Annotated in this window: 46 protein-coding genes (1 of these 46 cut by a window edge); 29 read left to right on the top strand and 17 right to left on the bottom strand. The window is 67.5% G+C overall.

Features of this window, described 5'->3' with window-relative positions:
• The 3 genes from pcaQ to WS96_RS06835 form a co-directional block, all read left to right on the top strand.
• Positions 1 to 15: the end of a pca operon transcription factor PcaQ gene (pcaQ, locus tag WS96_RS06825; RefSeq protein WP_059831419.1), read on the top strand. 972 nt of this gene lie to the left of the window's left edge; the window shows 15 of its 987 coding nt (coding positions 973-987); the start codon falls outside the window, past its left edge; its stop codon occupies positions 13 to 15.
• A 127-nt stretch (positions 16 to 142) separates the two neighbouring features.
• On the top strand, positions 143 to 502 hold the full coding sequence (locus WS96_RS06830; protein ID WP_034206211.1) for a type II toxin-antitoxin system RelE/ParE family toxin: 360 nt from the start codon (positions 143 to 145) through the stop codon (positions 500 to 502).
• Between the two features lie 74 nt (positions 503 to 576).
• Positions 577 to 873: an XRE family transcriptional regulator gene (locus tag WS96_RS06835; protein WP_012338300.1), complete on the top strand. Its 297-nt coding sequence runs from the start codon at positions 577 to 579 to the stop codon at positions 871 to 873.
• Positions 874 to 969: 96 nt separating this feature from the next.
• On the opposite strand, the gene WS96_RS06840 is transcribed toward WS96_RS06835, so the two are convergent.
• The 3 genes from WS96_RS06840 to WS96_RS06850 form a co-directional block, all read right to left on the bottom strand.
• Positions 970 to 2244: an APC family permease gene (locus WS96_RS06840; RefSeq protein ID WP_059822587.1), complete on the bottom strand. Its 1275-nt coding sequence runs from the start codon at positions 2242 to 2244 to the stop codon at positions 970 to 972.
• Positions 2245 to 2384: 140 nt separating this feature from the next.
• Entirely contained in the window at positions 2385 to 6887 is a 4503-nt protein-coding gene (locus WS96_RS06845; RefSeq protein WP_059831421.1) for a DEAD/DEAH box helicase, read from the bottom strand.
• Positions 6888 to 7088: 201 nt separating this feature from the next.
• A complete protein-coding gene (locus tag WS96_RS06850; protein WP_059831423.1) occupies positions 7089 to 7613 on the bottom strand; it encodes a metal-dependent hydrolase in 525 nt (174 codons plus the stop codon).
• Between the two features lie 398 nt (positions 7614 to 8011).
• Between WS96_RS06850 and ggt the strand changes: the two genes are divergently transcribed.
• The gene (gene ggt / locus WS96_RS06855; RefSeq protein ID WP_011547886.1) at positions 8012 to 9733 is read left to right on the top strand and encodes a gamma-glutamyltransferase; all 1722 of its coding nucleotides are present in this window, start codon (positions 8012 to 8014) and stop codon (positions 9731 to 9733) included.
• Between the two features lie 90 nt (positions 9734 to 9823).
• On the opposite strand, the gene WS96_RS06860 is transcribed toward ggt, so the two are convergent.
• Complete coding sequence (locus WS96_RS06860; protein ID WP_059831425.1) at positions 9824 to 10747, bottom strand: alpha/beta fold hydrolase; 924 nt, start codon at positions 10745 to 10747, stop codon at positions 9824 to 9826.
• A gap of 350 nt (positions 10748 to 11097) precedes the next feature.
• Here WS96_RS06860 and WS96_RS06865 point away from each other — a divergent pair, with 350 nt between their 5' ends.
• Both WS96_RS06865 and ppk2 read left to right on the top strand, forming a co-directional pair.
• The gene (locus tag WS96_RS06865; RefSeq protein ID WP_006479218.1) at positions 11098 to 11547 is read left to right on the top strand and encodes a winged helix-turn-helix transcriptional regulator; all 450 of its coding nucleotides are present in this window, start codon (positions 11098 to 11100) and stop codon (positions 11545 to 11547) included.
• Positions 11548 to 11694: 147 nt separating this feature from the next.
• Entirely contained in the window at positions 11695 to 12645 is a 951-nt protein-coding gene (ppk2, locus tag WS96_RS06870; RefSeq protein ID WP_059831426.1) for a polyphosphate kinase 2, read from the top strand.
• A gap of 252 nt (positions 12646 to 12897) precedes the next feature.
• On the opposite strand, the gene WS96_RS06875 is transcribed toward ppk2, so the two are convergent.
• Positions 12898 to 13485, bottom strand: coding sequence for an IMPACT family protein (locus WS96_RS06875; protein WP_059831428.1), 588 nt, complete (start codon positions 13483 to 13485; stop codon positions 12898 to 12900).
• Between the two features lie 356 nt (positions 13486 to 13841).
• Here WS96_RS06875 and WS96_RS06880 point away from each other — a divergent pair, with 356 nt between their 5' ends.
• Positions 13842 to 14639, top strand: a complete 798-nt coding sequence (locus WS96_RS06880; RefSeq protein WP_156443597.1) for a hypothetical protein — start codon at positions 13842 to 13844, stop codon at positions 14637 to 14639.
• Positions 14615 to 15067: a hypothetical protein gene (locus WS96_RS06885; RefSeq protein WP_059831431.1), complete on the top strand. Its 453-nt coding sequence runs from the start codon at positions 14615 to 14617 to the stop codon at positions 15065 to 15067. Before WS96_RS06880 ends, WS96_RS06885 begins: the two co-directional genes overlap by 25 nt.
• Positions 15068 to 15323: 256 nt before the next feature.
• Here the strand turns inward: WS96_RS06885 and WS96_RS06890 are convergent, their stop codons facing one another.
• Positions 15324 to 16181 carry a LysR family transcriptional regulator gene (locus tag WS96_RS06890; RefSeq protein ID WP_059831432.1) on the bottom strand — a complete coding sequence of 286 codons (858 nt, stop codon included), beginning with the start codon at positions 16179 to 16181 and terminating at the stop codon, positions 15324 to 15326.
• A gap of 130 nt (positions 16182 to 16311) precedes the next feature.
• Between WS96_RS06890 and WS96_RS06895 the strand changes: the two genes are divergently transcribed.
• A complete protein-coding gene (locus WS96_RS06895; RefSeq protein WP_034206209.1) occupies positions 16312 to 16890 on the top strand; it encodes a DUF4865 family protein in 579 nt (192 codons plus the stop codon).
• Positions 16887 to 17012: a hypothetical protein gene (locus tag WS96_RS34420; RefSeq protein ID WP_256980673.1), complete on the top strand. Its 126-nt coding sequence runs from the start codon at positions 16887 to 16889 to the stop codon at positions 17010 to 17012. The genes WS96_RS06895 and WS96_RS34420 overlap by 4 nt, the downstream gene beginning before the upstream one ends.
• 83 nt (positions 17013 to 17095) lie before the next feature.
• On the opposite strand, the gene WS96_RS06900 is transcribed toward WS96_RS34420, so the two are convergent.
• Both WS96_RS06900 and WS96_RS06905 read right to left on the bottom strand, forming a co-directional pair.
• Complete coding sequence (locus WS96_RS06900; protein ID WP_059831649.1) at positions 17096 to 19297, bottom strand: glycoside hydrolase family 3 C-terminal domain-containing protein; 2202 nt, start codon at positions 19295 to 19297, stop codon at positions 17096 to 17098.
• A 483-nt stretch (positions 19298 to 19780) separates the two neighbouring features.
• Positions 19781 to 20956, bottom strand: a complete 1176-nt coding sequence (locus tag WS96_RS06905) for a polysaccharide biosynthesis/export family protein (protein WP_059831436.1) — start codon at positions 20954 to 20956, stop codon at positions 19781 to 19783.
• A 451-nt stretch (positions 20957 to 21407) separates the two neighbouring features.
• Here WS96_RS06905 and WS96_RS06910 point away from each other — a divergent pair, with 451 nt between their 5' ends.
• The 13 genes from WS96_RS06910 to WS96_RS06970 all read left to right on the top strand — a co-directional run bounded on the left by WS96_RS06910 (position 21408) and on the right by WS96_RS06970 (position 38049).
• Complete coding sequence (locus WS96_RS06910; protein ID WP_034206207.1) at positions 21408 to 22454, top strand: GHMP family kinase ATP-binding protein; 1047 nt, start codon at positions 21408 to 21410, stop codon at positions 22452 to 22454.
• Positions 22451 to 23032 carry a D-sedoheptulose 7-phosphate isomerase gene (locus WS96_RS06915; RefSeq protein WP_059783715.1) on the top strand — a complete coding sequence of 194 codons (582 nt, stop codon included), beginning with the start codon at positions 22451 to 22453 and terminating at the stop codon, positions 23030 to 23032. The genes WS96_RS06910 and WS96_RS06915 overlap by 4 nt, the downstream gene beginning before the upstream one ends.
• Positions 23029 to 23760, top strand: a complete 732-nt coding sequence (locus tag WS96_RS06920; RefSeq protein WP_257127952.1) for a nucleotidyltransferase family protein — start codon at positions 23029 to 23031, stop codon at positions 23758 to 23760. The genes WS96_RS06915 and WS96_RS06920 overlap by 4 nt, the downstream gene beginning before the upstream one ends.
• The gene (gene gmhB, locus WS96_RS06925) at positions 23750 to 24322 is read left to right on the top strand and encodes a D-glycero-beta-D-manno-heptose 1,7-bisphosphate 7-phosphatase (protein WP_059831440.1); all 573 of its coding nucleotides are present in this window, start codon (positions 23750 to 23752) and stop codon (positions 24320 to 24322) included. The genes WS96_RS06920 and gmhB overlap by 11 nt, the downstream gene beginning before the upstream one ends.
• Before the next feature lie 227 nt (positions 24323 to 24549).
• A complete protein-coding gene (locus WS96_RS06930; protein ID WP_257127953.1) occupies positions 24550 to 26772 on the top strand; it encodes a GNVR domain-containing protein in 2223 nt (740 codons plus the stop codon).
• A 44-nt stretch (positions 26773 to 26816) separates the two neighbouring features.
• Positions 26817 to 27998, top strand: coding sequence for a glycosyltransferase (locus WS96_RS06935; RefSeq protein WP_179949917.1), 1182 nt, complete (start codon positions 26817 to 26819; stop codon positions 27996 to 27998).
• Between the two features lie 11 nt (positions 27999 to 28009).
• Positions 28010 to 29443 (top strand): DUF6418 domain-containing protein, encoded by a 1434-nt coding sequence (locus WS96_RS06940; RefSeq protein WP_059831445.1) that lies wholly within the window; start codon positions 28010 to 28012, stop codon positions 29441 to 29443.
• The gene (locus tag WS96_RS06945; RefSeq protein ID WP_059831447.1) at positions 29440 to 30678 is read left to right on the top strand and encodes a hypothetical protein; all 1239 of its coding nucleotides are present in this window, start codon (positions 29440 to 29442) and stop codon (positions 30676 to 30678) included. The genes WS96_RS06940 and WS96_RS06945 overlap by 4 nt, the downstream gene beginning before the upstream one ends.
• A gap of 88 nt (positions 30679 to 30766) precedes the next feature.
• Positions 30767 to 31975, top strand: coding sequence for a glycosyltransferase (locus WS96_RS06950; protein ID WP_179949918.1), 1209 nt, complete (start codon positions 30767 to 30769; stop codon positions 31973 to 31975).
• 200 nt (positions 31976 to 32175) lie between these two features.
• Positions 32176 to 33987 (top strand): alpha/beta hydrolase, encoded by a 1812-nt coding sequence (locus WS96_RS06955; protein WP_082720206.1) that lies wholly within the window; start codon positions 32176 to 32178, stop codon positions 33985 to 33987.
• A 105-nt stretch (positions 33988 to 34092) separates the two neighbouring features.
• Positions 34093 to 35286, top strand: coding sequence for an acyltransferase family protein (locus WS96_RS06960; RefSeq protein ID WP_059831451.1), 1194 nt, complete (start codon positions 34093 to 34095; stop codon positions 35284 to 35286).
• Positions 35287 to 35444: 158 nt separating this feature from the next.
• Positions 35445 to 36659: a glycosyltransferase gene (locus tag WS96_RS06965; RefSeq protein WP_082720207.1), complete on the top strand. Its 1215-nt coding sequence runs from the start codon at positions 35445 to 35447 to the stop codon at positions 36657 to 36659.
• Positions 36660 to 36759: 100 nt separating this feature from the next.
• Complete coding sequence (locus WS96_RS06970; protein ID WP_059831453.1) at positions 36760 to 38049, top strand: hypothetical protein; 1290 nt, start codon at positions 36760 to 36762, stop codon at positions 38047 to 38049.
• A gap of 24 nt (positions 38050 to 38073) precedes the next feature.
• Here the strand turns inward: WS96_RS06970 and WS96_RS06975 are convergent, their stop codons facing one another.
• Together WS96_RS06975 and WS96_RS06980 are read right to left on the bottom strand one after the other, a co-directional pair.
• Positions 38074 to 39639, bottom strand: coding sequence for a mannose-1-phosphate guanylyltransferase/mannose-6-phosphate isomerase (locus WS96_RS06975; RefSeq protein ID WP_059831455.1), 1566 nt, complete (start codon positions 39637 to 39639; stop codon positions 38074 to 38076).
• Positions 39636 to 40214, bottom strand: coding sequence for a hypothetical protein (locus WS96_RS06980; protein WP_059831652.1), 579 nt, complete (start codon positions 40212 to 40214; stop codon positions 39636 to 39638). The genes WS96_RS06975 and WS96_RS06980 overlap by 4 nt, the downstream gene beginning before the upstream one ends.
• Before the next feature lie 1299 nt (positions 40215 to 41513).
• Between WS96_RS06980 and WS96_RS06985 the strand changes: the two genes are divergently transcribed.
• On the top strand, positions 41514 to 42905 hold the full coding sequence (locus WS96_RS06985; protein WP_034204976.1) for a sigma-54 dependent transcriptional regulator: 1392 nt from the start codon (positions 41514 to 41516) through the stop codon (positions 42903 to 42905).
• A gap of 42 nt (positions 42906 to 42947) precedes the next feature.
• On the opposite strand, the gene WS96_RS06990 is transcribed toward WS96_RS06985, so the two are convergent.
• The 6 genes from WS96_RS06990 to WS96_RS07015 form a co-directional block, all read right to left on the bottom strand.
• Complete coding sequence (locus tag WS96_RS06990) at positions 42948 to 45401, bottom strand: glycoside hydrolase family 2 protein (protein ID WP_257127954.1); 2454 nt, start codon at positions 45399 to 45401, stop codon at positions 42948 to 42950.
• A 29-nt stretch (positions 45402 to 45430) separates the two neighbouring features.
• Positions 45431 to 46486, bottom strand: a complete 1056-nt coding sequence (locus tag WS96_RS06995; protein WP_059831457.1) for a DUF1839 family protein — start codon at positions 46484 to 46486, stop codon at positions 45431 to 45433.
• Positions 46483 to 47457 (bottom strand): amino acid--[acyl-carrier-protein] ligase, encoded by a 975-nt coding sequence (locus tag WS96_RS07000; protein WP_034204974.1) that lies wholly within the window; start codon positions 47455 to 47457, stop codon positions 46483 to 46485. The genes WS96_RS06995 and WS96_RS07000 overlap by 4 nt, the downstream gene beginning before the upstream one ends.
• A complete protein-coding gene (locus WS96_RS07005) occupies positions 47454 to 48650 on the bottom strand; it encodes an acyl-CoA dehydrogenase family protein (protein ID WP_059783700.1) in 1197 nt (398 codons plus the stop codon). Before WS96_RS07005 ends, WS96_RS07000 begins: the two co-directional genes overlap by 4 nt.
• Positions 48647 to 48898 carry an acyl carrier protein gene (locus WS96_RS07010; protein WP_059831654.1) on the bottom strand — a complete coding sequence of 84 codons (252 nt, stop codon included), beginning with the start codon at positions 48896 to 48898 and terminating at the stop codon, positions 48647 to 48649. The genes WS96_RS07005 and WS96_RS07010 overlap by 4 nt, the downstream gene beginning before the upstream one ends.
• A gap of 180 nt (positions 48899 to 49078) precedes the next feature.
• Positions 49079 to 49861 carry a Crp/Fnr family transcriptional regulator gene (locus WS96_RS07015; RefSeq protein ID WP_034204972.1) on the bottom strand — a complete coding sequence of 261 codons (783 nt, stop codon included), beginning with the start codon at positions 49859 to 49861 and terminating at the stop codon, positions 49079 to 49081.
• A gap of 917 nt (positions 49862 to 50778) precedes the next feature.
• Between WS96_RS07015 and WS96_RS07020 the strand changes: the two genes are divergently transcribed.
• The 4 genes from WS96_RS07020 (at position 50779) to polX (ending at position 55684) form a co-directional block, all read left to right on the top strand.
• Positions 50779 to 51561 (top strand): Crp/Fnr family transcriptional regulator, encoded by a 783-nt coding sequence (locus WS96_RS07020; protein WP_059831459.1) that lies wholly within the window; start codon positions 50779 to 50781, stop codon positions 51559 to 51561.
• Positions 51562 to 51593: 32 nt separating this feature from the next.
• Complete coding sequence (locus WS96_RS07025) at positions 51594 to 52979, top strand: undecaprenyl-phosphate glucose phosphotransferase (RefSeq protein ID WP_257127955.1); 1386 nt, start codon at positions 51594 to 51596, stop codon at positions 52977 to 52979.
• 385 nt (positions 52980 to 53364) lie between these two features.
• Entirely contained in the window at positions 53365 to 53757 is a 393-nt protein-coding gene (locus tag WS96_RS07030) for a TraR/DksA family transcriptional regulator (protein ID WP_059831461.1), read from the top strand.
• A gap of 151 nt (positions 53758 to 53908) precedes the next feature.
• A complete protein-coding gene (gene polX / locus WS96_RS07035; protein WP_059831659.1) occupies positions 53909 to 55684 on the top strand; it encodes a DNA polymerase/3'-5' exonuclease PolX in 1776 nt (591 codons plus the stop codon).
• A gap of 45 nt (positions 55685 to 55729) precedes the next feature.
• Here the strand turns inward: polX and ald are convergent, their stop codons facing one another.
• The gene (gene ald, locus WS96_RS07040) at positions 55730 to 56845 is read right to left on the bottom strand and encodes an alanine dehydrogenase (protein WP_059783695.1); all 1116 of its coding nucleotides are present in this window, start codon (positions 56843 to 56845) and stop codon (positions 55730 to 55732) included.
• Positions 56846 to 57136: 291 nt separating this feature from the next.
• On the opposite strand from ald, the gene WS96_RS07045 reads away from it, so the two are divergent.
• A complete protein-coding gene (locus WS96_RS07045; RefSeq protein ID WP_059831660.1) occupies positions 57137 to 57553 on the top strand; it encodes a DUF3995 domain-containing protein in 417 nt (138 codons plus the stop codon).
• The last annotated feature ends 118 nt before the right edge of the window (positions 57554 to 57671 follow it).

A 57671-nucleotide genomic window follows, 5' to 3' on the forward strand; every position in this document is an offset into this window, starting at 1 on the left:
CGCGGCAAGCGGTGATCCACCGGGCCTGGCGGATGCGCCGGCTCCGGTCTGCGTCTAGCCGAAGCATTGGCCATCCGGTCAGTAGCCGACATCGGCATGCTTGGCATATCGTACCGTTTTTGATACGATGGACGACAAGACGATGGCGAGACAGCAGATTCAGGTCACGCTCGGCGTGCGATTCTTCCGGACGGCCCGCGGCCACGAGCCGGTGCGCGAATGGCTCAATGCGCTCGGGCAAGCGGAGCGAAGGGCGATCGGCGAAGAGATCAAGACCGTTCAACTCGGCTGGCCGCTCGGCATGCCGCTGGTCCGGAAGATGGCGAAGGATCTGTGGGAGATTCGCGTGACGGTGCCGGGGCGAAGCGCGCGCGTGCTGTTCACGGTCGTCGGCGACACGATGGTGCTGCTGCACGGCTTCTTCAAGCAGTCGCGGGCCACGCCGTCGGACGATCTCGACGTCACCGTCGCGCGCCTGAAAGCGCTGACGCACGCCATCTGAATTCCCCGGTTGCGCCGGAACGCACCGTGTCCGACGGTCGGGCAGCCGGCAACGCCATGCACCTGGAGTACGACATGACGACCACGAACAATCCGCATATCGGCAGCGATTTCGACGCCTTCCTCGAAGCGGACGGCAATCTCGAAGCGGCCACCGCCACCGCGATCAAGCGCGTGATCGCGTGGCAGATCGGGCAGGAAATGAAGGCGCAGCACATCACGAAAACCGCGATGGCCGCGCGGATGAAGACGAGCCGCGCCGCACTCAACCGTCTGCTCGACGAAACCGACACGAGCCTCACGCTGGCGACGCTCGCGAGCGCGGCCGCCGCGCTCGGCAAACGGCTCAGCTTCGAGCTGGTGCCGGCCTGACGGGCGCGAACCCACGGCGCACGGCCGGATCGACGCGAGTGTTCGCGCGATCGGTGCGGCGAGTCGGCGGGCGTCGGCCCGCGGGCGCCTGCCGCGTCATTGGCGCGGGCCGGTGAGCTGCAGATAAAGCAGTGCGCCGCCCGCGAGCAGCAGCGGGCACAGGAAATACCATCCGGTCGTCACGAACAGCCCGGCGACCGCAATCAGCGAAATCCACGCGCAACGATATGCGATGCCGCCACGCGGCAGCAGCTTCAGCGCAGCCGCCGCGCCGAGCCCGTACACCATCACGAAACATCCGGACGTCACGAGCACGAGCGGCTTCGGCCCGACGTCCGACAGCGCCGTGGCGGCCAGCGCGATGGCCGCGAGCACCGCGATCACGCCGAGGCTGCGGCGCGGCACGCCGCCGACCTGGCTGCCTTGTGCGAGCCATGCGGGCAGGGCGCCGTCGCGCCCGAGCGCCGCGCCGAGTTTGGCCGCGCCGGCGAAATACGCGTTCATCGTGCCGAGCGTGAGCAGCAGCGCGGCGGCCGCCGCCAGCACCTGCGCATGGCCGCCGATGCCGCCCGCGATCAGTTCGGCGAGCGGCGCGCCCGATGCGCCCGCGGAAGGCCCGAGCACCGTCACGCTCGCGGCGGCCACCGACAGATACAGGAACCCGACGACCACGACCGCGATGCCGGCCGAGCGCGGCATGTCGTGCGCGGGCCGGCGGAACTCGGCCGCGAGATGCGTGATCGCTTCCCAGCCGGCGAAGCTCCACACGAGCAACGCGGCGGCCTGGCCGACCGCGAGCCAGCCGTGCGGGGCGAACGGATGCAGGTTCGCGGCGCGGGCATGCGGCGCGGACGCAAGCACCGCGGCAAGCAGCAGCGCGACGAGCAGCGCCGACAACACCAGTTGCATGCGGCCCGACACGGTGACGCCGAACGCGTTCGCGGCCGACACGGTCGCGATCAGCGCGGCGGCCGTGACGACGACCGTCGTGTGTCCGCCGCCCGTGACGGCCGCGACGTATGCGCCGCCGAACATCGCGGCGGCAGGTGCGCCGGCCGGCACCGCGAAGTAGAAGCACCAGCCGACGATCGCCGCCGCCTTCGGGCCGAATGCGCGCCGCGCGTAGGTCGACACGCCGCCCGCATCGGGATAGCGGGCGCCGAGTGCGGCGAAGGTGGCCGCGAGCGGCCCGGACAGTACGACGAGCGCGGCCCATGCGAGTAGCGAGGCCGGCCCGGCGACTTCGGCGGCGAGCGCGGGCAGCGCGATCACGCCGGTGCCGAGCACCGCGCCGATATAGAGCGCGGCGCCCTGGAAAATGGTCAGCGAACCCGCGTGATGGGCAACGGGCGAATCGGCATGCGAAGGCATGAGCGGCAGTCTCCGGAAGTCTTGTCTTGTGTAGGCGAGGCGCGCAAGCTCGCGCGGTCGATCGTCCGATGCTACCCGAACGATGGCGACCGCGCGGCCCGGCGATCAGTAGTCGTGTGCCGCGTGCGTGTCAGCCGATGTCAGCAGGAACGCGCGAGCCGCAGGCGCGCGTCCTCGCGCGCGGCGGCCGACAGCTCGGGCGCGTAATGGAACGTACCCGATACCAGCGATGCGACGGGCACGCCGTCGCGAAACAGCACGCGGTTGCCGGCCAGCGCCGGCACCTTGTCGCCGGGCAGCAGCGTGCCGGCGAGATTCAGCGGGTCGGCGCCCGTCACGCATACATACTGCCCATCGCCCGGTTGCCGGCGCAGTTCGCGCAGGATCGGGATGGCCTCGGGCAGCGCGAACTGCTCGCCCGCGAGCCCGGCGACGAAGCGACCGCCGCGAATCTCGCCGCGTGCTTCGAGGCGCTGCAGCACGCGCACGAGTTCGCGCCAGCTCGGCAGCCAGTCGGCTTCGCGTTCGAGCAACCGCCAGAACACGACGCCGTAGCGACGCAGCAGCGTCCACACGATGTGTTCGAGTGCGTCGGGATCGGTCGTGGCGGGGTCGCGTTTCGGTGCGGGCGCGTCGTCGTCCGGCTGCGCCCGACGCTGCACGAGCGCCCAGCGGCCGGCGTCGTCCATCCCGCCGATCAGCGCGCCGCCGCGTCGTGTACGCGGTGCATAGGTCGCGCTGCGCTTGACGGCCGGCTTCAGCAGCGCGCGCAGGCCCGCGTAACTGTCCGCGTTCACGAGGCCGGCCGACACGAGTTCGCCGAGCGCCTGTTCGAGTTCGACGGGCAGCATGTGCAGGTCGTCGAGCAATGCGTCGAAGAACATCGCGCCGTGCGCGGCGAGCGCGTCGCGAACCTGTGTGGCGCGTGCGGATAGCGCCGGCTGCGCATCGGGATCGCGCAGCGCCTGCCACGCGGAAAGATGGCGGCGCGGCAGCAGCACGATCGGCGTCGTCTTCACGGGCGTGCCGGCCGCGCGCGCCGGCGCGCCGATGCGGGTCCACACCAGCTTGCCCGAGCGGCACAGCTCGTCGAGGCCGCCCGCCGTGTAGTCGGTGAGCCGCGCGGGCAGCAGCGCGTCTTCCCAGGCGCTCGCCGCGGCCTCGTAGCCTTCGAGCTGTTCGATCACGGCTGCCAGCGCGTCGCGACCGGTGCCGCGCGTGTCGGGCGTCAGGTGCTGCCAGTGGAACAGGAAGCGCATGAAGTCGGCGCGTTCGACCGGCTCGATCTCGCGGCGCAGCCGCTTCACCGTATAGCGATGAATGCGCGCGAGCAGGTGACGTTCGCACCATTCGTCGGTCGTCGCGCCCGGCGTGAAGCGGCCGCGCATTACGTAGCCTTCGCGCTCCAGCGCCGCGAGCCCCGTCGCGATCGACGCGGGCGGCAGGCCGAGCGGCGCGGCGATCGCATCGACCGTGAGCGGCCCGAAGCCGGTGAGTCGCGCGCGGATCACGTCGACGAGCGCCGCATCGGCTTCCCACGGCTGCGCGCACGCGGCCGGCACCTTGAGCGCCGGTGTCGTGCGGGCGTCGGGATGCAGCGCGCGCACGCACACGAGCCGCTCGACCGGCACCCACAGCACGGCGCCGCCCGGTGTCGCGAGTTGCGTCGCACGGCGGCGTTCCGCGAGTTCCGCGAGTCGCTCCGGCCAGCCTGCGTGCGCGTGCGCCTCGCTGTCGGCGACGCAGGCGAGCGTGAGCAGCGCGTCGTGCATCTCGTCGGCGTCGCGCGCGAGCGGCCACGCTTCGTCGCGCACGGCGGCGATCGCGTCGGCGTCGAGCGCGCCGAGATCGTCGGCCGATTCGGGATCGCTCCAGCGGCGCGACTGCACGGCCTGCGTGCGGCGCTCCTCCAACGGCGCATCGTCGAGGAACGCGTAGGGCTTCGCGTTCAGGATCTCGGCGGCGAGCGGCGACGGCGCAGGCAAGTCGCGCGCGACGAGTTCGATCGCGCCGCTCTCGATCCGGCGCAGCAGCGCAAGCCAGCCGTCGGTGTCCATCGCGTCGTGCAGGCAATCGTCGAGCGTCTGGTCGACGAGCGGATGATGCGGAATCTCGCGTTCGCCGACGACGTTCTCGAGGCACGCGACCTGATCGGGGAACACCGTCGCGAGCAGATCGTCGCTCTTCATCCGCTGCAGTTGCGGCGCGGTGCGCCGGCCGCCGGTGAAACGCGGCAGCGCGAGCGCGGTGGTCGCGTTCCAGCGCCAGCGCACGCCGAACATCGGCGCGTCGAGCAGCGCCTGGATCAGCACGTGCTCGGCGCTGGCCGCACGCAGGTAGCGCCACACTTCGTCGAGCGCGAAGCTGTGCGCGAGCGCCAGCGACAGGATGATCGCGTCGTCGGTCGCGGCGGCCTGCAGCTCGAAGTTGAAGGTGCGACAGAAGCGCTTGCGCAGCGCGAGTCCCCATGCGCGGTTGATCCGGCTGCCGAACGGCGAATGGATCACGAGCTGCGTGCCGCCCGATTCGTCGAAGAAACGCTCCATCACGAGCGTGTCCTGCGTCGGCAATGCGCCGAGCGCCGCGCGAGTACGCGCGAGGTAGTCGGCGATCTGGCGCGCGGCATCGGGCGACAGGCGCAGATCGTCGACGAGCCAGCGCAACGCGGGTGCGAGGCGGCTTTCGGTGGGCGCGAGCGCGGTGGCGGCGGCATCGGTTCGCGAGTCGGTGACGACGCCGGTCTGGGCTGCCGGTTGGGCGTTGCCGTGCGTCTCGGTCTTGCCGGCCGCGTTGCCGGCCGCGCGCTTGCGTCCGCCGGCGCTCGCCTGCCGGTCGCCTTCCGCGAGCAGGCCATCGATCCGTGCGCGCAGCCGCCCGACCGCCGCCGACAGCTCGTCGCTGCGTCCGAGCCCCTCGCCGAGCCAGAACGGAATGCTCGGCGATTGACCTTGCGCATCCTCGACGCGCACGCGGCCCGTTTCCACGCGAATGATCCGGTACGACTGGTTGCCGAGCTGGAACACGTCGCCGGCGAGGCTCTCGATCGCGAAATCCTCGTTGACGGTGCCGACCTGGATGCCCTGCGGTTCGAGCAGCACCGCGTAGTCGGCCATGTCGGGGATCGTGCCGCCGGAGGTGGTCGCGGTCATCATCGCGTTGCGGCGGCCGCGCACGGTGCCGCCGACCACGTCGCGGTGCAGGTAGGCGCCGCGCACGCCGCGGCGGCTCGTGAATCCCTCGGCGAGCATCTTCATCACTTCGTCGAAGCGTTCGCGCGTCAGCCGCGCGTACGGCGCGGCGCGCGTGAAGCTCGCATACAGCGCGTCTTCGTGCCATTCCGTGCACGCGACTTCGGCGACGATCTGCTGCGCGAGCACGTCGAGCGGCGCCTCGGGAATCCGCAGCGCATCGAGTTCGCCGCGTTGCACGCAGTCGAGCAGCGCCGCGCATTCGACCAGCTCGTCGCGCGACAGCGGAAACAGCCGCCCCTTCGGCACGCCGCCGACCTGGTGCCCCGAGCGGCCGACGCGCTGCAGGAACGGTGCGATGCCGCGCGGCGAGCCGACCTGGCAGACGAGATCGACGTCGCCGATGTCGATGCCGAGTTCGAGCGACGCGGTCGCGACGAGCAGCTTCAATTCGCCGCGTTTCAGCCGCTGCTCGGCGTCGAAGCGGTGCTCCTTCGCCAGACTGCCGTGATGCGCGGCGATCGCGTCCTTGCCGAGCCGGTCGGCGAGATGGCGCGCCATGCGCTCGGCGGTGCGCCGCGTGTTGACGAACACCAGCGTCGTGCGATGCGCGGCCGCGAGCCCGGCGATGCGGTCGTACACCTGTTCCCACACGTCGGTCGCCATCACCGGTTCGAGCGGCACGTTCGGCAGTTCGAGCGCGAGATCGCGCTCGCGGGTGTGGCCGGTGTCGACGATCGCGCAGTCGCGCGGCGCGTCGGCCGGCCCGCCGACGAGGAAGCGCGCGACCGCGTCGATCGGCTTTTGCGTGGCCGACAGCCCGATGCGCGGCAGCGCGTGCCCAGCCAGCGCGTCGAGGCGTTCGAGCGACAGCGCGAGATGGCTGCCGCGCTTGGACGACGCCAGCGCATGGATTTCGTCGACGATGACCGAGCGCACGGTCGACAGCATCTGCCGCCCCGACGTGGACGACAGCAGCACGTACAGCGATTCGGGCGTCGTGACGAGGATGTGCGGCGCGCGCTTGCGCAGCGCCGCGCGCTCGGCCTGCGTCGTGTCGCCGGTGCGCACCGCGGTGCGGATCGCCGGCACCGGCAGGCCGAGTTGCGCGAGCGATTCGGCGATGCCGGCGAGCGGCGCGTCGAGGTTCACGTGGATGTCGTTCGACAGCGCCTTCAGCGGCGATACGTAGACGACCAGCGTCGCGTCGGGCAGCGTGCCGTCGTGCGCGAGCGCATCGCGCACCAGATCGTCGAGCGCGCACAGGAAAGCGGTGAGCGTCTTGCCGGAGCCGGTCGGCGCGGCGACGAGCGTCGAGCGGCCGGCCTTGATGTGCGGCCACGCGAGCGCCTGCGCGCCGGTCGGCGCGGCAAACGTGCGCCGGAACCACGCGGCGACGGCCGGGTGGAACACGTCGAGCGCACGGGCGGCAGGGCGGGTAGCTGTGACGTCCATCGGAGCGTTGAAATGGGGTGCGAGCGTGCGGATGTATCGCACGCGAATCGAATCGTCAGTGTGCCAGACGTCACCGGTGCGTGCCGGCCATGCATGTCGACGATTCCCCCTCAGATGGGGGCCTGCCGTGCGCTTTCAATGGACGGAAAGTTGCGTGCACGTCGGCATGCCGACCGCGTGCCGATTTGTGTCGAATTGCAACTAGACGCGATGCAGCCAGCCGAGCCAGTGTTCGATCAGCGGCGCACGCGACCACAGCGACTGCGCGAGCCACAGCGTGCCGCCCCAGGCGGCGGCCACCACGATCAGGTCGCAGTGCCCGCTGTTCCACAGGTTGAGCGAGTGGCGCCGCCAGATCCACGGTACGCCGAGCGGGTTGGGCCAGTCGGCGAGCAGATGCATCACGCCGCCGCAGGCGAAGCCGAACAGCGGCGCGGCCCATGGCGGATGCGGATGATGGATGAGCCCGTGCCATCCGAGCGCGAGCAGCGCGACCCAGCCGATGCCCCAGTGCGTGATGGTGCGATGCGTGATCCACAGGCGGCGCTTGCGGCTCCACCATGCGACTTCGAGCCAGTCGGGCGCGGTGCCGCCCGCGATGCCCGCCGCGAACGCGGCGAGCATGCCCGAGTGCCACGGGCCGGTTGCGCCGGTTTGCGCGACGAGGACGGCGGCGGCGACGCCGGCCGCGACGCCGGATGCATGATGCGCATTGTGTGATGCCATAGGGAGCGAGACGAGGAAACGTGAAGCGGCGCGTGCACGAAACGAAGATGCGGCGCGCAAGCGGGGCGCTATCTTCGCAGATCGGCCTGGGCCGCGGGCAGGTCGTTCGCCGATTTTTTTTGTGCCGGCGGCGACGGCTGCCGCGCGGTTCGCAACTTTCCGTTTTGTGCATTGCGCGAAGGCGCGCGCCGCGGACTGTGGCGAACGATCCCCGTGCGCGTCGCGGCGCAGCAACGTGAGCGCGCGTACACAACCGGCACGCTTTCGCCGCCGCCGTGTGTTCGACCCTTTTTGTCCCCCTATACTACGAAGCCGGCATATGGCCGTCGGCGCGCCAGCGGCCATCCACGGATCAGGTGCTCGTCGCGCCTGAAGGAGATCCACATGGGGGACATGCAATGACTACGCTGAATCGCTTCAAATCATCCGCCGCCGTGCTGGCGACGGTCGCCGGCATCGGTTTCCTGCCGAATGCGCCCGCCTATGCGAAAGGCCCGCAGCCCGCGGTCCTGACGAGCTCCGCGGTGGCGGTGGCCGACAAATACAGCGCGGATGCGGCGGAGCGGATCTTCAAGGAAGGCGGCAACGCGATCGACGCGGCCGTCGCGATCGCGTTCACGCTCGCCGTCACGTACCCGGAGGCCGGCAACATCGGCGGCGGCGGCTTCATGACGATCTACAAGGACGGCAAGCCGTACTTCATCGACTACCGCGAGCGTGCGCCGCTCGCCGCGACGAAGGACATGTACCTCGACAAGGACGGCAACGTCGTCAAGGGCATGAGCCTGTACGGCCCGCGCGCGGTCGGCGTGCCGGGCACGGTGGCGGGCATGTGGGAAGCGCAGAAGCGCTTCGGCAAGCTGAAGTGGAAGCAGGTGCTCGCGCCGGCGATCCACTATGCGCGCGACGGCTTCGTCGTCGACGAACAGCTCGCGCAGCGCGGCGTCGACGCCTCGAAGGAGTTCGGCGGCAAGACCAACTTCGACAAGTACTTCTCCGGGCTGAAGGCCGGCGCGAACTTCAAGCAGCCCGATCTCGCCGACGTGCTCACGCGCATCGCGGACGGCGGCGCGGAAGGTTTCTACAAGGGCAAGACGGCCGAGCTGATCGCCGCGTCGATGAAAACCGGCGACGGCAACGGGCTGATCACGACCGAGGATCTCGCGCAGTACCGCGCGGTGTGGCGCCAGCCGGTGCAGGCGAAGTGGAACGGCTACGACGTGATCACCGCGCCGCCGCCGAGCTCCGGCGGCATCGGCCTCGTGCAGTTGCTGAAGATGAAGGCCGACCTGAAGCAGGACTTCGAGGGCGTGAAGCTCAATTCGCCGCAGTACATCCACCTCGTCGCCGAAATCGAGAAACGCGTGTTCGCCGATCGGGCGCAGTATCTCGGCGATCCCGACTTCTACAAGGTGCCGATCGCGCAACTGACCGACGATGCGTACATCGCGAAGCGCGCGGCCGAGGTCAACCCGAAGGAGCCGTCGGACACGAAGAGCGTGCAGCCGGGCCTCGGCACGACGATGCCGGAGAAGGCCGAAACGACGCACTTCTCGGTGGTCGACAAGTGGGGCAACGCGGTGTCGAACACGTACACGATCAACGGCTACTTCGGCTCGGGCGTGATCGCCGACGGCACCGGGATCGTGCTGAACGACGAGATGGACGATTTTTCGGCGAAGCCGGGCGTCGCGAACATGTTCGGCGTGGTCGGCAGCGACGCGAATGCGATCGAACCGAAGAAGCGCCCGCTGTCGTCGATGTCGCCGACGATCATGACGAAGGACGGCAAGGTGTCGCTCGTGATCGGCACGCCGGGCGGCTCGCGCATCTTCACGTCGATCTTCCAGGTGATCAACAACATCTACGACTTCAAGATGCCGTTGAAGGAAGCCGTCGGTGCGATGCGTTTCCATCACCAGCTGCTGCCGCCGAACACGATCTTCTGGGAGCCGTACCACCCGATCGAAGGCGAACTCGCGAAGCAGATCGAGGCGCGCGGCTATACGCTGAAGGGGCAGGATTTCAGCGGCGACATCCAGGTCATCAAGATCGACGGCAAGACGCCGGAGGCGATGGCCGATCCGCGCGGGCGGGGCGTGACGCGGATCATTCGTTGACGTCGACATGAAGCGATGCGTGCGCGACGCCGACGGCGGTCGTGCGCGCCATTCGGCAGCCGGTGTTTCGATCCGGCTGCCGGATTTTTTTCAGCCGGTCGTTCGGATGAAGCCCGCGATCCGCGCGGCAATGGCATCGGGCGCATCCTCGAAGCAGTAGTGCCCGACACCCGCCAGCCGCTCGATCGGCGCGGATGGAAACAGGGCGGTAAAGAGCGGCAGGAAGTGTTCGGCGCCGAGCGTTCGGTCGGCGTCTCCCCAGATCGCGAGCGCGGGCTTGCCGCGTATCGCGCGCAGTGCCGCCGCATCGGGTTCCTCGAAGCGGTGTGCGCCGCTCGCGAATCCCCGCGCCCATCCGATTGCGCCGAGACAGTCGGCCGGTTGCGCGAACGGCGCGCCGTATGCGGCGATCCACGTATCGGTGATGATCGCGTGGTCTTCGAAGCCGTTCAGTTTCAGCGTGCTCAGGATATTGAAACCGAGCTGCCCGAGCACCGTTTCGAGCGTGTCGTCGGCCGCCGCGTGCATGATCCACCGGAACCACGGCGCATCGCGGCCATTCGCCGTCAGGCGCTCGACGAGATCGGATTGCCCGAACGGCGTCGGTCCGTTGGCCGATACGATGCGCCGAATTCGGTCCGGATGCCGCGCGGCGAGCCCCATGCCGACCGGGCCGCCGAAGTCGTGCATCACCAGCGTGATGCGATCGAGGTCGAGCGCGAGCACGAAACGCTCGAGATTGTCGATGTGATCCTGCAGCCAGTAGCTGCGGCTTTGCGGCGTCGCGCTTTTGCCGAAGCCCATGTGATCGGGCACGACGACGCGGCATGTCGGACTCAACGCCGTCACGAGGTGGCGGAACAGATACCCCCAGGTGGGTTCGCCATGCAGACACAGGACGATTTCACCGTCGCGCGGACCTTCGTCCACATAGTGCATCCGGAAGCCGGATGCATCGTCGAAATGCGGGGCGAACGGAAAGGTGCCGTCGAACGTGGCATCGGACCGGATCATCGAATGCTCCTTCGGTAGTCGAGCAGAGTGGTTTCAAATTGAAACCTTATTAAAGCGTAGATCATGGGGTTTCAAGTTGCAACCGAGTAAATCGCGGGAGCGGTTGTCGGATGCGGGTCGATGACGCGGGACGATACGCTGAAGTGCCGAAATTTGCGGTTTTATTGGTCAGAAATCATGAATCCGTGTACCAATCTGGAGCGGCGAGAACGTTCCGTTCACGTATCCCGAACAGTCGGTTCCTCGGCATTGATCTTTTTCTGACAAGGTTTTATATTAAAACCATTCATTTCAACGAGAACGACCGCCGTTCAGCCCGTATCCCGGGCACGGCATCGCCGTACGCACCGATGAACAGACGCACCACGCACGAAGATTCCCTTTGCGGTGTCGCCCGCCCGCTGGACGCGATCGGCGACTGGTGGTCGCTGCTGATCGTCCGCGACGCGTTCGACGGGCTGCGCCGCTTCGGCGAATTCCAGAAGAATCTCGGCCTCGCGAAGAACATCCTGGCTGCCCGACTGCGCAACCTGGTCGCGCACGGGATCATGGACGTCGTGCCGGCCGCCGACGGCGGCGCGCATCACGAATACGTGCTGACCGAGAAAGGACGCGGGCTGTTTCCGCTGCTGGTCGCGCTGCGGCAGTGGGGCGAGGATTTCTTCTTCGAACCGGACGAGGCGCACGTGCTGCTGGTCGACCGCAAGACCGGGCTGCCGGTCAGGAAGCTGGAGTTGCGTTCGCAGGACGGCCGCGTGCTCGGCCCGGAGGACACAGTCGTGCTGCCGCCGCCCGACTGATGCGCGGCGAACCGGCGGGAATCGCGCGCGGGCGGCGGGCTGCCCGCCTGCCGCTTTGACGGGCGTGGCCGCCCAATTTCATGAATTTGACGCGCGACGCTGGGATAATGGTCGAGTTTGGCCGCGTCAATGATGGAAGGAGGCCCCATGGGCGACAACGATACCCGCACCGAGACCGACAACCGCACCGATACGAGCTCGATGGAGGCGCGCCAGCGCCGTTTCGAGGAGGATCTCGTCGATGCCTACGACGAAGAGCTCGAGATGGAACTCGACGACCGCCGCTTCGACAATGGTGAGGACCTGCTGTTCTCGCCCGAGCGTCGCGAGGCGCGCAAGGAGTATTTCCGCGAGCTGTTCCGCCTGCAGGGCGAGCTCGTGAAGCTGCAGGACTGGGTCGTGAATACCGGGCACCGGCTCGTCGTCATTTTCGAAGGGCGCGATGCGGCCGGCAAGGGCGGTGCAATCAAGCGCATCACGCAGCGCCTGAACCCGCGCGTGTGCCGGGTCGCTGCGCTGCCGGCGCCGAACAACCGCGAGCGCACGCAATGGTATTTCCAGCGCTATGTCGCGCATCTGCCGGCCGGCGGCGAGATCGTGCTGTTCGACCGAAGCTGGTACAACCGCGCGGGTGTCGAGCGCGTGATGAATTTCTGTACCGACGACGAGTACGAGGAGTTTTTCCGCTCGGTGCCCGAGTTCGAGAAGATGCTCGTGCGTAGCGGGATCCAGATCGTCAAGTACTGGTTCTCGATTACCGACCACGAGCAGGAACTGCGTTTCCAGAGCCGGATCGAGGATCCGCTGAAGCAATGGAAGCTGAGCCCGATGGACCTCGAAAGCCGTCGCCGCTGGGAGGCTTATACGGCCGCGAAGGAAGAGATGCTGCAGCGCACGCATATTCCGGAGGCGCCGTGGTGGGTCGTGCAGGCCGTCGACAAGAAGCGCGCGCGGCTGAACTGCATTCACCATCTGCTCGGCCAGGTGCCGTATCACGAGGTGCCGCGCCCGACGATCGATCTGCCGCAGCGCGAGCATCACGAGGATTACATTCGTCGGCCGGTGCCCGACAGCATGATCGTGCCGGAGATTTATTGATCGGTTCGCGCCGGTCGATCTCGATGCGTTGAAGCGCGCCGCTCGATGCGGCGCGTTTTTTTCGGGTGGCCGGTTGACGGCGGGCGATTCGGTTCGATCGGTTTTACCGTCTTTCGGAATGTCGGACGGACAGCCTCGACGGCATGCCTGTAGGGGGGGCGTCGATATGCGGCGACGCCTTCGAAACGGGGCGATTCCGACGCACTGGGGAAACGACGCGCGCCGAGCGCGCCGGGCGTGCGCCGCAACGGCTCAAATCTCCGGAAAACCCGAGCGCCCCTGCGTCAGATCGAACAATTCGACTCTTGCCGCGGCTTCGGCGGTTTCGGGCAGCTTGATCACGAGCTTGACCGTCATCCCGTACGCGCTGTCCACCAGCGCGTAGCCGGCCTGTTCGATCCAGCGACGCACGCGCGCCTCTTCCGGGTAGCCGATCTCGATCGCGAGCCGTGTGTGTCGGATGCGCTCGACGCGCTCGGCATCGAGCAGCGCCGATGCGATCGCGTCCGTGTACGCCCGCACCAGCCCGCCCGCGCCGAGCTTCACGCCGCCGTAGTAACGCACGACCGCGCCGAGCACGCCGTCGAGGTCGTGATGGCGCAGCACTTCGAGGATCGGCCGGCCCGCGGTGCCCGACGGCTCGCCGTCGTCCGACATGCCCGACTGGCCGCCCGCCAGCAGCGCCCAGCACACGTGGGTGGCCGCCGGATGCTCGTCGCGCAGGCGTTGCAGTACCTGCATCGCGGCATCGCGATCCTCGACGGGAACGGCATACGCGATGAAGCGGCTCTTGCGGATCTCGAGTTCGCGGGTGTAGGCGGTGGCGAGCGAGTAACTCATGCGTCGCGACGCGGAAAGCGTAGGGAAATCAAGGCGATGATGGCTGGTGGATGCGTTTGGCGTTGGCCCCGGGGGCGGATGGACATCGTCTTCCTGTGCGCGGGGCGAAGACGCAATTTTACCGTGGCGCGCGTCGAGAGGACCGGGTTTGGCTGGCGACTTCGGTCTGGACGGCGGAGGCCGGCGCGCGATATGCGCTGCTTTCGCGCCCGAAACCGGATTGAAAAAGCGCCGGAGATGGTTCGGTATTGCGGATGTCTCGATAGCCGAATCGCCGATACAACCGCGCACCCGGTGGGAAATTCGCACGCTGATATCATGCGTTTTCTTTCGGAAACTGCGTCGAGCGATTGATCGTGACAGCGAAGAAGCCATTCAAAACGATTGCGATACGGGTCGTTCTCGTCGTCGTATTCGCCATGGCCGGCTATGGATGGTTCAAGTCGTCGAATCTGTCTTCGGCCGCCTTCCCGAGTCCACCGTCCCGATCCGAGGCAGAAGCATTTGCGCGTCAGGATGCATTGCGCTACACGGCCCGCGAAGTTTGCGACGATTATCGCCACTGGCCTGTCGTCTACGATTTCGATGCGCCGGTGTATACGGAAACGAAATATACGCTGGCGTTGATGGAGGCATTGGCCGGCGTGGGATTCGTCACCCGGACGGTCGTGAAGAACCCGCATGGCGGGCCGGTTCAGTTTTATCCGCACGAGAAGCGAATTTACGACATTGCTCCGCGAGCGAAGCCGTACGTGCGCGAACAGGCCGGAACGTCCGCGGCCGGCGGATCGCCAAAGGCGCTTTGCTTCGGCCGCTATGTATTCGATGGCTTCACTTCGGTCGAGGCGGATTTTTTCGTCGGCGATTCGTCGGACCGGTCGAAAATCAACGGGAGCGTCTACAAGGATCTTGACGGCGCGTACAGGACGGATGTCAGGTATTCGATACGGGCCGCGTCGAGTTTCGACGATTGGGCAAATGCCATCGACATGAAGTTGCACGGGCACACCATCCGCGACGAACACGAATATCGTCCGTATCGCAAGCTTGGGAATCTGATGTTCTTTAGCGGCTATGACGAATCCAACGGGCTGGACAAATACGTGTCGCTGGAATACGGCGACGGTAAATGGAAGTTCGCGCCGAAATCCTGATCGAGATCGCAATGAACGATACCAGGTGGAAGTGGGTTTTCCGTATGCGGAAATGGATCACGGTATCGTGTTCGGCGCTCGTGTCGATGGGCCCGATTCATGCCGACGCGTCCGGAGATCGATGCGGTTGGCTCGACCTGTCGCAGAGTACGGTCAAGCGCGACGCGATCGAATTTCACGACAGCGAGCGGATCTGGCTCGTCAACCGGGATGCAGGGCAGTGGCCGCTCATTCGTCAGTCGGATATGTATCCGAACAGGGCGGCATCGTATGCGCATTCCGACGTGCGCGAAGAGGACCAATTGACCTGCGCGTGCATGGCGTTCGAGTCCGTAGACGGCGGCGTGGTCAGCAAAATGCGCCGGGCGCGCCTCATTCCGATCGAACGTTGCCTGAACGACCGGAATTTGTGGCAGCCGCCAGCGTAGTTTGCAGCGATTATCCGTGGGTACGAAACGCGTCGAGCAATTGTGCCCAGCGTCGAGCGGGTCGCTCCTCGAAGGGTTGAAAGCGTCGCGCCATGCGGTCCGACGGCGGCAATATCCCGCAACGACGACTCGCCGCCGTCGCCTGCTCGATCAAGGACGCAAGCGCGGAGTCACGTTCGTTTACTGGTTCGTCCGACGCATGCATGTCGCTTTCCTGCGAGGGGTTCAAGCCGGTTCGTCGAACCCGCGCGCGGCATCAACGCACGCCAACCGACGACCGTAGCGCCGCGCCCAGCGTGCGCAGTGCCTGCCTGGCTCGTGCATCGGTCAAATTCGAGTGGAGCACCACCTCGCGCGCGGGCAGCGGCGGCAGCCCGTACCGCGTACCCACGTCGACGGTGCCGGCGGGCGCGACGCGATGCCCGAGCGCCGCGACGGCAAGCCCCGCGGATACCGCCGCGCCGATCGTCGCCACGCCGCCGCCGACGAAGACTTCCGTCCATGCGACACCGGCTTCGTCCAGCGCGTCGACCGCCATGCGGCGCACGCTGCATGGTTCGGCCTGCGTGGCGAGCCGCAGCGGTTGCGGCGGATGGTGCTCGAAATCGGCCGCCGCCATCCAGCCGAACGACTCCGACAGGATGGTTTCGCCGTCGAGCCGCCGGCTGTCGTGCTGCAGCGCGACGGCCGCATCGAGCTGGCCGCGATCGAACGCATCGAGTACGTCGCGCGACGCGGCGACGCGGATCTCCAGCACGAGCGCCGGTTCCGCTTCGCTCATCCGCCGCAGCAGCATCGGGAGATCGGCGCCGACGACATGGTGGCTGACGCCGATCACCAGCCGTCGCTGGCTCGTGCCGAATGCGCTGATCGCGCCGTGGTGAGCGGCCACCAGTTCGCGCGCCGGTTCCAGGAACGCGGTGCCGTCGGCCGACAGGCGAACCTGCCGCGGCGTGCGTTCCAGCAGTCGGCGGCCGAGCCCGTCTTCCAGCCGCTTGATCTTCAGGCTCACCGCGGACTGCGTCGTGTCCAGCGCTTCCGCAGCCCGCGTGAAGCTCTTGAGATCGGCGGTCAGCACGAACGCCTGCACGGCTTCGATGTCGAGCGTTTTCATCGCACCCTCATTCATTGCAGAATCGAATCATTGAAATATTCTGCCATCGTGTTTTCAAATGATTCAAGGTCTTCTACGCTGCCGTCATGTCGTCCGGAATCCCCACCGTTTCTTTCGCCAGGAGTCGATCATGCTGACCGCGTACTACGTGCACCGCCTGCCGGCGGACTACGACCTCGACATCATCCGCAATCGCGTGCGCGAGCGCGGCCGGCTGTGGGACGACACGCCGGACCTGCTGTTCAAGGGCTTCCTGCTGCGCGAAGCCGGTCGTCACGGCGCGACGGAAAACGGCTATGCGTCGTTTTACCTGTGGCGCAACGAACAGGCGTTCGCGCGGTTCGTGACGGACGGCCGCTTTCGGGTCGTGACGGACAGCTTCGGCCGCGCGCCGATCGACACGCAGGTTGCGCTCGACGCGCGCAAGGGCAGTGCGTCGACGGGACGTTTCGCGCGTCTGGAAACGATCGAGATTCCGGCGGACGCCGATCTCGACGCGACGCTGGCGCGGGAGATCGCACGCAATCGCGACGCGGCGGCTCGGCAGGGCGTGGTTGCGGCGACCGTCAGTGTCGATCCGCTGCGCTGGCGGCTGACGCGTGCGCTCGTGACGGAACGCGAACCGGACGACGGCGGCGCGGGCACGGTGTACCAGGTCCTGCATCTGGCGAAGCCGTTGCTCGACACGCTGGAAGCGGGCGGCGCGTGATGGCCGGCATCGCGTCGCGATTGCCGGCCGGCGTGGTGATTGCCGCGCATCTGGCGGGGGTGGTGGTGGGGATCGCCGCGATTGCGGCGCTGGCGACGGTGCTGGCGCTGTTGCTCAGGTGAGCGAACTCCAGCATGGTGACGATTGATACGGGAGCGCCGCGCGTGCGATGCATGGCGCTCCCGGTCGCTTCATCGTTGCCCGGTCAGTGGCCTTGCAAGCGGATATCGCGCGACGACGCACCGACATACACGGTCCCGCCCGGGACGACGCGCCAGCCGTTGCGCGACGTATCCCACACGCTCTGCATCCGCGGCGATACCGTCACACGCACACGCCGCGCTTCGCCCGGATTCAGCCGGATCTTTTCCCAGCCGACCAGCCGCTTCGGCGGCTCGTCCTTGTACGGCACGCCGAGATAGACCTGCGGCGTCTCCGCGCCGGCAACGCGTCCGTCGTTGCGCACGGTAAACGCAACGCTCAGCGAGCCGTCCCATTGCTTCGACACCGACAGACCCGAATACGCGAAGTGCGTATACGACAGGCCGTAGCCGAACTCGAACATCGGCTTGATGTTGCGCGCGTCATACCAGCGGTAGCCCATGTTCAGCTTTTCCGCGTACACCGGGTCGGTCTGGAACGTGCCGTTTTGCCCCCACGTCGGCGAATCCTGATCGCGCGCCGGGAACGTCACGGGCAGCTTGCCGGAAGGGTTGACCGCACCGAACAGCACGTTCGCGATCGCCTTGCCGCCGGCTTCGCCCGGATACCACGCCTCGACGATGGCCGACACGTTGTCCTTCCACGGCATCAGCACCGGGTTGCCGCTCTGGACGACGACGATCGTATGCGGATTCGCGCGCGCGACGGCTTCGACGAGCGCATCCTGGTTCGACGGGTTCGCGAGGCTCAGGCTCTGCAGATCGCCGAAATCCTCGCCGGCCGGCTGCGCGACCACGACGATCGCGACGTCCGAGCGGCCCGCGAGCGCCGCGGCCTGGTCGATCTCCTGCTGCGTGTACGCGCGGAACGGCGACTGCTGGTCGCTGTTGCCCGCATACGTGACTTGCGCGGCCGGCGCCAACGCACGGATTGCGGCGACGATCGGCACGTCGACCTTGAGCCACGGATTGCGCCACCAGCTGCAGCCGGTCGACGACCCGAACGTCAGGCCGCCGCAGCCTGCGAACGAACCCGATACGGGATCGCGCGTGTTGCCGGAACCGCCACCGGACAGCACGGCCGCATCCGCATGGCCGCCGATCACGGCGATGCGCGACAGCGCCGACGCGACGAGCGGCAACTGGTTACCGTCGTTCTTCAGCAGAACGATCGATTGCTCGGAGGCCGCCTGCGCGAACCGGTTGCCGGCCGCGAAATCGATCGTGCCGCCGCCTTTGGCCGGATCGTCCATCACGCCGACGCGGATCATCACGGCGAGCTTGCGGCGCACCATGTCGTCGAGGCGTGCGGTCGACACCGAGCCGTTCGCGATCGCCTGCTTGACGGCCGCAGGCGTCAGGTAGACGCTCGGCCCGACGTCCTCTTCCTCGTCGAGTCCGGCGTTGATCGCGGCGGCGGTGCTGTGCGTCGCGCCCCAGTCGGATTGCACCTGGCCCTGGAAGCCCCATTCGTTCTTCAGCACGTCGTTCAGCAGATGCGGGTTCTCGCACGCATAGGTGCCGTTCAGGCGGTTGTAGCTGCACATCACGCTGCCGGGCCGGCCGCGCTTCGCGGCGATCTCGAACGGCAACAGATACAGCTCGCGCAGCGTGCGTTCGTCGATCTGCGTATTGCCGCCCATCCGGCCGTGCTCCTGCTCGTTGCCCGCGTAGTGCTTGATCGTGGCGATGACCTTCTGTCGTTGCGTGGCGAGCGTGCGTTCGGCGAGCAGGTCGCCGGCCAGCAGCGGGTCCTCGCCGAGATACTCGAACAGGCGGCCGCCGCGCGGCTCGCGCGCGAGGTTGGTGCCGCCGCCGAGGCCCATGCCGAATCCTTGCGCGCGCAACTGGATCGCGACCTGCTTGCCGAAGTCGTACGACAGCCGGCGATCCCAGCTCGCGGCGACCGCGATCGTCGCCGGGAACGTCGTGCTGGCCTGCGACGTGCTGCCGGAGCCGGTCGCCGAATCGACCATGTTCAGATCGGGAATGCCGAGTCGCGGCACGCCCTGGATGTAGCCGGCGCCGCCGCCCGGCACCTTGGACATTTCGTATTGCGAATGAATGAATTGAAGTTTCTCGTCGAGCGTCATCTTGCGCACGAGCAGGTCGGCGCGCCGTTGCGCGGCGGCCGATGCGAACGCGTCGGTGGCGTCGCCCTGCGCATTGAAATCGGCGTCGCCGGCGTAGGCGGTGGTGCAGAGGGTCGCTGCCAGCACGACGGCCGGCCAGAGGGTGTCCCGCATGTTGCTCTCCATGATCGTATTGCCGGTTGTTCGGATGATGTCTGGAGCTGCGCGCGCCCGGTGGATTCGCACCGGACGCATTCGGCTGGCGATGCAGGGGGGTTGCGCGTCGGCATGCCAGGCCAGGCGGGGAATCGTTACGGCCGGTTGGGCTCGACCGGTCAATGCGGGCGGCGACGCGCTGGCCGCCCGACACTGTCGAATCGGATGTAGCGATTCTCTGCAACGACAAATGGTATGAATGTAGTTTGACTACAGCATCGGTGTTTCTACCGATACGTGCGATCTTTATTTCGTAGGGGCGCGCGGCGGGTCGGAAAGGCGGTCACCCTTCCCGATCGTCGGGATGAGACGGGTAAGAAGTACTGAGTAGCAAGCGGTTTTGCGGCGTAGTGCGGCGGGATGGCGGTCGACTCGTTGCGTGCGCATCGAACGCGGGGAGGCGCGTCATGCGAACTCGCTCCCCGCGTGCGGCCGGACCGGCTATTTCGTCACGAGTGCGCCGGTCAACCCCGCGCTGATCGCCGGCAGCAGCAGGTTCAGCACGCGGCTCGCGCGGACGAGCCCGGTGTTGTCGACATACACGATGTCCTTCGACGCGAGCGGGAACTGGTTCGCGAGCAGCATCGACACCGGCGACTGCATGTCGAGGTGATAGATGACGGGTTCGCTGTCGGCGGCCTTGCGCAGCACGAACACCTGCTTGGCATTCGACGTTTGCTGGTTGAGCTGACCGGCTTGCGTGAGCGCTTCGCTCAGCGTGAGCGAACCGTCGCGCAGCGGCGCGACGGCTTGCGGCCTGACCACTTCGCCCATCACGTACACGGGGTTGTCGTCGCGCGCGCTCACATGCAGCATGTCGCCGGGCTTCAGCATGATGTCCGCCGGGTTTTTCCCCGTCTTCATCATCTGCGCGACGTTCAGCGGATAGATCGTGCCGTTGCGGGTGAGCGTGATGCGGCTCTGATCCGCGGTCGGCGCAAAGCCGCCCGCGCGGCTGACGGCTTCGATCAGCGTCATCGGAATGTCGTTGATCGGCTGTGCGCCGGGGTTACGCACCTCGCCGTCGACGTAGACCTGGGTGGCGCGGAACGACGCGACGCGAACCGTGACCTGCGGCTTCACGAACACCTTGGCGAGTTCGGTCCTGACCTCGTGCTGGAGCTGCGCGACGGTTTTCCCGACCGCGTGGATCGGCCGCGGGATATACGGAAACTGCACGTTGCCGTTGCCGTCGACGACGAAGCCGGGCGCGGCGTCCGCGGCCTTCGTGTTCTGCACCGGCTGGCCGGCGGCCGTCGCGAATTCGGGGTGATCCCACACCGTGATCTGCAGCACGTCGCCGGCGCCGATCCGGTACATGTCCGCCTTCGCGAACAGGTTCGGCGCAATGGTCGCGCCGGGCGCACGTTTCTGTGCGGCGCGCATCTGCTCGATCTGCGTCAGATCGATCTGCTTGACCGGCACCTGCATGTCGCTGGTGACGTCGCCGTTCTCGGCGGTCGTGACCGGCAACGCGGTCGAATTCATGTGCTGCCCCGGCACCGTGCAGGCGGACAGCGTCGCGAGGGTCGCGAACGAGAACGCCATGCACATGCGGCGCATGGCTGTGCGAGTGTGGCCCGGCGCCACGGGGTCCAGCGGTTGAGCGATTTTCATTTTTGTGTCCAGCATCGTTGAATCGATTGTTACGTTATCCGGATCGAAGCGACGGTGCCCGTCGCGCCTTCGCTTCGTTCTGCACATCGTGACGACACGCGCGGACGGCATTCGGGCGCACGGCGACACGCGCGTCGTTCACGGCGAGGCGGCTCCCGGCATCGATTGTCAAACATTGCCAATGACGCAAGGTAGTCGTCATGCGCGGCTGGGACGTGACGGCGATTTCGACGCCGGTTCGCACGTCGCCGTGCCGATCGCGAACAGAGCGTAACGCAGGTTGAACGCCCTGGATCGAGCGGTGGCGGCTTAATGTAAGCCATCGCACGCAGCGTGCCGGACATCTATCGCATAGTGGCGCCAACGAACATGGTCGTGCATTTCCGACCGAATGTGCGGAGGCGCGAACGGCATCGTGCCGGCGTCCGACTCACTGTCTGCGAGAGATTTCATGACACGCTTCATTGCCCGTTCGAGGGCGCCTTTGCGGTTGGGTCTGGGCGGCGGCGGAACCGACGTGCCGCCTTATTCGGACCGGTTCGGCGGTCTGGCGCTCAATGTCACGATCGAGAAGTTCGCGTATGCGTCGATCGCGCCGCGCGACGACGCGAAGGTCGAACTGGTGGCGGCGGATACGGATACGCGCTGGATCGGCCCGGTGTCGCCGGTGCTCGACGTGCAGAAGGGGCTCGGGCTGCATGTCGGCGTCTACAACCGGATCGTGCGCGATTTCCACGGCGGCCATCCGTTGGCCGTCACGATCACGACGTGCTCCGAAGCGCCGCCCGGCTCCGGGCTCGGCTCGTCGTCGACGATCGTCGTCGCGCTGGTCAGGGCGTTCTGCGAACTGCTGTCGCTGCCGCTCGGCGAATACGACATCGCGCACCTCGCGCACGACATCGAGCGAGAGGATCTCGGGCTCGCCGGCGGCAAGCAGGATCAATACGCGGCGACGTTCGGCGGACTGAACTTCATGGAGTTCTACGGCGATCGCGTGATCGTCAATCCGCTGCGGATCAAGCAGGAAATCAAGGCAGAGATGGAGGCGTCGCTCGTGCTGTATTACACCGGCGTATCGCGCGAGTCGGCCAACATCATCAAGGAACAGAGCAGCAACGTGACGGAAGGCGTCGTCGATTCGCTGGCCGCGTTGCACGAGGTCAAGGACGAAGCCGTGCGCATGAAGGAAGCCGTGCTGCGCGCCGATTTCGAAGCGTTCGCCGCGTCGATGCGCGACGCGTGGGAATCGAAGAAGCGGATGGCGAAGAACATCTCGAACTCGATGATCGACGATCTGTACCGGGTCGCGGTCCGGGCCGGCGCGAAGGCCGGCAAGGTATCCGGCGCGGGCGGCGGCGGCTTCATGATGTTCTTCGTCGATCCGGTCGAACGGTCGGCCGTGATGCGCGCGCTGGACGCGTACAACGGGATCAACGGCCAGGTGCTCAACTGTACGTTCACCGACATCGGTGCGCAGTCGTGGAGAAAGAATCAATGACGATCGGGGTGGAGAGCGAAATTCGCCAGACGCTGTCGGTGCTGACGGCGCTCGTATCCGACCGTGAGCAACTGGCGCGGATCGAACAGGTGGCCGAACGCGTGACGGAAGCGCTGCGGACAGGCAACAAGATCCTGCTCGCGGGCAACGGCGGCAGCGCCGCGGACGCGCAGCATATCGCCGGCGAATTCGTCAGTCGTTTCAACTTCGACCGGCCGGGGCTCGCGGCATTCGCGCTGACCGTGGACAGCTCGGTCATGACCGCGATCGGCAACGACTACGGTTACGAGAAGCTGTTCGAGCGTCAGATTCAGGCGACCGGGCGCCCCGGCGACGTCTTCTGGGCGTATTCGACGTCGGGGCGTTCGCCGAACATTCTCCGCGCGCTGGAAGTGGCCAGGACGGCCGGCATGGTTTGCGTCGGCTTCACGGGCAACGGCCCCGGCGCCGCCGAGATGCGCACGCGTGCCGACATCTGCATCGAGATTCCGTCCGCGTCGACCCCGAAGATCCAGGAAGGGCATCTCGTATGCGGCCACATCATTTGCGGCATCGTCGAAGAGCGGATCTTCGCATGAACGCGATGCTGCCCTGCCTGATCCTGGCCGGCGGCCTCGGCACGCGGCTGCGCCCGGTGTTGGGCGACGCCCTGCCGAAGGCGCTCGCGTCGATCGACGGCGAGCCGTTTCTGGGCTGGATGCTGCGCGGGCTCCAGCAGCAGGGCGTGACGGAGGTCGTGCTGTCGCTCGGTTACGGCAGCGGCCCGATCAAGTCGTTCGTGACGTCGCGCGACTTCGGCATCGCGATTTCCGTGATCGAGGAAGACGAGCCGCTCGGTACCGGCGGCGCGATCGTTCACGCGCTGAAGGCTCACGGCGCGCGCGACATGATCGTGATGAACGGCGATACGTGGTCGGACCTGGATCTGCGCGCGCTGTCGGCGTTCCATCATGCGACGCGCCCCGATCTCGTCGTGGCGGCCACGTGCGTCGACGATGCGTCGCGCTACGGCACGCTCGAATTCGATGCGACGTCGCGCAGGCTGTCGGCGTTCCGCGAGAAGCGGCCGGCACGGGGCTACATCAATGCGGGCACGTATGTCGTCGACGCGAGCAAGCTGCTCGGCTTCGCGCTGCCGGAGAAATTTTCGTTCGAGCAGGATTTCCTGGCCGAACGGGTCGGCGCGCTCGACATCCGCGTATTCCCCGAGGTCACGTCGTTCATCGACATCGGCGTGCCGGCGGACTACCGGCGCGCGCAGACCGCGATTCCGCCGATGCTGGAGACCGGAACCAGTGAAGCGTAAAGCCCTGTTCCTGGATCGCGACGGCGTGATCAATGTCGACTACGGCTACGTCCACCGGCAGCAGGACTGCGTGTTCGTGGACGGCATCTTCGATCTCGTGCGGCTGGCCAATGCGAACGGTTACCTGGTGATCGTCGTGACGAATCAGGCCGGGATCGGCCGCGGATATTTTTCGGAGTTGCAGTTCGCCGCATTCATGGACTGGATGCGCCGCAGGTTCGACGAGCGTGGCGCAAGAATCGACCGCGTCTATTTTTGCCCGCATCACCCGGTGGCCGGGATGGGCCGCTACCGGCAGGCATGTGCATGCCGGAAGCCGCAGCCCGGGATGCTGCACGACGCGCGGCGCGAGCTCGACCTCGACCTGTCGGCGTCGATCCTGGTCGGCGACAAGCCGTCCGATCTCGAGGCCGGTGCGCGCGCCGGCGTCGGGCGTCGTTTCCTGTTCGTGGGCGACCGGCCCGGCCCGGTGCAAGCCGATCCGGCGGCCGACGTCGTCGCGCGGCTGTCCGACATCGGTGCGGCGCTGCAATCCGCGGGCGTCGTCGCGGCGGGTGCGTAGCGGGTCGCAGCCTCGACGGCTGCATGCCGAGATGAAACGAACGAGGACTCGACGACGGCTTGCCGGCCGTTGCGCCGATCGGGCAGGCGCGGGGCATCCAGACTCCCGGCGCAGTGCACTCCGGCCGGCACCGAAGGGCTTCCAGCCGGATTTTCAATGACATGAACGTGAATCACAACGCGCGTAAAGCGGCGAAGCCAGCCGGATCTTCCATTCTGGAGTTCAGCATGAAGATGGACCGACCTGCATTGACCGGGCATCAGAACGAACCGAAACAGGCCGCCGGACATGCGACGCGGTTGTCGCCGATCGATTTGCTGGAGAACGTGGTCGACAACGGTCGCCTGTTTGCGGCCGTGTTCGCGGCCTGCCTGCTGCTGGCGATCGTCTATGCGATCGCGGCGACGCCCGTGTATTCGGCCGACATGTTGATCCAGATCGAGGAGAACAAGCCCAGCGCACTGGGGTCGCTGTCGTCGATCTCCAAGGCGCTCGATATCCAGAATTCGGCGGTGGTCGGCGAAATCGACATCGTCCGTTCGCGTTCGGTCGTTCTGGAAGCGATGAACGCGACGGCCGCGCAGGCCGAGGTGTCGGTCGAGAACCGGTTTCCGATCGTCGGCGGGCTGATCGGTTCGTTCCTGCCGAAGGACGCGAACGGCCTCGTCGACGCGCCGCTCGGGATGTCATCGTGGGCGTGGGGCGGCGAGCGTCTGGAGTTCAGGACGTTCGAGGTGCCGGCCGCGCAGATCGGCAAGGCGCTGACGTTCGACTATCTCGACGGCAACCGCTTCCGGCTGACGGACCGCGGCGGCCAGGTGGTGCTGAGCGGCGTGGTCGGCGAGCCGAGCGCGAGCGACGGCTATCGCGTGGACGTCGCACGGATCGTCGCGCACCCCGGTGCGCAATTCCGCGTGCGGCGCGTCGCTACCGACGTGCGTCTCGACGCGATCCTGAAGAAACTCGGCGTGATCGAGACGAAGCGCCAGTCGGGCATCATGCAACTGAATTTCGAGGATCCCGATCCCGTCTTTGCCGCGCGCATGCTCAATGCGATCGCCGCGGCCTACCTGAACTTCAACGCGAGACGCCGCGCCGACGATGCGGAGCGCAGCCTCAAGATCCTCAACGCGCAGATGCCGATCGTCAAGGCCCGGCTGCAACAGGCCGAGCAGGCGCTGAACGCGTTTCGCAACCAGCAGGGTTCGATCGACGCGCAGGGCGATATCCGGCTGCTGGTCGAGCAACTGGCGCTCGTCGACAAGTCGCGGCTCGAAACCCGGCTCGAGTATCAGGATCTGCTGTCGAAATACGTGCCGGGGCAGCCGCAGGTCGTCGCGGCGGCCAACAAGCTGAAGGAGCTCGACAAGCAGGCTGCGATGTTGAAGGACAAGGCCGCGCGCCTGCCGTCGCAGCAGCAGACGTACTTGCGTCTCGCGCGCGACGTCGAGGTCAACAACCAGCTCTATGTCGGATTGCTGAACAATACGCAGCAGTTGCAGATCGCGGAGGCCGGCACGGTCGGCAACGCGTCGATCGTCGACAAGGCGGTCGCGAGCGACAAGCCGATCCGGCCGAAGCGCCTGATCGCGGTCCTCGCCGGTGCGGTGATCGGGCTGATGCTCGGGTTTCTCGCGGCGCAGGGCCGTGCACTGCTGGCCGGCCGCATTCGCGATCCGCATGACCTGGAAGCGGCGCTCGGCATCCCGATGCTCGGCATCCTGCCGAATTCGCGCCGCCTGGCCGATGCGGATGCGAACCGCACGCCGGCCTTCATCGCGACGCAGGAGTCGGCCGACGAGCCGCTGGCCGATGCGATGGACAGCCTGGCGCTGACGTTGCGACACCGGCTGGCGGCCTATGGCGGCGACGCGAAGGTCGTGCTGGTGTCGTCCGCCGCGCCCGCGCAGGGCAAGTCGATGATTGCCGCCAACCTCGCCTATCTGTTCGCCGAGCAGGGGCTCGAGACGGTGATCGTCGATGCCAACGTGCGCGCGCCGGCGCTGCATCGCTATCTGCCGGTCGCCGCGACGCCGGGTTTTTCCGACGTACTCAAGGGCGCGCTGCCGGCCGACGAGGCGATCACGCACGTGGCCGGGAAGCTCGATGCGCTGTCCGCCGGCACCCAGCGCGCGTCGACGCGCAACCCGTTCGACGTCGCGCGTCTCGACAAGCTGTTCGTGTCGTTGCGCAGCGGCTACGACATGGTCATCGTCGATGCGCCGTCCGTGCTGCCGGTGGCCGATATCGCGGCCTTGTCGCGCGTGGCCGACATGACGCTGTTGGTGGCGCGCCAGGGTTCGGCGAATTCGGTCGGCATCGCGGACGCGCTCGACAGCCTGCGCAAGATCGGTGTGCGCATCGACGGGCTGGTGTTCAACGGGTTCGAACCGTCGCCGTTGCACGGCGTTCGCCGGATCGGCGCCGGCTTCGCCGCGGCGCGCGCGTGATCGCTCGGGAGGCGTCGATGCAATCGGGCGAGGAGGTGCAACGCATGAGCGATTCGGTGGCGGGCAACGACGGGCTGCGGCGCGAGTCGCCCGCAGTGCGGGTCGTGTGGTTTCTCGGCCCGCGGCCGGTGAGCTGGAACGGTGTCATGCGATACAGCCTCAAATGTATCGATTTCATCCCGGCATTGGCGGGATTCGACGTGGAGCCGGTCGACATTCCGGCCGAGCCGCGTTCGTTCCGGCGCTACTGGACGCAGTTCGTGCTGTATCCGCTGCGTGCGATCGCGGCGGCGCGCGCCGGACATTTCGTGATGCTGTACCAGGAAGACCTGGCCTTCATGATTCCGCTGATCCGGCGGGCGGGCGGCCGCGTCGGCATCGTGCTGCATCACGTGCAGCGTCCGGGGCAGGTGCGCGGCGTCGTCGAGCAGTTGAAGAATGCGTACATGCGAGTGACGCAGTCGCTGATCGCGACCGCGGACGTGGTGCTCGCGCCGTCGGACGTGACCGCGCAGGAAGCGCTGGCGGCGCTGCGCATCCGCGCCGACCGGATCCAGGTCGTTCCCAATGCGTTCGACGACCGCTATGCGCCGATCGACGCCGCGGTGCGCGAACGGGCGCGCGCGATGCTGCTCGCGCGCTTCGGCATCGACATCGGCGACGCGCTGGTGGTGCTGAACGTCGGCTCGGACGAAACGCGCAAGAACAATGCGACGCTGTTTCGCGCGCTGGCGTCGCTCGGACGCAAGGACGTGATGGTGCTGCGGGTAGGCAGCGCGCACAACCAGGCCAACCGCGACGAATGCCGCGACATTGCCGCGCAGGCGGGCATCGCCGCCCATTTCGTCGAGAACGTCGGCGACGAGGATCTCGGCTACTTTTTCCAGGCGGCGGATCTGTACGTATCGCCGACGTTGCACGAAGGCTTCGGTCGCACGGTGATCGAGGCGCAATTCGTCGGCGTGCCGGTCATCGCGTCCGATTTGCCGGTGTACCGCTACACGATGGGCGAGTCGTTCGTGGCCGTCGCCGATACGATGGATGCCGCCGAATGGGGCCGGCAGATCGAACGCGTCGCCGGCGACCCGTCGCTGCGCGCCGGGCTGGTGAGCGCCGGGCGGGCGAACGCGCGGCGCTTTTCGTCCGGCGCGGTCAGCGCGCAACTGCACGATGCGCTGGCGCGCGCCGTGCATGCCCGGCCGCGCGCCGGCCGGGCACAAGCGTGAAAGAGGCGGCGATGCGAACGATTCCGGCCGACGGCCGAACCGCGGCGCTCACGGGCGTGGCCGTATCGACGCTGTTCGTGCTCGCGTTGAGCGTCAATGCGATGCTGCCGGCGCTCGGCGCGATGGAACCGAGCGCGACCTGCACGTTGCTGGTCGCGGTTGCGGGCGTGATCGCGCTGATCGTCGCGCGGCCGGTGTTCGCCGTGTCGATCCTGTACACGCTGGTGATCGGACTGACCGCGTTCGTTGCCGGCGTGGGGATCGAGTCCGGCGGATTCCTGCGGGAAACGGACATCTTCGGCGTCGCGAACGGCGCGTTCAGCCGGCTGCTGTCGTTCTATGTCGTTTTCATCGCGTGCGCATTGTTCGCGTTCGAGCGGATCCTGAACGCACGCTCCGTCCATCCGCCGATCCGCGCGCGGATGACGCTTCAGCCGGTGAGCGTGGCGCTCGGGCTGGGGCTGGTCGGCGCGATCCTCGCGACGGGCGTGCTGGCCGGCCTGACGGGCGGCTTCGCGGTGCTGAGCGGCGTGAATCGCTACGCGCTGCGCAACGACGCGTCGAACAGCACGCTGTTCAACCTGTTCCTGAACAACCAGACCTTCGTCGCGGTGCTGCTCGGCACCTTCTGCACGAGTTCGACGCGGGTCGTACGCTGGACGTCCGTGTGCCTGCTCGTCGTCGATCTGGTGCTGGAGGCGTTGCACGGCGAACAGTTCATGGCCGTGCTGCACGTATGCCTGACCGTCCTGATCCCGTTCATCGCGATCCATGCGATGAACGGCAAGCCGGTGATGCGCTACCTCGGAATCGGCTCGCTCATCGCGCTCGCGATCGGCAGCGTGTCGGTGTTCTACGCGTACCGGGGGCAGGGGCTCGACGTCGCGGAGACGGTGGTGTCGCGGTTTCTCGAACAGGGGCAGGCGTGGTACGTGGTGGACGGCGACGCCCACCTGTTCGGCGCGCCGACGTTCGGGGGCATGGCCGCGTTCGGGCGCTTCGTCGATTCGTTGGGCTCGTTCACCGAGCCGACATTCTTCAGCGATGCGCCGGTGAGCGGGCTGCGCGACCTGATGCTGTCGTACGGCACGCCCGAGATCCTGAAGGCCTACGTGTTCGACGACGTGACGTTCACGATGGGCAACATGGCGGTGCCGGTCTACTGGTTCGGCTATGCGGGCGGCGCGCTGTTCATTGCGCTGACGGGCGCGATCTACGGCGTGGCGAGCGCGATGCTGATCCTGGTCGCGATGCGCGGCGGGGTCGTGATGCTGTGGCTGGCCACGAAGATCTTCGCCTACGCGACCTATGCGATGCAGCAGGGCGATTACTGGACCTTGTTCGGCGCGCGCACGCTGTTCTATCTGGCGATCGCGCTGATCTGGTGGCATTGCGTCGACGCGCGGCGCGTGCATGCCGATGCGATGCGGACGGGGACATCTTGAACGCGTTCGTCAGGCTTCTGTTTTCGTCGTTCGCGGGTGTGGTGTGCGAAAAGATCATCGGTGCGCTCGCGGCGATCGCGAGCAATCACCTGTTTGCGAACATCTACGGCGCGCGGCTGTTCGGCGAGCTGCAGTTCGCGTTGTCGCTGGCCTACGTGATCGGCAGCGTCGCGCTGATTTTCGGCGCACAGGTGATCCAGCCGATCCTCGGCAAGCACCCGCGCCTGCGGCACATGGTCGTCTACCGCGCATTCCGCCTGCGGCTCACGCTGACGCTGGCCGTCATGCTGCTGTTCATGGGGGTCGTGGTGATCGTCATGCGGCCGTCGAGCGTATCCGAGCTCACGTTGATCGCGGCCTTTGCGCTGATCGTGGAGCCGATCGCGCTCGGTTCGCTGATGGCCTACGCCGAATCGAAGCCGTGGGTGATCACGCGGGCGCGGGCGTACGCCAGCTGTGTGCGGGTGCTGTGGCTGTACATCGCGGCGCACGCGTCGCTCGGCGTGATCGTCGCCGCGTTCGCATGGCCGCTGGAGGCTTGCGTGGCGGCCGCGGCGCCGTTCAGCCGCTATCGCGAGCTGGCGTTGAAGACGCCGAAATCGTTTCGCGGCAGCGCGGCCGTCACGAAAGCGCTGGTCGTGCGCGGGCTGCGGATCTGGCCGGCCATTGCGGCCAGCGTGCTGGTGCTGCGCATGGATCGGCTGCTGCTCGGCGTGCTGGTGTCCAAGGCCGATCTCGGCATCTATGCGTCCGCCGCGTCGCTGGTCGAGCAATGGAATTCGGTCGGCACGACGCTGGCGCTGGCTCTGGCGCCGAGCATGGTCTTTTCGGCACGGACCGAGTCGCTCGTGCGCGCCAAGGCGTTGAAGCTCGGTCTCTATCTCGGCCTCGTCGGCTGTGTCGCGTGGGTCGGCAGCTACGTCGTCGGCCGCAAGGTGTTCCTGATGATCTACGGGCCCGCGTTCGTGCAGGGCGTGCCGGTGATGATCTACGCGACCGGCTGCGCGATCGCGACGTTCGTCGATGCGGGGCTGAGCACGTGGCTCCTGGCCGTGCGGCGCTACCGGCTCATCATGATCAAGCAGGTGCTGATCGTCGCGGCGATCGTCGCCGCGCCGTTCGTCATGCCGCGCACGCTGGTGATGTATGCGCCTTCGACGGGCATCGCGGTATCGCTCGTGGTGTTCTGGTGCGTGGTGCTCGGGAATCTCGCGTTCGCCCGGGAGCGGCCATGAGCCGGCGTGCAGGCGGTGGTTCGCCGCGCCGGCGCGGGACGGCGGGACAGGGAATCGGGAAGGTATCGGATCGCAGGGGAGGTCGCTCGTGAAAAACCGGGTGCTGATGGTGATGACGCGGGACATTCCGCAGGACGTATCGAACGGACGGGAGCGCACGCTGAGCTTCATCCGGAAGGCAATCGGCGACCACATGGACGTGACCGAATTCAAGATCCGCTCGGTGTTCGAGGACGGCGGCTGGCGCGCGAAGATCGGCGCGGCGGTGCGGGTCGGATGGAGCGTGTTGCGCGGCGCGCCGTGCGCGCTTCAGGTGGCGATGTTCTCGCATCCGCGCAAGCGCACGGCGCTGCTGCGCGCCGTCGAGGCGATCAGGCCGGACGTGATCTATTTCGACGGCATCCGGCTCGTCGATTACGCGATCCTGGTGCGGCGCAGCGTGCCGGGCTGCCGGATCGTCGTGGATTTCGACGATCTCATGTCGCGCCGCGCGAACATCCTGCGCGAGCAGGATTTACCGTTGTCGGCCGGGTATCTGGAGAAGTCGATTCCGGGGCCGTTCGTCAGGCTCGCCAACGCGAGGCTGGTCCGCAATGCATTCCTCGGCTATGAAGCATTCGCGCTGAGACGGCAGGAGCGCGCGGCGATCGGCTCGTCGCACGCCGTTACGCTCGTATCGACGGAGGACGCGCAGTCGCTGCGGCGGTCCCTCACGAACGACGAGGCCGTGAAGACGCACGTGATCGCGCCGCCGATGCATGCGCTGGCGCCGATGCGGCGTCCGGCGGCGCCGTTCCGGTTCGTCTTCATCGGTTCGGACCGGCAGTTGCAGAACCGGCTCGCGATCGAATTCCTGGTGGCGCTGTGGGCGCGTATCCGGCCGGCGACGCCGCTGGTGATCTACGGGCGCATGGCCGGCCGGTACGCGCCCGTGCCGAACGTCGAGTTCGCCGGCTTCGCGCCGACGCAGGCGGAGGTCTACACCGCGTGCTCGATCGCGTTGTGTCCTGCTTTTCTGCGCGGCGGCATCAAATCGAAGGTGCTGGAGGCGGTTTCGTACGGTTGCGTGCCGGTCGGCAACGAAGCCGCGTTCGAAGGGCTGGGATTTCACGACGATGCGCTTGCGATGAGCGACGCGCGACTGGAGCGGTTCGTCGCCGATCCGGCCGCGGATCTGGATCGCGTCGTGGCGGCGGCTACGCGCTTCGCCGCGTACTGCGAGCAGCATTTCAGCATGCCGGTATTCGATCGTCGGTGGCGCGAACTGATCGCGCCGCCGGCAGGCAGCCCGTCGTGACGGGCGCCGCAACGAAGAGGAGGGCCCCGATGGCGTAATCCGAACGGCTCGCGGCCGGCTGGCTTCCGGACCTTGCATGTGCAGCATGGATACCGGAAAGGGGAAGGCCGGGCGCGGGAGATTTGCCGTCCTGCGGCCGATCGATTCAGCAGTCGGGCCGAAGGGCGCCGTATCCATTCTTCACCGATACCTAATAGAAAATGAGACCGATCATATTTGGCGGACGGTTCGGATGGCTGCATCCGGGCAACGGGACGCGGGGCGTCGTCCTGTGCAACGCGTACGGACACGAATCCGTCTGGAGTCACGACGGCATGCGGAATCTGGCGGATCGCCTGTCCGCGCGCGGGATACCTGTGCTGCGTTTCGATTACCGCGGCACCGGCGATTCCGCCGGGGCCGATGGCGCGAACGACCAGTTCGAAACGGCCGTCGACGACGTGTGCGCGGCCATCGCGCGATTGCGCGAGGAAACCGGCGTGACCCGCGTGACGCTGTGCGGCCTGCGGCTGGGCGCGGCATTCGCGTTGCTCGCGGCGGACCGGGACGACGTCGACCGGCTGGTGCTGCTGGCGCCGGTGGCGAGCGGGCGCAGCTACGTGCGCGAGCTGTCGATCATGCGCAACATCTGGCTCGACCAGTTGCCGGCGCCGCTGCGCGCGGCCCAGCCGCAAGACGCGCCGCTCAACGTGCTCGGGCAGATCTACAGTGCGGCGTTCCGTACGCGGCTCAATGCCTTCGACGCGATCGACGCGTTGAAGGACCGCACGGGTGCGCCGGCATCGGAAACGCTGATCGTCGACATGAGCGCCGGCGGCACCGAAGCGCTGCGCAAGCGGCTCGACGCGCTGGGCGGCAAGGTCGAGCAAAGGCCGTTCGAAGGCTATGCGGCGTTCATGCAGGAAACGACGTTCTCGCGCTTGCCGACGCGCGTGTTCGACGCCGTCGTCGACTGGATCGCGGCCGCCGATGGCCCGCAGCGACCGGCGGCGCGCACCGTGCAGAAAACGGACTGGGATCCCGATCTGATGCTGCGCACGCCGGAAGCCTGCGAGCAGCCGGTTCGATTCGGGGCGGCCGGCCGCCTGTTCGGCATCCTGTGCACGCCGCACGAGATGCACGACCGGGGGCCGGTGGTGCTGATCACGAACACGTCGGCCAGTCCGCACGTCGGCGACAGCCGGCTGTCGGTGCGGATCGCCCGCGAGCTCGCGCGCCGCGGCATCGCGTCGCTGCGATTCGACGGACGCGGCATCGGCGACAGTTCGCCGGCGCAGGGCGGCGGCGCGCCGCTCGATGCGCCCCCGCCGGTCTATTCGAGCGCCGTCGTCGAGGACGTCGCGACGGCAGCCCACTGGCTGAAGGAGCAGGGGTATCGGCAGGTCGTATCGTTCGGCATCTGCTCGGGCGCATACAGCGCATTGCGTGCGGCGCTGGCGGGACGCGCGCTGTCGGGCGTCATCTCGGTGAACCTGCAGCGTTTCCACATGCCCGACGGCATCTCGACCGACGCGCTGCGCGAGCATCGCCCCAATTCGATGGCCGGCTACCGGTCGTCGTTCTTCGAGCTGAAGAAGTGGAAGCAGGTGCTGAGCGGCGATCGAAAGATCATGCCGTTCGTCCGGCTCGTGCTGAAGCGCTCGACGACGACGCTGGCCGTGCGGATCGGCGCATGGCGACGCCGGATCGCCGGCTGGTCGTGCGCGGACACGACCCCGGTCGATCCGCACGAGATCCTGCGTGCGCTGCAGCGCAAGGAGGTGAGCACGTTGTTCGTCTGCGGCGCATACGACAGCAGCCTCGATCTGGTGACGATGTATTTCGGCCCGCGCGGAAAGCGGCTGTCGCGATTTGCCGGCGCGCGCGCCGTCGTACTCGACGATCTCGATCACAGCGTGTTCGGTTCGCATGCCGCCGACGCGGTGGTCGGGCTGTGCAGCGAATTCGTCAAGGGGCTCGAATCGCGTCGCGCGACGGCGGCGACGATCATCAACGCGGAGTCGCCGGCATGACCGAACCGACGCGGGGCTGTGTCACATGTCGCACAGTCGCCGCGCCGGTGCGGTGATACGGTAACGCGTCTGTTCTCCGGTGACACCGCCGACCTCTACGCGACCATGACGATGCATGCCGAACCTTCCGGACGTCTGGACCATATCGATGCGATGCGCGCCGTCGCGGTCCTGCTCGTCATCTGGACGCACTATGCCGAGCGGTTCGTCGCGCTGGCGGGCGCTCAGCAGTGGCTCGACACGCTGCAGCGCTCCGTCAATTTCGGGCGGATCGGCGTGGTGGTCTTTTTCGGCATCAGCGGCCTGCTGATTCCGGTCAGTTTGCGCGGCCCCGCCGGAGCGGGCACGCGGCGCTTCCTGATCCGCCGTTTCCTGCGGCTGTATCCGGCATTCTGGTTGTCCATTCCGATCGGCTGCGTCGTCTTCTGGACGCTGTTCGGCAAACCGGTGAGCGCGGCGCTGCTGATCGCCAATGTGACGATGATCCCGACCGCGTTCGGCCAGGAGCCGGTCATGGGGCATTACTGGACGCTCGAAACGGAACTGTATTTCTACGGGCTTTGCCTCGTGCTGTTCTGGTGGGGCGGGCTGCACCGGATGCGCGACCTGTCGCTCGCGTGCATCGGGCTGTGCGCGGCGTTCGTGACGACCGTCGCGCTGCACGTCTTTCCCGACGACACGCTGGGCCAGTACAAGGCCATGCCGTACCACCTCGCGATCATGTTCTGGGGCGCATGTTTTCGTCAGGCCTACGACCGGCCGCGCGACACGCTGCGGGTGGGATGGGGGCGGGGCGAACACGCCGGCATCGCGCTGACGTACCGATGCGTGGCGGGGCTGCTGACCGCGATGATCGTCGGCGTGGCGCTCGTCGGCGCGGCCAACGACTGGCGTCATCACAACGTCGATCATCTGCCGTCGTCGCTGGCTTATGTGGTCGGCGTCGCGATCTTCGTGGCGATGGCGACGGTATTGAAAGTCCGCGCGCGCGCGATGGCGAAGCTCGGCGAGGTCAGCTACTCGATTTACCTGTTTCACGCGATCCCGCTGTTCGGGTTCTACTGGCTGTGCGAACACTATCGATGGACCGGATGGCCGCTGGGCGTCTACATGATCGTTCCGGTCGTGCCGTTGATTGCGTTGTCGTATCTGAGCTACCGGTATTGCGAGGCGCCCTGTGTGCGGCTCGCGCATCGCCTGACCGCATCGCGGCGGCGCGGCGGCGATCTGCCGGTCGGCAATCGGTCGGTCGATGCGACGCCGGATCCGGTGCGGAGCGGCTGGCGCGCGGACGGATGAAATGGCGTGGAACGGCTTGGAACGGCGATCCCGCGTTGCCGATACGAATGGAATGGACGATACGGAGCGCAGACGATGCTGACGAGTACGGTGGTGCATGACGATGGCGGCGGCATGCCGCGATACCGGGTGGTTCGATGCACGTTCGGGATGCCGAATTGAACGGGTGGTCGTCGATCGGCTCCCGCGCGGAGGCGACGCGCGTCGTCGTCGTCAACGACTACGCGCGCAAGGGCGGCGCGGAGGAGGTCTACCAGACCTCCATCGAGGTGCTGCGCAATATCCCGGACGTGGACGTGTACTCGTTCGACGAGACGAATTTCGCGGCGGCCGAAGGCGCGTTCGCGCGCGGCTGGAACCGCGCCGCGGCGGGCGCACTGGCGACGTTGCTCGATGACGTGCGTCCGCATCGCGTGCTCGTGCACAACTATCACAATCTGCTGACGCAATCGATCCTGCCGGTACTCGCGCGGCGGCGCCGCGAGCAGGGATTCCGCACGTATCTCACGTGTCACGATTACCATCTGGTGTTCTACAACCCGAACCTGCTCGCCTATCGCAACGGGCAGCCGGTGCCGGTTCCGGTCGATGCGCTGTCGAATCCGGCGCGCCTGTTCGCGCTGGCGAGCCCGCGCGGGCGGCTGCACGACACGGTGAAGAAACTGCACTGGCACGCGGTGTACGCGTATTGCAATCCGCGCAACGTGTTCGACCTGTTCCTGTGCCCGAGTCCGTACATGCGCACGGCGCTGGCGCAACGCGGCATCACGCGCACCGCACTGCTGCCGAATCCGGTGAGCACGCTGGCGGAGCCGTTCCCGCCGCGCGTATGCGATCGCGAGCAGTTCGATCTCGCCTATGTGGGGCGGCTCGATGCGGAGAAAGGCATTCACGAGTTCATCGAACTGGCGCGCCGGATTGCGTTCCGCCGTATCGGCAGTCTGACGCTGTACGGCGACGGCACACTGCGCGCGCAGCTCGAAACGCGCCACCAGGATCTGGTTCAGGCCGGCCGGCTGCGTTTCGCCGGGCGGCTCGGCCACGGCGAGCTGTTTCATGCACTGCGCGCGCACGATGCACTGGTGCTGCCGTCGGTCTGGGCCGAAAACGCGCCGCTCGTGCTGGTCGAGGCTGCCACGCTGGGGCTGCCGGTGCTCGCGCACGAGATCGGCAGCCTGTCGACGTTCGGTAGCGAGATCGGCAACAAGATCCTGTACCGGAATTCGCCGGCCGGCCTGACGAGCGCGTTCGATGAACTGGGGCGTCACCTGCGCATCGCCGATCGGCACTACGATTGTTCCGCGTACACGCCGTCGCGTTACGCGGCGCAGCTTGCGTCGTGGATGGGGCTCGGCGGGCAGCAGGGCGGTTAGCGGCGCGCAACGGATGCGTCGACGTGGGCCGGGTTCGGCCAGGATCCATCCCGGCCGCGCGTTCGTCCCGCGGCCGAGATACTCGAGCAAGAGGAGCGTTATGCGGGCATTGCGACGCATCGTGGCGGTCGCGCTTGGTGCACTGGCGTTGTCGGCCGTCTACGGTCATTGCCAGGGCGGCGAGCGCGTGATGGCGCTCGCGCCGGCCAATACGTCCGGCAGCCCCGATTTCAAGGGCTCGTCGAACGGGCTGCTCGCCGGCACGACGTCGATATCGAAAATCGACGTGCACACGTTGTTGTACCCGGGCAGCACGACGCAGGTGCTCGCGCACTATCTTCCATGGTGGGGCCCGGACCCGCGCGGCGTGAACGTCGGCTATCGATCCGACGATCCCCGCCAGGCATTTCGCACCTTCGCCGACATGCGTTCGAGAGGCATCGACGGCGTGATCGTCGACTGGTACGGCGCGGGCCATTTCGTCGACACCGCGTGGCAGGCATCGCTGCCCGAGCTGGCGAAGTTTCCCGGCATGACGTTCTCGATCATGATCGACAGCGGCTCCTTCAAGTTCAATGCGTGCCGCGGCTGCGACTTGACCGAGACGATCCTGCACAACCTCGCGTACATCAGCCGCGAATACTTCACGTCGAGCCAGTATCTGCGCTACGACGGCCATCCGGTCGTGTCGGAGTTCGGGATGGACGCGGTCGGCAAGGCCGACTGGGCACGGATTCACGCCGCGTACCCCGACATCTACTGGATTCACACGTTGGCGCAGGGTTTCGATCTTCCGTACAGCAAGGGCGCGTACGTGTGGGCGCAGCCGTCGCCGCGCGCCGCGCCGCAAGCGGCCGGCATACGGCGCGACCTGCTGTATCGCGAGCGATTCTACGACATCGCACGGAATCAGCCGCCGGGGACGATCACGGTCGGCGGCGTATGGAGCGGCTTCGACGATACGAAGGCATCGTGGGGCGCCGCGGCGCCGCGCTTTCTTGCGCCGTCGTGCGGCCGGACCTGGCTGGACACGTTCAAGACCATCAACGAGCGCTACAGCGTGCGGCGACAATTGCCGTTCGTTCAGCTGATCACCTGGAACGACTACGAGGAGGGCAGCGCGCTCGAAACCGGCATCGCCAGTTGCACGGCCATCGACGCGCAGCCCGTGGGTTCGAGCCTGACCGTCAGGATCACCCATCCGGAGACCGTCGACCATCTCGAGCTGTACGAGCAGCTCGGCGGCGGCGCGTTTGCGCTGGCCGGCCGCTATCCGGCCGATACGACGAGCATTTCGCTGCCGGGCGCCCGGGCGGGCACCTACTTCATCAAGGCCGTCGGCAAGCCGTTCATCCAGAACGTCGTGTCGACGGCGATCGTCGTGCGTTGACGCGCGGGCGTCATGCCCGTGCGGTCAGCACGCGTCGCCCGTCGACGGCGCGGCCAGCACGGCCGCCTTCCGCGTAGCCGATTCCGGCGGTACGCAAGTCTCCCGGCCATACTGATCGTCGAAGCGGACGATGTCGTCCTCGCCGAGATAGTCGCCCGATTGCACCTCGATGATTTCGAGCGGAATCCGGCCGGGATTCTCGAGTCGATGGACTTCCCCGACGGCGATGTACGTCGATTCGTTCTCGCACAGCAGGAACGTCTCGGCGCCGCGCGTCACCTTCGCGGTGCCGCGCACGACGATCCAGTGCTCGGCGCGGTGATAGTGCATCTGCAGCGACAGCCGCCTGCCCGGTTCGACGACGATCCGCTTCACCTGGAAACGCTCGCCGAGATCGATCGAATCGTAATGGCCCCACGGCCGCTGCACCTTGCGGTGCTCGCTCGCCTGCGGGCGCCGGTCGGTCTTCAGGCGGGCGACGATGTTCTTCACGCGCTGCACGTCGTGCTTGTTCGCCACCAGCACCGCATCGGCCGTCTCGATCACGACGACGTCCTTCATCCCGACGCACGCGACGAGGCGGCCTTCCGAGCGCACGAGGCTGTCCTGCGTATCCTCGAACACGATCGGGCCGCGCGCGACGTTGCCGTGATCGTCCTTCGGCATGATTTCCCAGATCGCGTCCCACGTGCCGACGTCCGACCAGCCGGCCGAGAGCGGCACCACGATGCCTTCGATGCCGAGCTCGCCGTGTTCCGCGAGGCGCTCCATCACCGCATAGTCGATCGAATCCGACGGACACGCGTCGAAGGCCGCCGCATCGATCCTGAAGAACGGATCGTCGGCGACGCCCGCGCGCCACGCGCTCTCGCAGGCTGCGTGAATGTCGGGCGCGAGTGCGCCGATCGCCTTCAGCCAGACCGATGCGCGCGTGACGAAGATCCCGCTGTTCCACCAGTAATCGCCCGATTGCAGATAGCGTTCGGCGAGCGTCGCGTCGGGTTTTTCGACGAAACGCCCGATCGCGTAACCGCCCTGGCTGCCGTGGCGGCCCGAACGCGGCTCGCCGACCTGGATGTAGCCGTAGCCCGTCTCCGCGCGGCGCGGCAGCACGCCGAGCGTGACGATCGCGCCTTCCTGCGCATAGCGCGCCGCACGCGCGATCGCGTCCTGAAACGCGCCGACATCGACGATCACGTGATCGGCCGGCATCACGGCGAGCACGGGATCGTCCGCGAGCGCACTCGCGTCGAGCGCGGCAAGCGTCAGCGCGGGCGCGGTGTTGCGCGCGGCCGGTTCCAGCAGGATGCGGGCGGGCGCCGAGCGGCCGTGCACCTGCTCGGCGCTCATGAAGCGATGCTGTTCGCCGCATACGAGCAGCAGCGTGTCGCCGAGCGATGCGTTCGCGATACCGTTCAGGCGGCGCGCCGTCGCCGACAGCGGCGACTCGTTCGATACCAGCTCGATCAGTTGTTTCGGATACTGCTCGCGCGACAGCGGCCACAGCCGCGTGCCGGAGCCGCCGGCGAGAATCACCGGCAGGATGCTCGGCAGATCGGGTTCGGGAACCGGACGAAGGGTGCGGGTCATCGGTTCGCTCCGGTATCGGCAGGAAGCAGGGTGCGCGCGCGGCCGTCGGCGCGCGCGTCGTCGTGGCGCGAGACCGAAACGGCTCGCGACAGCAGGTGACGCAGCGCGCCGGCCGCGCGATCGGCCGACCGTATCATGCCGACGAACGGCGCGCCCTGTTCGAGATACGGCCCGTAGGCCTTGCGGAATCCGAACCGTTTGTAGAACGCCTGGCGCGGCGCGGGGACGTGCGTGCGCACCGCCGCCTGCGGCCATGCGGCCTGCGCGGCGGTGAGCGCGCGCCCGATCAGGCGTTCGAGCGTGTCGTCGTCGCGGCAGCTTTCGCTCGTCAGCACCTTGTCGATCACGACGTCCGGATCGATGTCGTCGCCGGGCAGGATGCGCGCGTAGGCCGCGACTTCCATCGCGTCGCCGTCGCGCACGCTCGCATAGACGTGCAGCGCGCCCGCGTCCTTGCCGTCGATGTCGAGATGCGTGTGCGCGTCCTCGACCACCAGCACGGCGTTGCGCGCGCGCAGGATTGCATAGAGATCGACGGCGCTCAGATGTTCGAATTCACAACAATGCCATTCCATGATGCTGTCCTCGCGTGATGCCTTCGGCACGCCGCGCCGCGCGGATGCGGTCGATCCGTGCGGCGCGGCGATCTTCATCATCCGGATGCGTAATGGAGCGGTCTGTTCGAAAGCGCACTCACCCTCCGGATTCGCAGGCGCGGCGCGGGATACCGGGCGATGTGCGCGTCACGGGAGCGTCGCAATGTGCGGTAGCACACACCGTCGGGGCCGGTGCCTTTTCATAATGGGTTCATCGTGACGGCCTGCAATGAAGCGCGGCCCGCCGACATCGCACGCAAACCGCGCGCCGGGAGACGGGTCGAGATGGCGATCGTTGACGACGGACCGGGGGCGCACGGGCGTGCCGGGCACTGGCTCGCCGTCGATCGCATCGTGCACACCGGGCGAGGCGATCCTCCCGCATCCCGTCGCCATCCCGCACGCCCGCACGCGGGCGTTGCCGCTCGCGCGCCTGCGCCGCCGGGTGATCTGCCGGTGGGGGCCGCTTCGGGCCGAAACCTGCGGGTGGGCGGATCGCGCAAGGACGGCCGTCATGCTGCACCGCACGACGTGCGGGCCGGCGGCCGACATCCGGTCGGCCGGCGGGATTTCGCCGAAAAGCGCCTGCGCGACACGATGCCGGTGATTACGACGTGTAACGGCCGGGCGGCCGGCGCGCGGGCGCCAGGCGATGCGGCTACCCGGGGGCGCGCGCGATTATGCGTTCCGCGGAGCACGGTACTTTGCTTTTTGGGAGATTTCGATGGAAATCGCGGGCAATCGACCGGATCAATCTTGCGGAAAAGTAGTATTTGCCACTGATTGACGGGAATGGTCATAGATAATCAAATCTCAGTGGTCAAAAGCGCGGAGCGCCGGGCCACTGGTAGCGTAACCGACTGATTCACGTTTATCTTTTGGTAACAAGGCCAACGGGCAACGGGGTGTAAATTCAGGTGCGGATGAAATGGGGCGGTCGAGCCGCGCGCGGTTTGGCCGCCCTCCGGCTCGGCATCGGGTGCGACCGTCGTGTACGACGCGACGCACATGCGGGTCGGCGTTTCCGTGTGCCGACGTGCCCCGCCTGACGGCGGGTCGCTTCAAAGCCGGAATGTCACGGCTCCTGCAGTCGCGCATTCCGTTCGAGTTCGATGACAACGAGGCCGGATGACAGCCGGCTCGATCTCCGGGGGTTCTCGCCGTGTGCAGTTTCGATCTTCGCCAAAGCTGCGGAAACGCAGCGCGGAAAGGCGGCCATGCGCCGCCGGCCGCAGCGCACGCGAACGGTTCGCGGAGTGCGGAAAGTGATGGTTCGTTATGAATATGCCAATAACGCGCGATAAGAGCGCCGGCGTGGGGAGCGGTAACGGGCAGCGTCCGCTGATTTACTGGACGCAGTCGCCGTCCGTGATGCTGCGAAAGGAATTGTCGCGCCGCGACTGGAAAGTGTCGGTCGTCGCGCATGCGAACGAGCTGCGCGACACGTCGGGCGAAATTACCTGCGGCATTCTCGACTTGAGCGGCGGCCACGCCGATGCGATCGGCAGCATCGCGTCGACCTGCGCGTCGATGCGCGACGTCGTCTGGGTCGCGCTCGTGGACGCCGGCCAGACCGCCTCGCCGAACGTGCGCGCGCTGTTGCGCGACTACTGCTTCGACTACGTCACGCTGCCGGCGTCGCACCAGCGGATCGCCGATACGGTCGGCCACGCCTACGGCATGGAATGCCTGTTCGCGCGCGATCGCGAACAACTCGAATCGGAGGAAAAGGGCATCGTCGGCACCTGCAGCGCGATGCTGCGGCTGTTCGACACGGTGCGGCGTTTCGCGCGCACCGACGCACCGGTGTTCGTGTTCGGCGAAACGGGAACCGGCAAGGAACTCACGGCCGTCGCGATCCACCGTCATTCGGAGCGGCGCAACGGCCCGTTCGTCGCGGTCAACTGCGGCGCGATTCCGCCGCACCTGCTGCAATCGGAACTGTTCGGCTACGAGCGCGGCGCGTTTACCGGCGCGAACGCGCGCAAGATCGGCTACGTCGAGGCCGCGAACGGCGGCACGCTGCTGCTCGACGAAATCGGCGACCTGCCGCACGAAAGCCAGGCGAGCCTGCTGCGGTTTCTGCAGGAGCGTGCGATTCATCGTCTTGGCGGCAGCGATCCGGTGCCGGTCGATGTCCGGATCGTGTCGGCGACGCACGTCGATCTGCGCGATGCGATGGAGGAAGGGCGCTTTCGCGCCGACCTGTTCCACCGTCTGTGCGTGATGCGCATCGATCAGCCGCCGCTGCGCGCGCGCGGCAAGGACATCGAACTACTCGCGCATCACATGCTCGAGCGCTTTCGCGGCGATGCGCGCCATCGCGTGCGCGGGTTCTCGACGGATGCGATCACGGCGCTCTACAAGCACGACTGGCCGGGCAACGTCCGCGAATTGATCAACCGCGTGCGCCGGGCGGTCGTGATGACGGAAGGGCGTCTGATCACCGCGCAGGATCTCGAGCTCGAATACTGTCTCGACGCGGCGTCGCCGTCGGTGGCCGACATCCGCAAGTCGATCGAGCGCGAAGCGATCGAAACCGCGTTGCTGCGCACGCGCGGGCGCGTCGCCGCTTCCGCGCGCGAACTCGGCGTGTCGCGCGCGACGCTGTATCGCTGGATGGAGGCGTACGGCATCGAGCGGCCGCGCAGCACGGGATCGTCCGACTGACACGCGGCGGCCCGACGCTCGCGGCGAGCCGCGAGCGTCGCGTCACCCGGCCTGGCTGGCGCGCACCGCGCGCGCGGCGTTCACGGCCCGGATTTCCACCGCGGGCGGCGCATGGTCGTCGGCCGTCGCGTGCTTCCCGTCGATTCGCAATGGAATGAGCGCGATGCGCGCCGGCGTGCCGGGCGCGAGATGGAACCAGTCGTCGCTCGGCATGAAACCCGGTGCGTCGATCTGCACGTGGCGCGCGACGTGCCGTGTGTCGATGTCGACGTGCCAGGTCTCGCCGGTGCGCGAGACGCACGCTTCGATCCCCGGTTCGCGACGCGCCAGCACGGCAGGATGCGTGCGGGACGGGAAATGGAACGCCTGCGACAGCAGCGTGCCGTCGTCGGCGCGCAGCGTCGCGACGACCGTATCGTGTTCGCAGGGGCCGAAGCGGTACGCGTAGGTCCAGTCGAAGAAGCGGCCGAGCAGCTCGGCCGAGCCGAGCCGCACCGTGTCGTGCGCGGCGATCCGCACCGGGCAGCCGGCCCGTGCGACCGGCGTACGGCCGTCGCGTAGCGCGACCAGGTCGATCGCGGCCGACAGCGGCGCCGGGCGCTCGTTGACCACGTGCACGTCGAGCCCGTTCAGGCCTTCGTCCACGAGCAGCACCTGGATCGGCTGCAGCACCTGGCGCAGCGCATACCATGCCGATTTCGGGCGGTGCGCGGCGTCGATCACGCCCCATCCGGCGCCCGGCGTCACGTCCTGGAACTGCCACACGAGCGCGCCGGCGCAACGCGAACCGGTGCGTCGCCATTCGGAAAACGTCTCGCGCATCACGTCCGCGATCACCGCACGCGACAGCTCGACGTAGCGCGCCGGATCCTCGCGTCGCAGCCGGTCGGGCGCGACGTCGTACAGCGTCTGCAGATAGTGGTCGCGGATGTCGTCGAAATCCCACGACGTGCCGGGGTCGCGCGGCACCGCCGCCTTCCAGCGCGGCTCGTGCACGCCGGGCCAGCCGAGTTCCGCGAGCGTCGCATCGCACGGCACGTTCGCGAACGCGAGGCATTCGCTCGCAAATCGCACGTCCGCGCGGCGCGCGTCGTCGAGCGGACGCAGGTACGCGCCGACGCCGTAGTAGTGCGACACGCGTTCGCGCGGCGTGAACGGCAGCACGCCGCCGTCGGGCGAATCGGGCACGTACGGGACATCGGGGCGGTGCGCGGCCGCGTGGCCGGCCAGCCGGTCGGCCGTCAGCTCGACGAAGCGCTGCTTCGGCCCGAGCCCCGACATCGCCGCCTGTTGCGCGATCTCGCTGCCGCCGCACAGCACCGCGAGCGACGGCGAAGCGCCGCGACGCGACAGGAACTGGCTCGCTTCGCGATCGACGTTGGCCGCGAACGCGGGATCGTCGAGCGCGTAATCGAAGTTCGCGAAACCGAAGTCCTGCCAGACCAGCAGCCCGAGCCGGTCGCACCATGCGTGGAACGCGTCGGCCTCGTAGGTCATCGTGCCGCCGACGCGGATCATGTTGAAGCCGGCGTCGCGTGCGAGCCCGAGCAGGCGGGCGTAGGTCGCGTCGTCCGCGTGCAGCGCGAGCGGCGCGGCGCTGCTCCAGCATGCGCCGCGCGCGAACACCGGCACGCCGTTGATGCGTAGCCCGAATCCCTTGCCGTCGGCGCCGGAATCGACCTCGATCGTACGGAAACCCGTCGAGCCGAGCGGCCGGCGCGCGGCGCCGATATGCAGCGCGATCTCGTAGAGCGCCGGTTCGCCGTGCGTATGCGGCCACCAGCGACGCACGTTCGGTATCGCGACGCTTGCGCGCAGTTGGTCGATGTCGGCACGTTCGAGCGTCGCGTGATGGTCGCCGCACGACAGCCGCGCCGCGAACGCGGCGGGCAGCGGCGCGGCGAACGTCAGTTCCGCGTCGAGCCAGCCCGTGTCGCCTTCGATACGGGCATGCAGTTTGCAATCGGCCAGGACGGGGCCGCTGGCCGGATCGAGCACCTCGACGGGCCGCCACGGGCCGGTGGGCACATACGGCGGAAACCAGCCCGGCATGTGCCCGAACAGCGACGTGCGGATCGTGCGCAAGGCGGCCGGTTCGGCGAGCCGCGTGCGCCAGCGCGCACGGCGCGGCGCGCGCGCGTCGCGCAGATGCGGCGCGAGCGCGCGGAAACAGAGGGTCAGCCGGTGCGTGCCGTCGAGCGACACCGGCACGTCGTGCGCGACGAACATGCTGTCCGAGCGGTGGATCGGCGTGTCGTCGAGCCAGGCGTGGGCGAGCGTCGCGAGGCCGTGAAAGCGCAGAATGCGCGGCCCGCGCCCGCGCAGCTCGAGCCGGTACCAGTGGTCGCGCTCGTCGAGCGACGCGGCTTCGTCGAGCCGACCGGCCAGCGCGAGCGCCTGCGCGACCGTGCCGGGCACCGGCGCCGCGATCCAGTCGCCGTGATCGGCCGGGAGGTCGCGCGGTTCGCGCACGGCGCCCGCGGCCGTCGCCAGCATCGACCATGCGGGCGGGGTGCGGGCGCGCGTCACCGCATGGCCGACACGGGTGCGGTGTCGGCGCGCACGGGCGTCACGTGCCGCAGCGGCGCGCCGATCTGCCGCGCGCACGCGACGAGGTCGGCATACGCGACCTCGATCGCTTCGAGCGTCGAATCGCCGTATTCTTCCTTGCCGCGTGCGCACGCGCGCGCGAGCCGGAATTCGAGCACCATCGCTTCGGACGCGATGCGATCGCACGCGGCGCGGATTTCGGCGAACGGCCCGGTGCAGCCGCTCGCTTGCAGCCAGCGCGCATAGTGGCCGAACAGTTCGAAATTCGCGCCGAGCTGCCGCACCGAATTGAACGAGTACGCATGGAAGCGCTCGAGCGGCGCGTCCGCGAGGATGCGCGCGTCGGTCTGCAACTGCCGGCGGAACGCCGCGATCGGATCGACGATCGGCACGCGCCGCAGGTGGCGCTGCAACGCGGCGAGCGAGGCTTCGCACAGCGCGCGTTCGTCGAGCGGTGCAAAGCGTCGCTTCGCGCATTCGACGTACGGCGGCAGCGTCATCGGCGAGCTGGCGCCGACGAGCCCGTTGTAGTCGAAATCCTCGGCGACGTAATAGCCGCTGTTGTGGAAGTAGCCGATCTGGTGCTGCGCACGGTCGATCGCGTCGATGCCGATCGTCGTCTTCGTGTGCTGCGTGCGGTAGCTGCTGCCGCGCGTATCGGGCAGGAACCACGCGTCGGCCTCGACGATCATCAGGTGGCCGCGCGCGACCTGCGTCTCGATGTGCTGATCGAGCGGCTCGTAGATCGAATGTTCCTGCACGACGATCCCGTAGAGCCGCTCCAGCTCGTCGTGCGGAAACTTGAAGAACGTGAACTGGTCGCCTTCGAAATCGAGCGCGATCGTAAACGGCAGCGCCGCATACGGATTGAGCCCCCACCACCGGAGCACCTCGAGCCACATGTCGACATAGCAGTTGGTCTGCTTCCAGACCATCTCCTGACTGTGCAGCGGGTGCGGCCGGTAGTGGCGCGCGCGGTGGCGCACCCCCTCGAACGACGCGTCTTCGCCGTCGCGGGAAACGAACCTCATGGCGTGCCCCACAGCACGTCGCGAACCGCTTGCGGCCAGGCGTCGATGTCGAAGCCGTGGTGGCGGAACAGCGCGAGCGTGAGCCGTTCGAGGCCGAAGCCGACGCAGCCCGTGTGCGCGACGTCGCCCGTCGCGGTGCGGATGTCCCACAGCAGCCCGAAATGGTCCATGTGGTAGTTGAAGCTCAGGCACGCGGTCTGTCGGTCGTCATGCTCGATCGGAATCAGCAGCTCGAACTTCAGGTTCTGCTCGCGCTGGCTGTTCGCGACGATCTTGCCGCCGCGCCCGAAGAACGGATCGTTCGCGAGATCGATCGCATTCGGCAGGCGCAGCGCTTCGATCATCCGCGTGCCGCGTTCCATCCACGTCTCGCGGAACGAGACGATCTGCTCGGGCGTGCCGATCCGCACGTATTCGCGCATCCGGAACAGTTGCATGCGGGTCGGGTCGAGCGACGGTTCGTGACGGAAGCAGTACGAGAACACGTCGACGATCCGGCCGTCGGCGGGCAGCGCCCCAGCACGCGCGACGACGGGATACACGGGGTAGCACGCGGCCGGCGTCATCACGACGTAGGTCGGCTTCTGGTTTTCGGTCCAGTCGTCGCCGCGATCGAGGCATTGCAGCACGCGCTGGTGCTGGCGTTCGTCGCCGCAGAATGCGTGCACGCTGCCCGCCAGTTGCGGGAAGCTCTTCATGTATTCGCTGCGCTCGAACTCGGTGCGGCTCATCGCCGGCGGGAAGCGCAGCACTTCGGCCTGCTGGTCGGCGCCGAGGCGCGTGACGAACGCGTCGAGCGCTTCGACCACGCGCTCGAATCGCTCGCTGCGGCCGAACAGGCCCTGGATGCCGGTCGAAACCAGCAGGCCCGCGTCGATCAGCGCATCGCGCAGCGGATTGACGCCCGCACGGTCGAGCGGTGCGTCGGCGGGGACGGAGGCGGCGGAGGGCACGGCGAGGCGATCGTTCACGTATGTTTCTCCAGCGTCGCGGGACGCAGCGCGAGCAACAGGCTCGCGGTGTTGGCGGCAATGCGGTCGTTGCTGATCATCAGCGGCGCCGCGTGCAGGTCGCGAATGTGGCGGCCGATGCTGAACGGCGTGCCTTGCTTGTAGCCGGCCATCCCGCAGATCATCATCGCCTGGTGCGCGACTTCGAGCGCGGTCGCCGACACGTAGGTCTTCAGCGTATTGATCTCGGCGGCCCAGGCCATGCCGGCCGACCACGAGCGGGCCGACGCGCTCGCGTGGAGGCGCAGCACGTTGTCGACGCGAGCCTGCATCGCCTGCATCAGCGCGAGCGATTCGGCGATGCGTCGCGCGGCGGGCGACGGTGCGCCGTCGGTCTGGCGCGCCTGCGCGCGGAAGAACTGGTGCGCGCGATGGAATGCGTCGCCGGCCACGCCGATCCACACCGCGGCCCACAGGATGTGCGAGACCGGCACCATCGTTTCCTCGGCGATCTTCGCGAACGGCACCGGCAGGCATTGCACGGCGGCGCCTTGCGCGTCGAGCACGAAGCCGTTGCTGCACGTGCCGCGCATGCCGAGCGTGTCCCATTCGCCGCGGCGCGTGAGCGTATAGCCGTCGCGCAGCAGCGTGACGAGCACCTGCTCGGAAGCCGGCGCGTCCGCATCGCGTCGCGCGGTGGCGAGAATACCGTCCGCGTAGTCGCCGTACGAGATCGTCGGCGCGGATTTGTGCAACCGGAACCCGCTGGCGTCGATTTCGAGCGCGCACTGGCTCGCGCGCAGGTTGCCGCCGACGCCGTCCTCCGACGTGGCCGAGGCGAGCAGCCACTGGTGACGCACGAGCTGCTGCAGGAACAGCTTGTGCCAGCCCTGGTCGGCGGCGTGGTCGACGATGCAGGCGACCTGGATCTGGTGCATCGCGAACACCATCGCCGACGATGCGCACGCCTGGCCGAGGATCGAGCAGGCCGACGCGATGTCTTCCAGCGACGCGCCCGCGCCGCCGAGATGGGTCGGCACCATGGCGCCGAGCAGCCGGCGCGCGCGCATCGCCTCGATCGCCTCGACGGGGCAGCGCGCGTCGCGATCGACCGCATCGGCATGCTGGGCGGCGATCTGCGCGACGGCATGCGCGGCCTCGTCGAGCCGATGCGAATCGCTGTCGGACGCGAGTTCGGGAAGCAGCGCGCTCATGCGGAGTGCTCGGTGCGTTGCAGCATGGCGATCGTGTCCGCGAGTGCGTCGATGCTGCGGAACAGGTTGCGGTTCAGCATCTCGTCGGGAATCTCGATGTTGAACTGCTTTTCGATCGCGAGCATCAGCTGGATCGTATCGAGCGACGAGAGGCCCGCTTCGTAGAGGTCGTCCCCGTCGCCGATCGAATCGATCGCGGCTTCGAGGTGGGCGACGTGCTTCAGGATGGTTCTGATTTCGTTTTTCACGTGCTGCTCCGGCATGCGTGGTGTCGTCCGCCCGGGCAGACGCGCGACACGCGCTGACATCCCCCCGGCAGTCCGGCATCAGTAGACCATCGGCAGACACGGCGTTCTGTTCGGCACCCTACAAACAGCTGACCCGGCACGCCGGCGGCGCCGACGCGCCGTCCCGGCCCGGTGCGCCGGTCACGCGCGCGATGCGGCCGGCACGCCCGAGTCGGCCGACAGGATGCGCTTCATCTCGTCGCGCACGATCGCGCGGCAGCCGCACGACATTTTTTCGAGGCCGTCGAGGTCCGCGAGCTCGATCGAGCTGCGGTATTGCCGGATCAGGCCGAGCTTCTGGATTTCGCCGGCGGCGTCCGTGACCGTTTCGCGCCGCACGCCGAGCATTTGCGCGAGCATGCTGTGCGTCACCTGGATCTCGATGCTGCGCGTGCGGTCGAACGCGAGCAGGAACCATCTGCACAACTGATGTTTGAGCACGTGATGACGGCTGCAGAACGTGATCTGCGAGACCTGCGCCATCAGCAGCCGCACGCCGACGAACACGAGATGGCGGATCACCGGCGACGCATCGAACGCGGCCGCGAAGACGCGCCGGTCGAGCCGGTAGACGAAACCGTCGCGGCACGCGACCGCGCGGCAGGGCATCCGGCCGCTGCCGCCGATCACGTCGTCGCAGACCACGCTTTCGCTGCCGATCTCCGCGACTTCCAGCGTCATGCCGCCGGACGACACGTACTGCAGCGAAATCGCGTTCGTGACCGGCAGGTAGACCGCGGCGAGCATTTCGCCGGGTTCGCATAGCACCTGCCCGGACTTCAGGTGAACGAGTTGCAGGTGGGGTGTCAGCGTGGCGAGCTCGTCGCGGTCGATGGCCGCGAGAAACCGGTTGGCGTCGAAGCTGTGGGAAAGCTCGATCACGCCGTTCGCATACGCGACGGCGTCGGCGGCCTGGTGAGTCACGGCGCATCCTCGCAGGTTGGCGGTCGCGCGTCGTCTCGGCGAACCCCGGAACGGGATTTCGCACGATCGTGCGGACTTTTGTTGATCAAAACGGAATGACGATACTCGCGAAAAAGGCTAGCACGCAATTGAATTCGAACAATTCCGCATTCCTTCATTTCACAAAGTTTGACGATTGCAATTGAGCCAGAACGTTATGTCGATTTAATGATTCATTTTCCGGAATTAATCATCCGGAAATGGAATCGTGAGCTTGCTTGTCATTCTATGTCGACCGGGAATCAATCGGTCGACACGGCGAATCGTACAGCGAAAGTGGCCGGAAGGCATTGAACATTATTTGACAAATTAATGGGGTCCGCCTGATTTGTCATTTTAATCAACGGCTTATGGAGATGTGTGCGGTAGCGGACAGAGCCGTGAATTAGTGTATCGATTCAAATTTGAGACAGTTTGAAACGAGCGTGTGCGGTACGGCGATGACGCGAAATGCTGCGCTGCACATCACGAAAACAATTGAAAATCGGCTGTAAGTATTTGAACGATAAGCGTCGCGGCCGCCACGCGGCCGTTCTGGCCGGAGTCGCGGGAATTGATCAGTCGAATGCTCGCTGTGTCCGTCGCGCGGGAGAGTGTCCGGAAATGAGACGCTTTTTGGGATTTGGGGGCGGTTATTCGGCGGCTCTAAATCGGATGTGATTCATATATTAAGGACGGGCGGCTATTGGCACGTAAATCGCTTATTCGGGCTGGCGTGTCGAAACGGGGCAGTCGACTCAATTCGGCGATGACAAGCCGATGATCAGTCGGATTCAGGGTTGTGGGCCGCAACCGCTGTCAATGTCCGGGCGCGCATCGAGATAACGAGTTCCGAGCCTGCTGCTGCCGGCGGCGCGGACGATAAAAGGGAAACAGACATGCTTCATCTTCACTCGAGCTATTCGGCGAACGCCATCCTTGCTGCCCTCCCGGAGGACAGCATCCGCGCCATCGCACCGCATCTCGAACTGGTCAGGATCAAGGCCGGGATGCTCGACCGGGTCGGCGAGCCGATGCGCCACCTGCACTTTCCGACGACGGCGATGATGTCGGTGCAGCACCTGATGGAAGACGGTGCGATGGTCGAAGTGGCGGTGGTCGGCCGCGAGGGCGTGGTCGGGCTGGGGACGCTGGTCGGCGGTCTCGCCGCGTCGAGCCGGGTCGAGGTGCGTATCGGCGGCATGGCCTATCGCGTGCCGAGTTGCGTGATGCGCGCCGAATTCGAGCGATCGGCGCAGACTTACCGGCTGCTGCTCAACACTTGCCAGGCGACGATGGCGCAGATCTCGCGCAGTGCGCTGTGCAACCGGCACCACTCGGTCAGCGAGCAGCTCAGCCGCTGGCTGCTGCTCGCGCACGACCGGATCGACGGCGACGAGCTGGCCGTCACGCAGCAGACGATCGCGAACATGCTCGGCGTGCGGCGCGAAGGGGTGACGGAAGCGGCCGGGAACCTGCAGGAGGCCGGGCTGATCCGGCAACGCCGCGGCCGCATCACGGTGCTCGACCGGCACGGCCTCGAACATCAGGCGTGCGAGTGCTACGACCTGATTCGTGCCGACTATCGCCGGTTGCTCGGCACGCGCGCAAATGCGCGGCCGGCGACGGTTCGCCCGCGCATGCCGGACGCGCATTTCGGATTCCCCGCGCACGGTGCGTGACGATGCAGTCGATGTCCGGTGGAACGAATGCAATGCGACGAACTGCGATCGCAGTGGCCGACGGCGCGCTCGTGCTGGCCGGGACGCTCGTCGCGCAGGCGGCGTCGGGTCTCGGATGGCATGAATTGTCCGATGGGCAACGCGGTTCGATCGCGCTGCTGTGCGTGCTGACGGTGGCGTTGCTGCCGCGCTACCTGCGCACGGTGCCCGGCGGCGTGGCGGTGCAGGGCGGCACGCACGTGCTGACGCACACGCTGGTGGCGGTGGTGTGCGCGAGCGTGCTGACGGTGGCCGGCACGATGTGGATCATGAATCGCGGCGGCACGGTGACGACCCGCTGGATCGTGCGCACGGTGCTGGCCGGCGATGCGGCGGTGCTGCTCGGCCGAGCGGCGCTGCTGGCGCTCGCGCTGACGCGCGGCGACCCGCTTGCGCGGCAGCGCCGCGTCGCCGTCGTCGGCGCAACGGCATACGGACGCGTGGCGATCGAGCGGATGCAGCTCGCGCCGAACGGCCCGTTCGTGGCCGCATGCGTATTCGACGACGATGCACAGGCCGCCGCGGGCGGCATCGGCGGCGTGCCGGTGATCGACGACTGGAACACGTTGCGCGACCTGATTCGCGGCGGCGACATCGACGAGGTCTGGCTCACGCTGCCGATGTCGCACGAGTGGCGGATCCACCGCATCGTGCGCGAGTTGCGCGACGAGTTCGTCGAGTTGCGACTGTTGCCCGACGTGCGGCAGATGGCGATCGTCGATCGTTCCGCGACCGACGTGCTCGGCATGCCGGCGATCAATCTCGCGACCACGCCGCGTTCCGCGCCGGAATTGTGGGCGAAGTTCGCGTTCGATCGGCTGTTCGCGTTCGGCGTGCTGATTCCGTTGCTGCCGCTGCTGGCGGTGCTGGCGATCGCGGTCAAGCTGTCGTCGCCGGGGCCCGTGCTGTTCAGGCAGCGCCGCAAGGGCGTCGACGGCCGCGAGTTCGACATCCTGAAGTTCCGGACGATGCGCGTGCATCGCGCGCAGCCCGGCGTCGTGCGGCAGGCGTCGCGCAACGATGCGCGCATCACGCGCGTCGGCGCGTTCCTGCGGCGCACGTCGCTCGACGAGCTGCCGCAGTTCTTCAACGTGCTGTTCGGACAGATGTCGGTGGTCGGCCCGCGTCCGCACGCGATCGAGCACGACGACCTGTATCGGCAACTGATCGACTGCTACATGTACCGCTACCGCGTGCGGCCCGGCATCACCGGATGGGCGCAGGTGAACGGCTATCGCGGCGAGACGCGCAAGATCGAGGCGATGGAGGCGCGCGTGAAGTTCGATCTGTTCTACATGCAGAACTGGAGCTTCTGGTTCGATATCAAGATCATCCTGATGACGGTGGTGCGCGGCTTCGTCGGGCGCAACGCATTCTAAGGATGCCGAATCATCGGGGCGGGCCCATGCGCGCGGTCGTATCGGCTGCATGATGCGGGTTCGCGAGCACGGAGGGATGCGCCGTGGCCGCACGGGAAATTGCTGCGCTGCGGTTGCGCCCGCGGACTTCGCGGCGCATGCCGCGAAGCCGGGATTGCGCGTCGGTCCCCAGTTTCAGCACCGCTGCCGCTGCGTGACGGGTACGCCGATTTCGGTCAACACACGCGTGTTCAATGGGTTTATCCTGCGTCGAATGCGTCCGGCGTTTCGCACGTCCGGCCGCCCATCCGGATGCGGCGGCGCAGTCGTGCCTGCGTGCCGCGCACCGGCGCGATACCGCGCGCCGCTCTTTTTTCGCGCGGAACCCGGAACAGGAGAGACGGCCATGTCGCTCGACCCACAACAACGGCAGACGCTGAAGCAGCGGCTGAACGAGAGCGAGCAGGCGCTGCGCGCGGAGATCCGCACGAGCGAAGACCAGCGCGCGTCGGAATCCTATGCGGATCTGGCCGGCGCGGCGCCGGACGAGGGCGACGAGGCGAACGCGGACCTGTTCGTCGACGTCGATCATGCATTGATCGGCATGAAGCTGGCCGAGCTGCGCGCGATCGGTCGCGCCCAGCAGCGGATGCGCGACGGCAGTTACGGTGAATGCATCGACTGCGATGGCTCGGTCGGTTACGCGCGGCTGCTGGCGCGTCCCACCGCCGAGCGCTGCACGCATTGCCAGGCGCTCTACGAGCGACGCTACGCGACGACGCCGCGCGCGTCGCTCTGACGTCGCGGCTTCAAACGCGCGGCACGCGACGCACGGCCGGCGCAGGATGACCAACGGACGCCCGGCGGCGTCGACACGCGGCGCCGGGCGGGCAGACGCCGTCGCGCACGTGCGCGGCGCGACATCCACGTGGAAGGGAGCCACGCCGATCATGCCGATCCACAATGCCGAGTGCGCGGCCGTGTTCGCCGAGATCGCCGACATGCTCGAGATCCAGGGCGCCAACCCGTTTCGCGTGCGTGCGTACCGCAACGCCGCGCGTACGGTCGCCGACTACGGCCGCGATATCCCGACGATGATCGCGAACGGCGACGATCTCGGGAAGATTCCGTCGATCGGAGCCGATCTCGCGGCGAAGCTGCGCGAGATCGCCGCGACCGGCACCTGCGAACTGCAGCAAACCTTGCGTCATGCGTTGCCCGGCGCGATCGTCGAGCTGCTCGATGTGCCCGGGCTCGGCGCGAAACGCGTGAAGGCGCTGCATGACGCGCTGCACGTCGATTCGCTCGAACAGTTGCGCGCCGAAGCGAAGAGCGGGCATGTGCGCGAGTTGCCGGGCTTCGGCGCGAAAACCGAAGCGCATCTGCTCGAAGCGATCGACGATCGCCTGCAGCGCGAGCCGCAACGCTTTCTGCTGCCCGACGCCGCGCAAGCGCTGATGCCGTTGCTCGAACGCCTGCGTGCGGTGGCCGGCGTCGGCAAGGCCGTGCCGGCCGGCAGCTTCCGCCGCCGTCGCGAGACGGTCGGCGATCTCGACATCCTCGTCACCGCACGCGAGCCGGCCGCGGTCGCCGAAGCGTTCGTCGGCCACGCCGACGTGGCGCGCGTGCTCGCGCACGGCAAGACCCGATCGAGCGTGACGCTTGCCAGCGGGTTGCAGGTCGACCTGCGCGTCGTCGATGCCGATGCGTTCGGCGCGGCGCTCGTCTACTTCACGGGATCGAAGGCGCACAACATCGCGCTGCGCAGGATCGCGCAGGCCGGCGGCCTGAAGATCAACGAATACGGCGTGTTTCGCGGCGACGAGCGGATTGCCGGCGCGACGGAGGCATCGGTCTATGCGGCGATCGGGCTGCACGAGGTGCCGCCCGAATTGCGCGAGGATCGCGGCGAGATCGATGCGTCGCGTGCCGGCACGCTGCCGGCGCTGGTCGAGCGCAAGCATCTCCATGGCGACCTGCACGCGCATACCGATGCGTCGGCCGGCCGCGACGGCCTGCGCGCGATGGCCGACGCCGCGCGTGCGCGCGGGCTCGCGTACCTGGCCGTCACCGACCGTGCCCCGCCCGATGGCGCCCGGGACGGCTTCGACTGGCTCGCGCGCCAGCTCGACGAGATCGATCGCGTCAACGCGACGTTCGACGATTTCGTGTTGCTCAAGGGCGTGGAAGCCGGCATTCGCGAGGACGGCAGCCTCGACGTACCCGACGCGATGCTCGGCCGGCTCGATCTCGTGGTGGGCGCGGTGCGCGACGGTTTCGACCTGCCGCGCGGCGCGCAGACCGATCGCATGCTGCGCGCGATGGACCATCCGCATTTCACGATTCTCGCGCACCCGACCGGCCGCGTGCTCGGCGAACGCGACGCCTGCGCACTCGATGTGCCGCGCGTGCTCGCGGGGGCCGCCGCGCGCGGCTGCTTCGTCGAACTCGATGCGCAGCCGCGGCGATTCGATCTGCCGGACGTCTGGTGCCGCGAGGCCGCGAAGGCCGGCGTGCCGGTCGCGATCGGTTCGGATGCGTGCAGCACGGACGAGCTCGACAACCTCGCGTTCGGCATCGATCAGGCGCGGCGCGGCTGGCTGACGCGGCAGGATGTGCTGAACACGCGCACGCTCGCGCAACTGCGGCCGCTGCTGGCGCGCACGATGGGCGGTGCGGGCAGCGCGGGCGGCGGCGCGAAGCGCAGCCGGTCGAAGGGCGCGTGAACGCAACGCGGCCGGCCGCGTTGCATGCAACTCATGCCGGCATGGTCAAGCGAGCACGCCGGTCGCCGGCACGTAGGGCAGGCCGAGCGCGAGTGCGACCGCTTCGTACGTGATGTGCCCGTCGCACACGTTCAGGCCCGCGCGCAGATGCGGATCGTCGAGCATCGCCTGCTTCCAGCCCTTGTCGGCGAGCGCGAGCGCATGGCCGAGCGTTGCATTGTTCAGCGCGAAGGTCGACGTGCGCGCGACCGCGCCGGGCATGTTCGCGACGCAGTAGTGGACCACGCCGTCGACGACGAAGGTCGGCGCCGCGTGCGTGGTCGCATGCGAGGTCTCGAAGCATCCGCCCTGATCGATCGCGACGTCGACGACGACCGCTCCCTTGCGCATCGTCGCGATCATGTCGCGCGTGACGAGCCGCGGCGCCGACGCGCCCGGCACCAGCACGGCGCCGATCACGACGTCGGCCTCGCGCACGGCTTCGTCGACCGTTTGCGCATTCGAGCAGACGGTCGCGATCCGGTTGGCGAACACGAGATCGAGCTGGCGCAACCGGTTCACGTTGTTGTCGAGCACGGTGACGCGCGCGCCCAGGCCCACCGCCATCTGCAGTGCGCCGGTGCCCACGACGCCCGCGCCGAGCACGACGACGTGCGCGGCCGGCACGCCGGGCACGCCGGCCATCAGCAGCCCGCGGCCGCCGCGCGGGCTTTCGAGGTGGGTCGCCGCGACCTGGATCGACATGCGGCCGGCGACTTCGCTCATCGGGGCGAGCAACGGCAGGCCACCGCCCGGGCCGGTCACGGTTTCGTACGCGATGCAGACCGCGCCGGATTTCACGAGCGCGGCGGCCTGAGCGGGATCGGGCGCGAGATGCAGGTACGTATAGAGGATCTGGCCGCGCCGCAGCATCGCGCATTCGGCCGGCTGAGGCTCCTTGACCTTGATGATCATGTCGGCGCGCGCGAAGATGTCGTCCGCGCCGTCGCTGAGCGATGCGCCCGCTGCCGTGTAGTCGTCGTCGAGCAGGCCGATCGCCGTGCCCGCGCCGCGTTGCACGAGCACGCGATGGCCGTGCCGCACGAGTTCGCGCGCGCCGGCCGGCGTGAGGCCGACGCGGTACTCGTGGTTCTTGATCTCTTTCGGCACACCGATCAGCATGAGTCGCCTCCATGGCCTTCGTTATCGTCGTCGTGCGGGCAGCCGGTTGCGTGGCGGCGTGCCGACCGCAGTACTGGAATAACAGGGTAGTTGTGCACGGAGGGAAGTCAAGCGGCCGGCCTGCGCGACGACGCATGCGCACTGCAACGCAACATGCGCGGCTATCGGTTGCGGCCGTTGCGACCGGACGTCGCAATGCGCGCGTGGCCGGGTTTCGGTATCGTCATGCGTGCCGCGTGCGGGAATGCTTTCGGCAAAACAACGAGACAACGAGACGAGGACTTGACCGACATGACCAGTGCGTATTTCAGCGTGCCGACGCTTTGCGCCATCGCGTTCGTGCACGTCTACTGGGCGTTCGGCGGGCGGATGGGCAAGCGCTCGGCCATTCCGGAGCACGACGGCGTACCGCTGTTGCGGCCGACCGTCGTCGGTACGCTCGCCGTCGCGGCGTCACTGCTGGGCGGCGCAGGCGTGGTCGCCGCGCGTGCCGGCTGGCTGGGGCGCAATGCGTATCCCGGCACGGTCGCGTTCGCGGTCGTTGCGCTCGCATTGATCTTCGCGGTGCGGGCCGTCGGCGATTTCCGTTACGTCGGCTTTTTCAAGCGGATTCGCGGGTCGCGTTTCGCGCGGATGGACACGCTGTATTACTCGCCGCTGTGCGCGGCGCTGGCGCTGTCGATCGCGTCGATGTTCTGGCCGTGGTGAGGGGAGCGCCGCGCGCGATTCAGCCCGCGTGCGTATCGGTCGGCGTAAGGTATTCGGCCGGCACGGCATCGTGGCTATGCATAAGAGGCGGAAGCTACCGGAGCGCGGTGCAACTCGA

Source organism: Burkholderia sp. MSMB1835 (genome assembly GCF_001526365.1).
Classification (GTDB): Bacteria; Pseudomonadota; Gammaproteobacteria; order Burkholderiales; family Burkholderiaceae; genus Burkholderia.

Bases quoted from the DNA above. Each gene is read 5' to 3' on its own strand.
- WS96_RS06860 (WP_059831425.1), bottom strand. From the start codon at position 10,747: ATGATCCGGTCCGATGCCACGTTCGACGGCACCTTTCCGTTCGCCCCG.
- WS96_RS06905 (WP_059831436.1), bottom strand. From the start codon at position 20,956: ATGAAAATCGCTCAACCGCTGGACCCCGTGGCGCCGGGCCACACTCGC.
- WS96_RS06935 (WP_179949917.1), top strand. From the start codon at position 26,817: ATGAGCGATTCGGTGGCGGGCAACGACGGGCTGCGGCGCGAGTCGCCC.
- WS96_RS06955 (WP_082720206.1), top strand. From the start codon at position 32,176: ATGAGACCGATCATATTTGGCGGACGGTTCGGATGGCTGCATCCGGGC.
- WS96_RS06970 (WP_059831453.1), top strand. From the start codon at position 36,760: ATGCGGGCATTGCGACGCATCGTGGCGGTCGCGCTTGGTGCACTGGCG.
- ggt (WP_011547886.1), top strand. From the start codon at position 8,012: ATGACTACGCTGAATCGCTTCAAATCATCCGCCGCCGTGCTGGCGACG.
- WS96_RS07045 (WP_059831660.1), top strand. From the start codon at position 57,137: ATGACCAGTGCGTATTTCAGCGTGCCGACGCTTTGCGCCATCGCGTTC.
- WS96_RS06995 (WP_059831457.1), bottom strand. From the start codon at position 46,486: ATGAGGTTCGTTTCCCGCGACGGCGAAGACGCGTCGTTCGAGGGGGTG.
- WS96_RS06850 (WP_059831423.1), bottom strand. From the start codon at position 7,613: ATGGCATCACACAATGCGCATCATGCATCCGGCGTCGCGGCCGGCGTC.
- WS96_RS06835 (WP_012338300.1), top strand. From the start codon at position 577: ATGACGACCACGAACAATCCGCATATCGGCAGCGATTTCGACGCCTTC.
- WS96_RS06990 (WP_257127954.1), bottom strand. From the start codon at position 45,401: ATGCTGGCGACGGCCGCGGGCGCCGTGCGCGAACCGCGCGACCTCCCG.
- WS96_RS06840 (WP_059822587.1), bottom strand. From the start codon at position 2,244: ATGCCTTCGCATGCCGATTCGCCCGTTGCCCATCACGCGGGTTCGCTG.
- WS96_RS06910 (WP_034206207.1), top strand. From the start codon at position 21,408: ATGACACGCTTCATTGCCCGTTCGAGGGCGCCTTTGCGGTTGGGTCTG.
- WS96_RS07005 (WP_059783700.1), bottom strand. From the start codon at position 48,650: ATGAGCGCGCTGCTTCCCGAACTCGCGTCCGACAGCGATTCGCATCGG.
- WS96_RS06975 (WP_059831455.1), bottom strand. From the start codon at position 39,639: ATGACCCGCACCCTTCGTCCGGTTCCCGAACCCGATCTGCCGAGCATC.
- WS96_RS06985 (WP_034204976.1), top strand. From the start codon at position 41,514: ATGAATATGCCAATAACGCGCGATAAGAGCGCCGGCGTGGGGAGCGGT.
- ppk2 (WP_059831426.1), top strand. From the start codon at position 11,695: ATGGGCGACAACGATACCCGCACCGAGACCGACAACCGCACCGATACG.
- WS96_RS06930 (WP_257127953.1), top strand. From the start codon at position 24,550: ATGAAGATGGACCGACCTGCATTGACCGGGCATCAGAACGAACCGAAA.
- polX (WP_059831659.1), top strand. From the start codon at position 53,909: ATGCCGATCCACAATGCCGAGTGCGCGGCCGTGTTCGCCGAGATCGCC.
- WS96_RS07025 (WP_257127955.1), top strand. From the start codon at position 51,594: ATGCGACGAACTGCGATCGCAGTGGCCGACGGCGCGCTCGTGCTGGCC.
- WS96_RS07020 (WP_059831459.1), top strand. From the start codon at position 50,779: ATGCTTCATCTTCACTCGAGCTATTCGGCGAACGCCATCCTTGCTGCC.
- WS96_RS06940 (WP_059831445.1), top strand. From the start codon at position 28,010: ATGCGAACGATTCCGGCCGACGGCCGAACCGCGGCGCTCACGGGCGTG.
- WS96_RS06885 (WP_059831431.1), top strand. From the start codon at position 14,615: ATGGAAGTTCGCGCCGAAATCCTGATCGAGATCGCAATGAACGATACC.
- WS96_RS06920 (WP_257127952.1), top strand. From the start codon at position 23,029: ATGAACGCGATGCTGCCCTGCCTGATCCTGGCCGGCGGCCTCGGCACG.
- WS96_RS06960 (WP_059831451.1), top strand. From the start codon at position 34,093: ATGACGATGCATGCCGAACCTTCCGGACGTCTGGACCATATCGATGCG.
- WS96_RS06915 (WP_059783715.1), top strand. From the start codon at position 22,451: ATGACGATCGGGGTGGAGAGCGAAATTCGCCAGACGCTGTCGGTGCTG.
- WS96_RS06890 (WP_059831432.1), bottom strand. From the start codon at position 16,181: ATGAAAACGCTCGACATCGAAGCCGTGCAGGCGTTCGTGCTGACCGCC.
- WS96_RS06895 (WP_034206209.1), top strand. From the start codon at position 16,312: ATGCTGACCGCGTACTACGTGCACCGCCTGCCGGCGGACTACGACCTC.
- ald (WP_059783695.1), bottom strand. From the start codon at position 56,845: ATGCTGATCGGTGTGCCGAAAGAGATCAAGAACCACGAGTACCGCGTC.
- WS96_RS06865 (WP_006479218.1), top strand. From the start codon at position 11,098: ATGAACAGACGCACCACGCACGAAGATTCCCTTTGCGGTGTCGCCCGC.
- WS96_RS06980 (WP_059831652.1), bottom strand. From the start codon at position 40,214: ATGGAATGGCATTGTTGTGAATTCGAACATCTGAGCGCCGTCGATCTC.
- WS96_RS06900 (WP_059831649.1), bottom strand. From the start codon at position 19,297: ATGCGGGACACCCTCTGGCCGGCCGTCGTGCTGGCAGCGACCCTCTGC.
- WS96_RS06830 (WP_034206211.1), top strand. From the start codon at position 143: ATGGCGAGACAGCAGATTCAGGTCACGCTCGGCGTGCGATTCTTCCGG.
- WS96_RS06875 (WP_059831428.1), bottom strand. From the start codon at position 13,485: ATGAGTTACTCGCTCGCCACCGCCTACACCCGCGAACTCGAGATCCGC.
- WS96_RS07030 (WP_059831461.1), top strand. From the start codon at position 53,365: ATGTCGCTCGACCCACAACAACGGCAGACGCTGAAGCAGCGGCTGAAC.
- WS96_RS06845 (WP_059831421.1), bottom strand. From the start codon at position 6,887: ATGGACGTCACAGCTACCCGCCCTGCCGCCCGTGCGCTCGACGTGTTC.